The sequence below is a fragment of the Acidovorax sp. 106 genome (assembly GCF_003663825.1).
In the GTDB taxonomy this organism is placed as follows: domain Bacteria; phylum Pseudomonadota; class Gammaproteobacteria; order Burkholderiales; family Burkholderiaceae_C; genus Acidovorax.
The window spans coordinates 341,555-398,552 of sequence record NZ_RCCC01000001.1 but is presented as its reverse complement, the minus strand read 5'-3'; the positions used below and the strand labels follow the sequence as shown (position 1 = coordinate 398,552).

The 56,998-nt window shown below is 62.1% G+C and carries 47 protein-coding genes, 2 tRNA genes and 1 riboswitch (1 of these 50 only partly in view); of the genes, 34 read left to right on the top strand and 15 right to left on the bottom strand.

The annotated features are described in order from the left end of the window. Window positions 1-24: 24 nt before the first annotated feature. On the top strand, window positions 25-1,275 hold the full coding sequence (locus C8C98_RS01750; RefSeq protein ID WP_121452883.1) for a YihY family inner membrane protein: 1,251 nt from the start codon (window positions 25-27) through the stop codon (window positions 1,273-1,275). A 254-nt stretch (window positions 1,276-1,529) separates the two neighbouring features. On the opposite strand, the gene C8C98_RS01745 is transcribed toward C8C98_RS01750, so the two are convergent. The 4 genes from C8C98_RS01745 to C8C98_RS01730 form a co-directional block, all read right to left on the bottom strand. After that, window positions 1,530-3,248 (bottom strand): GDYXXLXY domain-containing protein, encoded by a 1,719-nt coding sequence (locus C8C98_RS01745; protein ID WP_233574416.1) that lies wholly within the window; start codon window positions 3,246-3,248, stop codon window positions 1,530-1,532. Beyond that, window positions 3,245-4,300 carry a DUF2157 domain-containing protein gene (locus C8C98_RS01740; protein ID WP_121452881.1) on the bottom strand — a complete coding sequence of 352 codons (1,056 nt, stop codon included), beginning with the start codon at window positions 4,298-4,300 and terminating at the stop codon, window positions 3,245-3,247. Before C8C98_RS01740 ends, C8C98_RS01745 begins: the two co-directional genes overlap by 4 nt. Before the next feature lie 85 nt (window positions 4,301-4,385). Then, window positions 4,386-5,195, bottom strand: a complete 810-nt coding sequence (locus tag C8C98_RS01735) for an alpha/beta fold hydrolase (protein WP_121452880.1) — start codon at window positions 5,193-5,195, stop codon at window positions 4,386-4,388. A 3-nt stretch (window positions 5,196-5,198) separates the two neighbouring features. Continuing rightward, window positions 5,199-6,509 carry an O-acetylhomoserine aminocarboxypropyltransferase gene (locus C8C98_RS01730; RefSeq protein ID WP_121452879.1) on the bottom strand — a complete coding sequence of 437 codons (1,311 nt, stop codon included), beginning with the start codon at window positions 6,507-6,509 and terminating at the stop codon, window positions 5,199-5,201. 129 nt (window positions 6,510-6,638) lie between these two features. On the opposite strand from C8C98_RS01730, the gene C8C98_RS01725 reads away from it, so the two are divergent. Continuing rightward, window positions 6,639-7,091, top strand: coding sequence for a CBS domain-containing protein (locus C8C98_RS01725; RefSeq protein WP_121452878.1), 453 nt, complete (start codon window positions 6,639-6,641; stop codon window positions 7,089-7,091). A 72-nt stretch (window positions 7,092-7,163) separates the two neighbouring features. Here C8C98_RS01725 and C8C98_RS01720 read toward each other — a convergent pair whose 3' ends face one another. Further along, entirely contained in the window at window positions 7,164-9,410 is a 2,247-nt protein-coding gene (locus C8C98_RS01720) for an EAL domain-containing protein (RefSeq protein WP_121452877.1), read from the bottom strand. Window positions 9,411-9,512: 102 nt separating this feature from the next. Between C8C98_RS01720 and aroC the strand changes: the two genes are divergently transcribed. The 3 genes from aroC (at window position 9,513) to C8C98_RS01705 (ending at window position 13,729) form a co-directional block, all read left to right on the top strand. After that, window positions 9,513-10,610 carry a chorismate synthase gene (gene aroC, locus C8C98_RS01715; RefSeq protein WP_121452876.1) on the top strand — a complete coding sequence of 366 codons (1,098 nt, stop codon included), beginning with the start codon at window positions 9,513-9,515 and terminating at the stop codon, window positions 10,608-10,610. Between the two features lie 86 nt (window positions 10,611-10,696). Continuing rightward, the gene (locus C8C98_RS01710; RefSeq protein ID WP_121452875.1) at window positions 10,697-11,899 is read left to right on the top strand and encodes an MFS transporter; all 1,203 of its coding nucleotides are present in this window, start codon (window positions 10,697-10,699) and stop codon (window positions 11,897-11,899) included. A 15-nt stretch (window positions 11,900-11,914) separates the two neighbouring features. Next, on the top strand, window positions 11,915-13,729 hold the full coding sequence (locus C8C98_RS01705) for a bifunctional UDP-sugar hydrolase/5'-nucleotidase (protein ID WP_121452874.1): 1,815 nt from the start codon (window positions 11,915-11,917) through the stop codon (window positions 13,727-13,729). A gap of 284 nt (window positions 13,730-14,013) precedes the next feature. Here the strand turns inward: C8C98_RS01705 and nrdR are convergent, their stop codons facing one another. The 3 genes from nrdR to C8C98_RS01690 form a co-directional block, all read right to left on the bottom strand. Next, on the bottom strand, window positions 14,014-14,463 hold the full coding sequence (gene nrdR, locus C8C98_RS01700) for a transcriptional regulator NrdR (RefSeq protein ID WP_044402746.1): 450 nt from the start codon (window positions 14,461-14,463) through the stop codon (window positions 14,014-14,016). 29 nt (window positions 14,464-14,492) lie between these two features. Then, complete coding sequence (gene glyA, locus C8C98_RS01695) at window positions 14,493-15,737, bottom strand: serine hydroxymethyltransferase (protein ID WP_121452873.1); 1,245 nt, start codon at window positions 15,735-15,737, stop codon at window positions 14,493-14,495. Between the two features lie 37 nt (window positions 15,738-15,774). Beyond that, window positions 15,775-15,926, bottom strand: a riboswitch (ZMP/ZTP riboswitch). Between the two features lie 116 nt (window positions 15,927-16,042). Next, window positions 16,043-16,897: a lytic transglycosylase domain-containing protein gene (locus C8C98_RS01690; protein WP_121452872.1), complete on the bottom strand. Its 855-nt coding sequence runs from the start codon at window positions 16,895-16,897 to the stop codon at window positions 16,043-16,045. A gap of 988 nt (window positions 16,898-17,885) precedes the next feature. Between C8C98_RS01690 and C8C98_RS01685 the strand changes: the two genes are divergently transcribed. Further along, window positions 17,886-20,627 carry a DUF349 domain-containing protein gene (locus C8C98_RS01685; protein ID WP_121452871.1) on the top strand — a complete coding sequence of 914 codons (2,742 nt, stop codon included), beginning with the start codon at window positions 17,886-17,888 and terminating at the stop codon, window positions 20,625-20,627. Window positions 20,628-20,635: 8 nt separating this feature from the next. Then, complete coding sequence (locus C8C98_RS01680; RefSeq protein WP_121452870.1) at window positions 20,636-21,085, top strand: GNAT family acetyltransferase; 450 nt, start codon at window positions 20,636-20,638, stop codon at window positions 21,083-21,085. Between the two features lie 203 nt (window positions 21,086-21,288). Here C8C98_RS01680 and C8C98_RS01675 read toward each other — a convergent pair. Beyond that, window positions 21,289-21,373, bottom strand: a tRNA-Leu gene (locus tag C8C98_RS01675). A gap of 165 nt (window positions 21,374-21,538) precedes the next feature. Next, window positions 21,539-21,623: transfer RNA gene (locus C8C98_RS01670), tRNA-Leu, on the bottom strand. A 19-nt stretch (window positions 21,624-21,642) separates the two neighbouring features. On the opposite strand from C8C98_RS01670, the gene rnr reads away from it, so the two are divergent. Then, on the top strand, window positions 21,643-24,006 hold the full coding sequence (gene rnr / locus C8C98_RS01665) for a ribonuclease R (RefSeq protein ID WP_121452869.1): 2,364 nt from the start codon (window positions 21,643-21,645) through the stop codon (window positions 24,004-24,006). Window positions 24,007-24,055: 49 nt separating this feature from the next. Here the strand turns inward: rnr and C8C98_RS01660 are convergent, their stop codons facing one another. From C8C98_RS01660 to C8C98_RS01650, 3 genes are all read right to left on the bottom strand, one after another. Next, window positions 24,056-25,618 carry an NAD(P)H-hydrate dehydratase gene (locus C8C98_RS01660; protein WP_121452868.1) on the bottom strand — a complete coding sequence of 521 codons (1,563 nt, stop codon included), beginning with the start codon at window positions 25,616-25,618 and terminating at the stop codon, window positions 24,056-24,058. Window positions 25,619-25,725: 107 nt separating this feature from the next. Further along, on the bottom strand, window positions 25,726-26,940 hold the full coding sequence (locus C8C98_RS01655) for an FAD-dependent oxidoreductase (RefSeq protein ID WP_121452867.1): 1,215 nt from the start codon (window positions 26,938-26,940) through the stop codon (window positions 25,726-25,728). Between the two features lie 52 nt (window positions 26,941-26,992). Further along, on the bottom strand, window positions 26,993-28,336 hold the full coding sequence (locus tag C8C98_RS01650) for an amidase (protein ID WP_121452866.1): 1,344 nt from the start codon (window positions 28,334-28,336) through the stop codon (window positions 26,993-26,995). A 173-nt stretch (window positions 28,337-28,509) separates the two neighbouring features. Between C8C98_RS01650 and rpsB the strand changes: the two genes are divergently transcribed. The 21 genes from rpsB to C8C98_RS01545 all read left to right on the top strand — a co-directional run bounded on the left by rpsB (window position 28,510) and on the right by C8C98_RS01545 (window position 49,832). Beyond that, on the top strand, window positions 28,510-29,262 hold the full coding sequence (rpsB, locus tag C8C98_RS01645; RefSeq protein WP_099656207.1) for a 30S ribosomal protein S2: 753 nt from the start codon (window positions 28,510-28,512) through the stop codon (window positions 29,260-29,262). A 109-nt stretch (window positions 29,263-29,371) separates the two neighbouring features. Then, window positions 29,372-30,298: a translation elongation factor Ts gene (gene tsf, locus C8C98_RS01640; RefSeq protein ID WP_121452865.1), complete on the top strand. Its 927-nt coding sequence runs from the start codon at window positions 29,372-29,374 to the stop codon at window positions 30,296-30,298. Window positions 30,299-30,352: 54 nt separating this feature from the next. Then, complete coding sequence (gene pyrH, locus C8C98_RS01635) at window positions 30,353-31,075, top strand: UMP kinase (protein WP_099741699.1); 723 nt, start codon at window positions 30,353-30,355, stop codon at window positions 31,073-31,075. A 42-nt stretch (window positions 31,076-31,117) separates the two neighbouring features. Beyond that, window positions 31,118-31,678 carry a ribosome recycling factor gene (gene frr / locus C8C98_RS01630; protein ID WP_099656205.1) on the top strand — a complete coding sequence of 187 codons (561 nt, stop codon included), beginning with the start codon at window positions 31,118-31,120 and terminating at the stop codon, window positions 31,676-31,678. A 32-nt stretch (window positions 31,679-31,710) separates the two neighbouring features. Then, entirely contained in the window at window positions 31,711-32,442 is a 732-nt protein-coding gene (gene uppS / locus C8C98_RS01625; RefSeq protein WP_121452864.1) for a polyprenyl diphosphate synthase, read from the top strand. 9 nt (window positions 32,443-32,451) lie between these two features. Continuing rightward, window positions 32,452-33,306 carry a phosphatidate cytidylyltransferase gene (locus tag C8C98_RS01620; protein ID WP_121452863.1) on the top strand — a complete coding sequence of 285 codons (855 nt, stop codon included), beginning with the start codon at window positions 32,452-32,454 and terminating at the stop codon, window positions 33,304-33,306. After that, the gene (gene ispC, locus C8C98_RS01615; protein ID WP_121452862.1) at window positions 33,303-34,481 is read left to right on the top strand and encodes a 1-deoxy-D-xylulose-5-phosphate reductoisomerase; all 1,179 of its coding nucleotides are present in this window, start codon (window positions 33,303-33,305) and stop codon (window positions 34,479-34,481) included. The genes C8C98_RS01620 and ispC overlap by 4 nt, the downstream gene beginning before the upstream one ends. Before the next feature lie 25 nt (window positions 34,482-34,506). Then, window positions 34,507-35,889 (top strand): RIP metalloprotease RseP, encoded by a 1,383-nt coding sequence (gene rseP / locus C8C98_RS01610; protein ID WP_121452861.1) that lies wholly within the window; start codon window positions 34,507-34,509, stop codon window positions 35,887-35,889. A 23-nt stretch (window positions 35,890-35,912) separates the two neighbouring features. Next, a complete protein-coding gene (bamA, locus tag C8C98_RS01605) occupies window positions 35,913-38,210 on the top strand; it encodes an outer membrane protein assembly factor BamA (RefSeq protein ID WP_121452860.1) in 2,298 nt (765 codons plus the stop codon). Then, window positions 38,210-38,722, top strand: a complete 513-nt coding sequence (locus C8C98_RS01600) for an OmpH family outer membrane protein (protein WP_099656200.1) — start codon at window positions 38,210-38,212, stop codon at window positions 38,720-38,722. Before bamA ends, C8C98_RS01600 begins: the two co-directional genes overlap by 1 nt. A 24-nt stretch (window positions 38,723-38,746) precedes the next feature. Then, window positions 38,747-39,727, top strand: a complete 981-nt coding sequence (lpxD, locus tag C8C98_RS01595; RefSeq protein WP_121455953.1) for a UDP-3-O-(3-hydroxymyristoyl)glucosamine N-acyltransferase — start codon at window positions 38,747-38,749, stop codon at window positions 39,725-39,727. Between the two features lie 16 nt (window positions 39,728-39,743). Continuing rightward, complete coding sequence (gene fabZ / locus C8C98_RS01590) at window positions 39,744-40,184, top strand: 3-hydroxyacyl-ACP dehydratase FabZ (protein WP_099741694.1); 441 nt, start codon at window positions 39,744-39,746, stop codon at window positions 40,182-40,184. 11 nt (window positions 40,185-40,195) lie between these two features. Then, window positions 40,196-40,984, top strand: a complete 789-nt coding sequence (lpxA, locus tag C8C98_RS01585; RefSeq protein WP_121452859.1) for an acyl-ACP--UDP-N-acetylglucosamine O-acyltransferase — start codon at window positions 40,196-40,198, stop codon at window positions 40,982-40,984. Between the two features lie 10 nt (window positions 40,985-40,994). Then, entirely contained in the window at window positions 40,995-42,152 is a 1,158-nt protein-coding gene (gene lpxB / locus C8C98_RS01580) for a lipid-A-disaccharide synthase (RefSeq protein WP_121455952.1), read from the top strand. Then, window positions 42,124-42,777, top strand: coding sequence for a ribonuclease HII (gene rnhB, locus C8C98_RS01575; RefSeq protein ID WP_121452858.1), 654 nt, complete (start codon window positions 42,124-42,126; stop codon window positions 42,775-42,777). The genes lpxB and rnhB overlap by 29 nt, the downstream gene beginning before the upstream one ends. Then, a complete protein-coding gene (locus tag C8C98_RS01570) occupies window positions 42,774-43,553 on the top strand; it encodes an RNA methyltransferase (protein WP_121452857.1) in 780 nt (259 codons plus the stop codon). Before rnhB ends, C8C98_RS01570 begins: the two co-directional genes overlap by 4 nt. A gap of 210 nt (window positions 43,554-43,763) precedes the next feature. Continuing rightward, entirely contained in the window at window positions 43,764-44,936 is a 1,173-nt protein-coding gene (gene carA / locus C8C98_RS01565; protein ID WP_121452856.1) for a glutamine-hydrolyzing carbamoyl-phosphate synthase small subunit, read from the top strand. 28 nt (window positions 44,937-44,964) lie between these two features. Continuing rightward, window positions 44,965-45,378, top strand: a complete 414-nt coding sequence (locus tag C8C98_RS01560; protein WP_099656194.1) for a hypothetical protein — start codon at window positions 44,965-44,967, stop codon at window positions 45,376-45,378. Between the two features lie 10 nt (window positions 45,379-45,388). Then, window positions 45,389-48,655 (top strand): carbamoyl-phosphate synthase large subunit, encoded by a 3,267-nt coding sequence (carB, locus tag C8C98_RS01555; protein WP_121452855.1) that lies wholly within the window; start codon window positions 45,389-45,391, stop codon window positions 48,653-48,655. 219 nt (window positions 48,656-48,874) lie between these two features. After that, the gene (greA, locus tag C8C98_RS01550) at window positions 48,875-49,351 is read left to right on the top strand and encodes a transcription elongation factor GreA (RefSeq protein WP_099656192.1); all 477 of its coding nucleotides are present in this window, start codon (window positions 48,875-48,877) and stop codon (window positions 49,349-49,351) included. Between the two features lie 16 nt (window positions 49,352-49,367). After that, the gene (locus C8C98_RS01545) at window positions 49,368-49,832 is read left to right on the top strand and encodes a DUF4149 domain-containing protein (protein WP_121455951.1); all 465 of its coding nucleotides are present in this window, start codon (window positions 49,368-49,370) and stop codon (window positions 49,830-49,832) included. 108 nt (window positions 49,833-49,940) lie between these two features. On the opposite strand, the gene C8C98_RS01540 is transcribed toward C8C98_RS01545, so the two are convergent. Together C8C98_RS01540 and C8C98_RS01535 are read right to left on the bottom strand one after the other, a co-directional pair. Next, a complete protein-coding gene (locus tag C8C98_RS01540; protein ID WP_121452854.1) occupies window positions 49,941-50,690 on the bottom strand; it encodes a glycosyltransferase in 750 nt (249 codons plus the stop codon). 5 nt (window positions 50,691-50,695) lie between these two features. Further along, window positions 50,696-51,169: a YhbY family RNA-binding protein gene (locus C8C98_RS01535; protein WP_099656190.1), complete on the bottom strand. Its 474-nt coding sequence runs from the start codon at window positions 51,167-51,169 to the stop codon at window positions 50,696-50,698. A 32-nt stretch (window positions 51,170-51,201) separates the two neighbouring features. Here C8C98_RS01535 and C8C98_RS01530 point away from each other — a divergent pair, with 32 nt between their 5' ends. The 5 genes from C8C98_RS01530 to C8C98_RS01510 all read left to right on the top strand — a co-directional run. Beyond that, window positions 51,202-51,864, top strand: a complete 663-nt coding sequence (locus tag C8C98_RS01530) for an RlmE family RNA methyltransferase (protein WP_121452853.1) — start codon at window positions 51,202-51,204, stop codon at window positions 51,862-51,864. A gap of 239 nt (window positions 51,865-52,103) precedes the next feature. Next, window positions 52,104-54,023: an ATP-dependent zinc metalloprotease FtsH gene (gene ftsH, locus C8C98_RS01525; RefSeq protein WP_121452852.1), complete on the top strand. Its 1,920-nt coding sequence runs from the start codon at window positions 52,104-52,106 to the stop codon at window positions 54,021-54,023. Window positions 54,024-54,120: 97 nt separating this feature from the next. Beyond that, window positions 54,121-54,984 carry a dihydropteroate synthase gene (folP, locus tag C8C98_RS01520; RefSeq protein ID WP_121452851.1) on the top strand — a complete coding sequence of 288 codons (864 nt, stop codon included), beginning with the start codon at window positions 54,121-54,123 and terminating at the stop codon, window positions 54,982-54,984. Between the two features lie 42 nt (window positions 54,985-55,026). Next, window positions 55,027-56,361: a phosphoglucosamine mutase gene (gene glmM, locus C8C98_RS01515; RefSeq protein ID WP_121452850.1), complete on the top strand. Its 1,335-nt coding sequence runs from the start codon at window positions 55,027-55,029 to the stop codon at window positions 56,359-56,361. Between the two features lie 190 nt (window positions 56,362-56,551). After that, window positions 56,552-56,998: the 5' portion of a GNAT family N-acetyltransferase gene (locus C8C98_RS01510; RefSeq protein ID WP_121452849.1), read on the top strand. 390 nt of this gene lie beyond the right edge of the window; 447 of the gene's 837 nt are visible here — the first part of the coding sequence; its start codon is at window positions 56,552-56,554; the stop codon falls past the right edge of the window.

Below are 56,998 nucleotides of genomic sequence, written 5' to 3'. Positions count from 1 at the left end.
CACGGGCTTTGGATCATATAGGCCATGCGATTGACCTTGCAGACAGTGGCCCAGCGCATTGAGGTGCTGTTGGAAGATCTGTCGAAATTTCCTTGGCGCACCACGGCGCAGACGCTGCGCGAGCGCTTTCGCGAGGACCAGTTGGGCCTGACGGCCAGCAGCCTCACCTTCACCACCGTGCTGGCGCTGGTGCCGTTTTTGGCGGTGGCACTGGCCGTGTTCACGGCCTTTCCCATCTTTGGCAAGCTGCAGGGCGTGGTGCAAAAGTGGCTGATCGAGAGCCTGGTGCCCGACAGCATCTCGCGCCAGGTGCTGGGCTACCTCACCCAGTTTGCAGCCAAGGCCAGCGGGCTGGGGGCCCTGGGCTTCAGCATCTTGCTGGGCACGGCGCTCATGCTGATCCTCACCATCGACCGCACGCTCAACAACATCTGGCGTGTGCGGCGGCTGCGTCCGCTGGGCCAGCGGGTGCTGATTTACTGGGCGGCCATCACGCTGGGGCCTTTGCTGCTGGGCGGCAGCCTGGCGCTGACGTCGTACGTGATGTCTGCATCCAGCGGGCTGGTGCGCACGCTGCCCGATGGGGTGGCACTGCTGGTGGACTCGATCCAGTTCTTGATATTGGCCGCTGGCATGGCGGGGCTGTACCACTATGTGCCCAACACGCCGGTGAAGTGGCAGCACGCCTGGGTGGGCGGCTTGTTTGTGGCGGTGTGCATGGAGCTGGCCAAGAAGGTGCTGGCCGCCTACCTGGCCAAGGTGCCGACCTATTCGGTGGTGTACGGCGCGTTTGCCACGCTGCCGATCTTGCTGGTGTGGATTTACGTGGCCTGGGTCATCGTGCTGCTGGGGGCCGTGGTCACCGCGTATTTGCCCAGCCTGCTGGCAGGCGTGGCGCGGCGCGGCACGGTAGCGGGCTGGGGGTTTCAGCTGGCGGTAGAGGTGCTGCAAGAGCTGCACCGCGCACGGCAGTTGCCCAGCAAAGGCCTGCGGGCAGCGCAATTGGCTGAGCTGCTGCGGGTGGATGCGTTGCAGCTGGAGCCGGTGCTGGAGACCTTGACGTCGCTGGACTGGATTGCCCAGGTGAGCGATGCGGTGGCAGGCCCGTCTGACGCGCCTGAGCTGCGCTACGTGCTGCTGGCCGACCCCGAACGCACCGCGCTGGAGCCGCTGGTACAACGCCTGCTGCTGGACCAGACCGTGCGGCTGGCCCCCCTGTGGGATGCGGCTGGGTTTGCGCGGCTGCGGTTGCAGGATTTGCTATCAATTAAATAGCTTCTAGCGCTTGTGAAATAAGCGCTGGAGGCTGTTTTGTCTGAAAGGCTACTTGCCTCAGGTAGACCGTTCGCCCTGAGCCTGTCGAAGGGCTGTCGGCAAAAGGCGCCCGGGCTTCGACAGGCTCAGCCCGAACGGCTTGGGGTAAGCGGTCTGGGGCAGGTTGCTAATCAGGCGTTTGGTGTGAAATAGATGGCTGCGCGGGGGGGCAGCCGCTCGCGTCGCGCTCTGCCCTCTTTGCACCCTTTGCTCCGTCAGGGGGCAATGCCGCGCAACTGCGCATCCGCCAAGCCCACCAGCAGGGCCTTGCCATCGGGCTCTACGCGAAACTCTCCAAACTTCGCTGCTTCCCACCGGGTCGCATCGCCCTCACGGAAGTACCAGGCATCGGTCACCAGCGTCCACTGCCCGTCGCGTGGGGTCAGGGCAAAGCGCATCTCCCCGGCCTGCAGCGGTGCTTCGGCCAAGTCGATGCGCAGCCACTGCACCACGCCGCGCTCGTCCAGCGTGCCCACGGCGTGGGGGCGCTGGCCCCAGGCCAGTTCCTCGTAAGTGATGCGCTCTGCAGGCAGCTGGAAGTTCAGCCGCATGTAGTCGCCCTGCATCAGCGAGCGTGGGTCCACCGGGGCCAGGGGCACAAACACCTTGCGGCCCTGGGCAATGGTGTGTTCCTTTTGCGCAATGCCCCCATTGGCCACCAGCAGCGTGCAGGCCAGGCCCAGCACCAGGGCCCAGGTGGCGATGCGCGGTGCGGTGGCTTCGGCGGTGGCTGTGGCCGAGCCCGCGTCCGCGCCGTGGTCTGGCAGCGGCGCGCGCGACGCGGGGCGCAGTGCCGTCCAGGCCAGCAGCCCCAGCACGGCGCCGCAGCCCGCCAGCACCATGGCCTTGGTGGCCAGGGGCCAGGCCAGTTGGTAGTAGAAGCTGCCCACCATCCACGCCGCAGCCAGCGCGGCCACAGCGGCCTGGCGCCAGCGCTGCGTGGTGCCGGTGATGGCCAGCGCCAGCAGGGCGGCCCCCAGCGTGGGCATGAAAAAGCCCAGCACGGCCAGCACCCCCAGCAGCGCGGCCGCCTGGGGCTGGCGCAGCGCAGGCCAGGCCCGCTGCGCCACCCAGCCTGCTGACAGCACCAGCGCGACAGAGCCCACCTGGTTCACGGATACCAGCGACGAGGCTCCCGACCCCGTGGTGTGGTTGCCAGGCTCCCACAGCCCACCGCTGCCGCCCAGCACGCCCGCCAGCATGAACGTCATGCCCGACAGTTGGGCCAGCCCGCACAGCACCGCCACCACCCAGCCGCAGGCCAGGGGCTCCAGTGCCACGGCCAGCCGGTTTTGCTGGCCCAGCGCCCGGTGTTGCAGCACCAGCAGGCCCACCCAGGTGAGCAGCGCCACATGCAGGGCCCCCCATAGGATGGTGATGTCGATGCTGCGGTGCAGGTGGTGCCAAGTGGCGCCCACTGTCCAGGCCCACAGGCCTGCAGCCGCGCCCCCCAGCAGGGTGCGCAGCCAGTGTTGGGGCACGGCTGCGGCCACGGCCAGCGTGATCAGCAGCAGCGTGGCAGCGGCCAGCAAGTGAGGCCCATCGCGCACCAGGGCAAAGCCCAGCAGCCACCCGCCGGTGAACAGCGCCGGGATGGCGATCTGCTCCAGAAACAGGGCCAGCCCCTGTACGCGCAGCAGCGCCACGGCACCCGCCAGGGCCAGCGTGCCCACCACGTAGGTGCCCGCGCCGTCCAGCAGCCAGCGGCCGGCAAACAGCGCAAAAATCGCCAGCACGGGCAGGGCTGCCAGCCATGCGCCCAGCAGGGTCAGCAGCACCACGGGCCAGGGGCGGCCGGGGTCTGCGGGGGGCTGCGCGTTGGCGGGCAACAGGCCGAGGGCTCGGGCGCTGTGCAGTATTTTTTCTAGCGGCGATCCAGGCAAATCGTTGTCTGCCTGGGCGTTGTCCGTATGAGGCATCGCGGTCTGGCTCATGCGTTGTCCTTGGAGGCGTCTGCGTGCGTAGTGGCGCTGTGGTGGGCTGGCTGGGCCTGCGGGTCCAGGGCCTGGGCCTGGGCCTGGGCCTGGGCATTGCGCGCCATGCGCATCACCAGCTGCACGCTGCCTGCCAGCAAACCTGCGGCCATCAGGCCCACCATCAGCAGCCCGCCTATCAAATCGCCGCGCGAGCCCTCCAGAAGCAAGCTAGCCAGCCCGGTGACCAGCAGCACGTTCAGCCCCAGCGTGGAGGCACTGAGCAAGAACAGGTCAAAACACCGGCGCTGCCCCGTGACGGCCGCAGTGCCCGCCAGCAACAGCAAGCCCAGCGCGTAGTGCGGCGCCACCGGCGAGTGGAACAGCGCGGGCAGGGCCGTGGTGGTGACCAGGGTGATGGCCAGCGCGCCTGCGGTGCGCAAGGACCACAGCCCGGCGCCAGTCACGCGCTGCAATGCGGGCAGGGGCAGCATGGCGGCCGTGACGCCCAGCGCCGCCGACAGCGCCAGCAGGTGCACGCCCAGGTCCTGGGGCAGCACGCGCCAGCGGTGGCCGGTGTGGGCCTGCGCCCACAGTGCAATGCCGGTGGTGGCCACCAGCACCCACGGGGCCCACAGCGCATCGCTGCGCCCGGCCACGGCCAGGGGCAGCGTCAACACGGCCCACCAGGCAAACAGCTGCCAGGGGTCGGCCCCGGTTTGGTACGTTTGCCCGAAGTAGGCAAACAGTGCCCCGGTGCCCAGCAGCGCCAATATGCCCAGCGGCACCCGCGCCGCCGCACGCCACAGCGCCCCGGCATACATCACGGCCACAAAGCCTTGCAGCAGGGCGAAGCGGGCGGGGCGGCCCAGCGTGTCCCAGTTCGATGCAATCCACATCACGATGCCCAGGCCACCCAAGGCGGCCGCCAGCACGGCCACGGTGCGCCACAGGTGGCGCTGCAGTTGGGGCGGGGGCTCGTGCCAGGGGGCCAGAGATTCGAGCTGGAGCGCGGCGGGGCGGTCCAGCGCGTGGTGCTGGACAAGGGCCAGCCAAGCGGTGCGCAGGTTCATGTTTTCTCCCTCGAGGAACGGGGCTTGGAGTGCCTACCTGCGCTGGGTAGGCGGTGGCCCGCTGCATTCCTCGTGAGTGCGCACTTTACTGCGCCAGAAAATCGCGCAGCGCTGCCAGCGTCTCCTCCGGGGCTTCGGTCATTTCGTTGTGGCCGCTGGGCAGGTGCTTGACCTGCACCGCTTTGCCAGCGGCTTGAGCGGCCTTCACCAGGGTTTGCGCCGCTTTGGCCGGGGTCATCTGGTCTTGCTCGCCCAGGGCAAACAGCACCGGGCAGGTGACGTGCGCCATGGCCTGCTCGCCGTTGGCGTAGGTGTTGCAGGCATTAAAGCCCCGGTGGAACACGTTGACCGCAGGGTTGCTGCGCAGCACCTTGCGCCCCAGCGCCATGCCCGCGCCAAACACCCAGAACCCCGCGCCCGAGGGCGATGCCAGCGAGCAGCGCGAGAACACGTTGACCATGTGCAGGGCTTTTTCAGGCTCGTTCAGCGCCGATTCGAGCAGCGCGGGCGAGACCTTCATCGGGTAGGCTGTGCCCACCAGGGCCAGGTGCGTGGCGCGCTCGCCCAGCTGGGCGGCGGCCTGCAGCGCAATGAGCGAGCCCCAGCTGTGGCCCACCAGCGCAGCGCGGGAAATGCCCAGGGCATCGAGCAGCGCCACGATGAAGTCGGCCGCCTGCTCCACCGTGGCGGGCGCGTCGCCCGCGCTTTTGCAGTGGCCGGGCAGGTCCACCGCCAGCACGTTGAAGCCGTGGTGTGCCAGGTAGCGGCTTTGCAAGGCCCACACGCTGTGGTCGTTGAGCACGCCGTGGACCATGACCACGGTGGGCTTGGCGGCATCGAAGGGCTTGCCGCCGGTGTAGCAGAAGGTGCTGTGTCCGTTGACGGTGGTGTACATGGCTCAGACCCCCGCTTTCTCGGCGGCTTTGAGTGCGCGCTTCAGGTCGTCGATGAGGTCGTCGGCATCTTCCAGGCCAATGGACAGGCGGATGGTGCCCTGCGTGATGCCGGCCTGCACCAGCGCCTCGTCGCTCATTCGGAAGTGTGTGGTGCTGGCGGGGTGAATGACCAGGCTGCGGCAGTCGCCCACGTTGGCCAGGTGGCTGAAGACCTGGAGGGTTTCTATGAACTTCTTGCCTTGCTCGCGGTTGCCCTTGAGGTCAAAACTGAACACCGAGCCCGCGCCGCGCGGCAACAGCTTTTGCGCGAGCGTATGGCTGGGGTGCGATTCGAGCATGGGGTGGCCCACGCGCGACACGAAGGGCTGGCTGGCCAGAAATTCCACCACCCGCGCGGTGTTGCGCATGTGGCGCTCCATGCGCAGGGGCAGGGTCTCAATGCCCTGCAAAATGAGCCAGGCCGTGTGCGGGCTCATGCAGGCGCCAAAGTCGCGCAGGCCCTCGCGCCGCGCACGCAGCAAAAAGGCGCCCACCGAGCTTTCTTCGGTGAACACCATGTTGTGAAAGCCCGCGTAGGGGGCCGTGAGTTCGGCAAAGCGGCCCGCCGCGCGCGGGCCATCCCAGTCAAAGCTGCCGCCGTCCACCACAATGCCGCCCACCACGGTGCCGTGGCCCGAGAGGAACTTGGTGGCCGAGTGGTAGACCAGATCGGCCCCATGCTCGAGCGGCTTCATCAGCCAGGGCGAGGTGAGGGTCGAGTCGACCAGCAGCGGCACCCCGGCCTCGTGCGCAATCGCGCTGATGGTGGGAATGTCCAGCACATCTAGGCCGGGGTTGCCTACGGTCTCGCCAAAGAACAGTTTGGTGTTGGGCCGCACGGCCGCGCGCCAGCCGTCGATGTCGCCGGGCTTCACAAACGTGGTTTCAATACCGAAACGGCTCAGCGTGTAGTGCAGCAGGTTCTGGCTGCCGCCGTACAGCGCCGTGCTGGCCACAATGTGGCTGCCCGCGCCCATCAGCGTGGCAATGGCCAGGTGCAGCGCGGCCTGGCCGCTGGCCACGGCAATGGCGCCCACGCCGCCTTCCAGGGCCGCTACGCGCTGCTCCAGCACTGCGTTGGTGGGGTTGCTGATGCGGCTGTACACATGGCCGGGCCGCTCCAGGTTGAACAGCGAGGCGGCGTGTTCGCTCGACTCGAACACGAACGAGGTGGTCAGGTGGATGGGCACCGCACGCGCACCAGTGGCGGGGTCGGGCACGGCGCCAGCGTGCAAGGCGAGCGTGTCAAAGCCGGGGTCTGAATATCCGGGCATAGGTCTCTGTCTCCGATGTTGTCGATATGGGCGCAAATTGTGGGCTATATTTACCTGGAATCAGCCCCAAGAACCTCTTCTAAGACGCAGCCTATAGCGCTGAGCGCATTCCCTCGGAGACCTTACCCCATGAAAGTCAGCGACATCCTTCGCGTCAAAGGAAACACCCTCTACACCGTGACCCCAGACGAGCCCCTGGCCGACGCCGCTCAGGTGATGGCCGAGAAAGACATTGGCTCGCTGGTGGTGATGGAGTTGGGTGACCTGGTGGGCATGCTCACCTTCCGCGAGGTGATTCAGGCCGTGGTGCGCAATGGGGGCTCGGTGGGCACGCTGCGGGTGCGCTCGGCCATGGACGATGCGCCGCTGACCTGCACGCTGGAGACCGAGATGGACGAGGTGCGCCGCATGATGCTGGACCGCCACGCCCGCTACATGCCCGTGATGGACAAGCGCATGCTCATGGGCGTCATCAGCTTCTACGACGTGGCCAAGGCCGTGGTGGACAGCCAGAATTTTGAAAACCAGATGCTCAAGGCCTACATCCGCGACTGGCCCGCAGAGGACGATGCCAAGGACTGATAGGTCTGGGGCTGTTTAAATGCTTTTGCCCTGGCGCATCCGGTACGCCGACGGCTAGCCTGCCCGCCGCGTTCAGCCGCAACAGCTGGTGTTGGCGCCAGGCATCCATTCGGCCAGCATCTCTGCTGGCATGGGGCGGCCCAGCAAATAGCCCTGCATCACTTCACAGCCATGCTCTTTGAGCCAAGCGCATTGCTGCTGGGTTTCGACCCCTTCGGCAACTACCGTCATGTGCAGACTTTTGGCGATGCTGAGCACTGAGATGATCAACGCTCGGGCCGTTTCGCCGTGCTCAAGGTCTTGCACAAACGATTTGTCCAACTTGAGTTCGGCAATGGGCAGGCGGTGCAGGTAGCTCAGGCTGGAATACCCCGTGCCAAAGTCATCCAGCGATAGCTTGAAGCCCTGCTGGCTGAGCTGCTCGATGTTCTCCTGGGTGACGGTGCGGCCATCCATCACCACACTCTCGGTAATCTCCAGCATCAGGTCTTGGGCGCTGAGCCCGTGCTGGAGCAGGGTTGCGCTGATGCTTTGCGCAAAGCCTTTTTGGTGGAAGCTGCGGCCCGACAGGTTCAGTGCGACATGTGGCACCACCAGGCCTGCAGCGCGCCAGGCCGTGAGTTGCGTGCAGGCCTCGTCCACCAGCCATTGCGTCAGAGGGTGGATCAACCCCGTTTCTTCGGCCAGTGGGATGAACTGGGCTGGCGAGATGGCTCCCCATTCGGGGTGGCTCCAGCGTGCAAGGGCTTCCACGCCGTGCAAGGTGAGTACCGGGGCCGCTGTGGTCTGCGGCTGGTAGTGCAGGGTGAGTTGCCGCTGTTCCAGGGCCTGGCGCAAGGCCCTTTCCATTGCGACGCGTTCTTGGGCGCGGCGGTTCATCTCCAGGCTAAAGAGCTGCAGGCTGTGCAGATGATCGCTTTTGGCCTGGTACATGGCCTGGTCAGCGTGCAGCAGCAGGGTGTCGATGTCAGTGCCGTCGTCTGGGTAGATGGCAATACCGATGCTGGCGCTGGGCAGGTTGACCTGGCCCTGGATGTCCACCGGGCGGGCGATGCTGGACAACACGCGCTGGGCCATTTGCACCGCTTGCTGGCTACTGCAGTTGGACAGCAGCAGCACAAATTCATCGCCTGACAGGCGCCCAATACCGTCTTGTGCGCGCACGCACTCGCCCAGGCGTTGTGCCACTTCGCGCAGCAGTGCATCGCCTGCTGCGTGGCCTTGGGTGTCATTCACCTGTTTGAACCGGTCCAAGTCCACGAACAGCAAGGCACCGCTTTGGTGGTCTCGCTCCATCTGGGACAGGGCCCGCTCGGCATTGCTGCGGAACATGGCACGGTTGGGCAGGCCGGTGAGTGCATCAAAAAAGGCCAGTTGGTGGATGCGCTGGCGCGCAGCATCGCGCTCGATGGCCAAGGCGCACAGGTGCAGGCATACCTGCACCAGGCTTTGGTGCAGTGCGTTGGGCTCGCGCGGCTCCCTGAAGTAGAAGGCGAAAGTACCTATGACAAGGCCTTGGTGATCACGGATAGGGCTGGACCAGCAGGCTTGGAGGCCTGTGGGCAGGAAGAGGGCGCGGTAGTTGTCCCAGCGTGGGTCGGTGGCTATGTCGGTGGTGACCACCGGCATGCCCCAATAGGCGGCCGTGCCGCAAGACCCCGCACTGGGGCCGATGGGCAGGCCATCCAGCGCTGCGCAAATGTCTTGCGGTAAACCGGGGGCGGCCAGTGGGTGTATCCGGCCATTGGCATCCACCGCCAAGATGGAGGCCGTGACTTCAGGGGCAATGCCTTCGACCTCTTTGCACACCTGGGCCATCAGCGCGGGAAGGCTGGTTTCGCTGACCATGCTCTCGAGCACGCGCTTTTGCAGCACTTCGTGCATTTTGGTGAGTGTGATGTCGGTCAAGACCGTGATAGAGCCGCCTGGCCCTCCCACGGCTTCGTCGGCCGCATTGACCACCATGGATACCCAGCGGGGCTGGCCGTCGCTGCTGTAAATGAGTGCGTCGCCATGGTAGTGCCCGTGCAGCCGCAGCCCGGTGCGAATGGCTTCGGTCAGTCCTTGGTGTGTGTGCGGCCCCTGCAGCATGTCGCTGAGATATTTGCCACGAATGTCATCCATGCTGAAACCAAACAGGCGCGTGAAGCCGTGGTTGACGTAAACGACCTGGCGATCGCTATTGGTCATGGCGATGGCGTTGTCGCTGCAGTCCAGTGCGTTGCGCAAAGGGCCATTGGCTAGCTCCGGCAATGGAGCCTGCGCGGGCTGCGTGGCGGCGTTGGCTGGGTCTCCGGGGGGCGGTATGGAGGCTGGCATGCGCTTGTCAGGGGGAGTCGTACTCCATGCTAGCCCTTGGTGGGCGCTCTGCCAAGCACTGGGTGCGCATGCGGGACAGGTTTGCTCTGGGATAATCTGCAAATGAGCGGCAATACCCTAGGCACCCTTTTCGCTGTCACCAATTTTGGTGAATCCCATGGTCCAGCCATTGGCTGTGTGATTGACGGTTGCCCCCCCGGCATGCCGTTGACCGAGGCTGACATCCAGACCGACCTGGACCGTCGGCGTCCAGGCACCAGCCGACACGTGACCCAGCGTAACGAACCCGACGCGGTGGAAATCCTCTCGGGCGTGTACGAGGGAAAGACCACGGGCACTCCGATTGCCCTGCTGATCCGCAACACCGACCAGCGCAGCAAAGACTACGGCAACATCGCCCAGAGCTTTCGTCCAGGCCATGCCGACTATTCCTACTGGCACAAGTACGGCATTCGCGATCCCCGTGGCGGTGGCCGCTCGTCTGCACGCCTGACGGCACCCACCGTGGCGGCTGGTGCCGTGGCTAAAAAGTGGCTGCAGCAGCAATATGGCACGCAATTCCGCGCCTGCATGACGCAGCTGGGCGAGCTGGAGATTCCCTTCGAGAGCTGGGACCACGTGCGCAGCAACCCGTTCTTTGCCCCGGTGGCCGATGTGGCCCGGTACGAAGATTACATGGACGCCCTGCGCAAGGCCGGTGATTCATGCGGTGCGCGCATTCGCGTGCAAGCCACCGGCGTGCCGGTGGGTTTGGGCGAGCCCTTGTACGAAAAGCTAGACGCCGACATCGCCTTTGTCATGATGGGGCTCAATGCCGTCAAGGGGGTAGAGATTGGCGCTGGCTTTGCCAGCGTGGCCCAGCGGGGTACCACGCATGGCGATTCGATGGCGCCCAATGGCTTCCTCTCCAACAACGCGGGCGGGGTGCTGGGCGGCATCAGCACCGGGCAAGACCTGGAAGTGAGCATTGCCATCAAGCCCACCAGCTCCATCATCAGCCCGCGCGATTCCATCGACATCCACGGCAACCCCACCGAAGTCATCACCAAGGGCCGCCACGACCCGTGCGTGGGCATCCGTGCAGCACCCATCGCCGAAGCACTGCTGGCGCTGGTGGTGATGGACCATGTCCTGCGCCACCGCGCCCAGTGCGGCGATGTGGTGCACGAAGTGGCACCGATCAAAGCCTCGTTTCTCTGAATACCCGCGCGGCCTGTGCGCAGTTTGCAATGTGATGGCATGGGCGTTGCTGCGCGGGCACGCTGTGCTTGCGTGGATGGGCGGGTATGAACCGGTTGCGTGCGGCCTGGGCGGGCCGCCCATTGCTGCCGTTTGCGGCGCTGTCGGCCAGCTATTTTGCGCACATCGGGTTCTTTAACCCGTACCTTCCGCTGTGGCTCAAAAGCTTGGGCTTGCCGCTGTTCACCATCAGCATGCTGACTGCGGTGCAGTCCCTCACGCGCCTGTTTGCGCCCTATGGCTGGGGCATGCTCAGCGACCACACGGGCGAGCGGGTGCGCTGGCTGCGTCTGTGTGCCACGGTGGCTTTGGTGGTGTCACTCGGTTTGTGGTGGGACGCTGGCGTACTGTGGCTGGCAGCCGTGCTGCTGCTCATGTTCACCCACACCAGCGCGATGATGCCCATGAGCGAAGCCGCCATGGCGCACCTGGTCAGCCAAGGTGGTAGCTTTGATGCGCGGCGCTATGGCCGTGTGCGGCTGTGGGGCTCTCTGGGCTTTTTGGTCACGGTGTTTGCGGCTGGTGCTTGGTTTGAGCGGCATGGCATGGCGCATTTTCCGCACTGGACGTTGGGCACGTTACTGGCCGTGGTGGTTAGCACCTGGCTGCTGCCGGGGCTGAAAGAAGACGCGGCCGATGCCAACGTGCCCGGCACCCAGCACCCGCCGGTGTGGCCTGTGCTGCGCCAGCCGGTGGTGCGGTGGTTTTTTGCGTCCGCGTTTTTTCATGTGCTGGCGCACATGGCGGTGTACGTCTTCTTTTCGCTGTACCTGGATGCGCTGGGCTACGCCAAGTCCACCATCGGCATTTTGTGGGCGGTGTCGGTGGTGGTCGAGATCGTTTGGTTTTTTACCCAAAGCCGGTGGCTGCCGCGTTGGCCGTTGACGGGCTGGCTGCTGGTGTGCGCCGCCGCGATGGCTTTGCGCATGGGGATGACGGCTGCAGGCGGGCAGTGGCTGGTGGTGTTGTGCCTGGCGCAGCTGCTGCATGCCTTGACGTTTGCCGCACACCATACGGCGTGCATTGCGCTGCTGTCGCAGTTTTTCCCAGGCCGCTTGCGTGGCCGGGGGCAGGCGCTGTACTCGGTGCTGGCCTATGGTCTGCCTGGGGTGCTGGGCGCTTTGGCAGGTGGCGCGGTGGGCGTGGCGCTGGGCTTGGCCTCGGTGTACTGGCTGGCCATGGGCAGCAGCCTGCTGGCCTGTGTATGTGCGTGGAGGGTGGGGCGGCTGGCAGCCCGCCTTCCGCAGTGAATAGGGTGAGATGACATGAATCAGATTCAAACGAGCAAAGTACGCTGGGCGGGTGCTGTGGCCTGCGTGCTGGCGGTGACTGCACTGGTGGGCTGTGCCCACGGCCCTGAAGCGGGCCCGGTGAGGCAGCCAGGGCCCGTAGCCGCTGGCGCCGCCACGATGGACATCGGGCTGATCGCCTTCAATGACCTGCATGGCAACCTGGAGCCACCGCACATCGCGGTGCCCATCCGTGGTGCCGCTGGCGTCGAACGTGTGCCTGCGGGCGGTATTGCTTACTTGGCCAGCGCCATCGCCCAGCTCAAGTCGCGCAACCCGCACCACGCCGTGATCACGGCGGGCGACATGGTGGGGGCCTCGCCATTGGTGTCGGCGCTGTTTCTGGACGAGCCCACCATTGAAGCGGTGAACCACATGCAGATCGATTTTTCTGCCGTGGGCAACCACGAGTTCGACCGGGGCTGGCAGGAGCTGCTGCGGCTGCAGCAGGGCGGCTGCGAGAAGTTCACTGTGCGCGAGCCCTGCCAGATCAGCAAGCCCTTTGAGGGCGCGCGTTTTGGCTTTCTGGCTGCCAACACCTTGCGTGAAGATGGGCAGCCGCTGCTGCCTGCCACGGGTATCAAGCGCTTTACCCAGGGCGGGGTGACGGTGACCGTGGGCTTTATCGGCATGACCCTCAAGGCCACGCCCACCATGGTCAGCCCCTCAGGGGTCAAGGGCCTGCGTTTTGAGGACGAAGCGAGCACCGCCAATGCGCTGATCCCCCAGTTGCGTGCCCAAGGCGCCGATGTGATTGTGGTGGCCATCCATGAAGGCGGCTATACCAACGCCAAGGTGTTGGAGCAGAGCTGCTCGGGCATCAACGGCGACATCGTGCCCATTCTGGAGCGGCTGGACCCTGCGGTGGATGTGGTGGTGTCGGGCCATACCCATCAGGCCTATGTGTGCGACTACGGCCGGGTGAACCCTTCACGGCCTTTTTTGCTGACCAGTGCAGGGCAGTACGGCTCGTTAGTGACCGAGGTGGCTTTGCAGGTGGACCTGAACACCCGCCGCGTGGTGCGCAAGACGGCGCATAACCACATCGTGCAAGGCGAGGCTTTTACCGGCAGCCAGGGGCTGGTGGCGTTGAACCCGGCCGTGCCTGCCTTCACTGCCGATCCCTTCGTGCACCAACTGGTGGCCCGCTACCGCGCTGCGGCCGAGCCGCTGGCCCAGCGGCCTGTGGGTCGGGCCAGCGCCCCGGTGCTGCGGGTGCGTGCTGCATCCCAGGAAAGCGCGCTGGGCAACCTGATTGCCGATGCCCAGCTGGCAGCCACCCGTGCGCCAGACAGAGGTGGCGCTCAACTGTCGTTCATGAACCCCGGCGGCCTGCGTGCCGACCTGGTGCCCGATGCCCAGGGCCGCTTGAGCTACGGGCAATTGTTCAGCGTGCAGCCCTTTGGCAACAACATCATGGTGCGAACCTACACCGGCGCGCAGATTCGCGCGGTGCTTGAGCAGCAGTTCAGCGGTGGCACCAGCCGGCCCGATGCGCCTCGGGTGCTGTCGGTGTCAGAAGGCTTTGGCTACCGCTACGACCTCACTCAACCTGCAGGCTCGCGCATCAGCCACATGACTTTGCACGGCAAGCCGCTGCAAGAGGGCGACCAAGTGCGTGTGGCCATCAGCAGCTTCCTGGCCAGCGGGGGCGATGGGTTCACCGTGTTTTCTGAGGGGCGTGACACCCTGGGGGGCGATCAGGACTTGGATGCCCTGGAGGCCTATGTGCGGGCGCAGAACCCGGTGGTGCCTCCTGCGACTGATCGCATTCAGCGGGTGGTGCGCTGATGGGTTGAGGGGCTCCGCTATGCGCGGTGGCTGCCAGGTCTACGGGCCCGGCCCACTGCGGGGTGAGCCCGCTGCCTGTGGGATCGTTGCCTGGCGCAGCGCATATCGGGCGGCAACCGCGCTGCAAGTTTTTAGGCTAAATAGGTCTCTAGCGCTTTTATTTAAAGCGCTGGTAGCTATTAATTTTGTAGTAGCTGTGTGCTGGGCTACCGAAGAAATGGGATGACTGCAGTGCAGTCTGTGGCGGTTCTTGCCCTTGGTCGCCAATGCAGTGGTGCAGTGAGTTACTTGCGCACTTCGTCGACCAGGGCCCGGAATTCGTCAATATCTTCAAAGCTCCGGTACACACTCGCAAAGCGGATATAGGCTACTTTGTCGAGCTTCTTGAGTTCGCGCATCACCAGCTCGCCGATGCGGCCAGAGTTCACTTCGCGCTGGCCCAGGTTCAGCAGCTTTTCTTCAATGCGCTCAATGGCGCTGTCGATCTGCTCTGTGCTCACCGGGCGCTTGCGCAAGGCCAGGTTGAAGGAGGCGAGCAGCTTGCCGCGTTCGTACTCGATGCGGCGGCCGTCTTTTTTGACGATGGCCGGGAAGTTCACTTCCGGCCGTTCGTAGGTGGTAAAGCGCTTGTCGCACGCGCCGCACTGGCGGCGGCGGCGAATGAACACCCCGTCTTCAGACACCCGTGTTTCAACGACTTGCGTCTCCAGGTGACTGCAGAAGGGGCATTTCATGGTCGCGTTTGAACTATCGGCCGGGCGGCTTAACGGTAGACAGGGAAGCGTGCCGTCAGGGCGTTGACCTTGGCGCGCACGGCGGCGATGTTGGCTTCATCGCGTGGGTTGTCCAGCACGTCGGCGATCAGGTTCGCTGTGATGCGGGCTTCTTCTTCCTTGAAACCCCGTGTGGTCATGGCAGGGGTGCCAATGCGCACGCCGCTGGTCACCATCGGCTTTTCAGGGTCGTTAGGGATCGCGTTCTTGTTGATGGTCATGTGGGCGGCGCCCAGCACGGCTTCAGCTTCCTTGCCGGTGATGCCCTTGGCGCGCAGGTCGACCAGCATCACGTGGCTTTGCGTGCCGCCCGACACGATGCGCAGGCCGCGTGCGGTCAGAGTCTCGGCCACCACCTTGGCGTTTTTGGCCACTTGTTCTTGGTAGGTCTTGAACTCGGGCTGCATCGCTTCCTTGAAGGCCACGGCCTTGGCTGCGATCACGTGCATCAGCGGGCCACCTTGCAGGCCGGGGAAAATGGCGCTGTTGATGGCCTTTTCGTGCTCAGCCTTCATCAAGATGATGCCGCCACGGGGACCGCGCAGGCTCTTGTGCGTGGTCGATGTCACCACGTCGGCGTGGGGCACGGGGTTGGGGTACACGCCGGCGGCGATCAAGCCAGCGTAGTGGGCCATGTCCACCATGAAGATCGCGCCGATTTCCTTGGCGACCTTGGCAAAGCGGGCAAAGTCGATGTGCAGGCTGTAAGCCGAGGCACCCGCCACGATGAGCTTGGGCTTGTGCTCGCGGGCCTTGGCTTCCATCGCGTCGTAGTCAATGGCTTCGTTGGCATCGAGGCCGTAGGAGACCACGTTGAACCACTTGCCAGACATGTTCAGCGGCATGCCGTGTGTCAGGTGGCCGCCTTCCGCTAGGCTCATGCCCATGATGGTGTCGCCGGGCTTGAGGAAGGCCAGGAACACGGCTTCGTTGGCAGAGGCGCCGCAATGGGGCTGCACGTTGGCGGCATCGGCGCCGAAGATCTTCTTGACGCGGTCAATGGCCAGCTGTTCGGCCACGTCCACATGCTCGCAGCCACCGTAGTAGCGCTTGCCTGGGTAGCCTTCGGCGTATTTGTTGGTGAGCTGGGTGCCTTGCGCCCACATCACAGCGGGGGAGGCGTAGTTCTCGCTGGCGATCAGCTCGATGTGGTGCTCTTGGCGGGCGTTTTCAGCCTGGATGGCTGCAAAGACTTCGGGGTCGGTTTGTTCGACAAGAATATTGCGGTCGTACATGGTGTTGGCAGTCCTATGAACTTGTGTCCCTTGAAACAAGGGCTGCCCAGGCGAACGGCGGAACGCAAAGTCTATTGGACCTTGCGGCACGCTCCCCAGTGGTTCACAAGAAGCAGGTTCTTGCTGGTTTCCACGTCAGCGGCAACACCCGTGAGGGCTTTGCGCCTATCGCCAGTTGCGTACCCGCGTAGTGTAGCTGAGGTCGGGGGACTGCCAATTTGCCTGACTTTGCTGTGGGGCTGTGCGAAGCAATGCGCTCCGCTGCTGGACATAGCGGTGCCTTAGTGGCCCGCTGACCAGCGCTGTCAGAGCCCGGTCGTGAGCAGCGCGACCTTGTTGTCGTTTTCTGCTGCGGAAGGCGTGTTGCGCGAGGTGGCTGGGGTTGCCTGGGCTGGTGCCGCCGGCGCCTGGGTTGACAGCATCGTTGGTGCGTTCAGTGGCACCGAGCGGCCGCTGGCCACTTGCTTCAGGCGGGCGTGCTCGGCCATCACCTTGGCGGTGTAGCCGCCGTCGTCTGCCAGGTTGGCTGCGCCCACGTAGTAGCGCAGCCCGCCTTCGATCGAGCCTGCGCGGGCAATGCACTCCTGCAGCACTTTGACGCCAACTCGCAGGTTGGAGACGGGATCAAACGCGGCAAAGTGGCCGCCAAAGTTCTGGTACTTCTCGGTGTGCACCGTGGTCATCACTTGCATGAGGCCCTGCGCACCCACCGCACTTTGCGCGAAGGGGTTGAAGTTGGACTCAATCGCCATGATGGCGAGGATGAGCGTGGGATCCAGCTTGGTCCGCCCGCCGATTTCGTAGGCTTCCGCCACGAGCGCGCTCAGGGGCTCTGCTGCCACCTTGTATTTTTTGCTGAGCCAGAAGGCCACCGCAGCCTGCTCTTTGGGCAGGTCTTTGGGGTTGCTGGCCGTAGCGCGCTCGCTGGCTTCGGGCTCAACGGGCATGCCAACGGCAGCGACCTGCCGGGCCTGAAGCCAGCCCATGAGCTGCTCCTCGCCGGCTTGGCGCAGGTCGGGTCGGGCCGTCAAAGTGATGGCCACAAAGGCAACGGCCAAGCCGATAAGGGCGAAGCTGTTGTGGGTGATCTCAAGAAAACCGTTGGTCACATCGGCAACGAAGGTTCGTACGCCGGAGACTATTTTTCCTGACGCTGTCATAGCTCTTCCTTTCTGAGGCGGATTCCGCACGGGGCGCCTGCCGTTGTTGGCAGTGCGGTTGCGGGTGTCCGCTTGGATTGGTACGCCATCAAACTCTGTGTCGGTGCGATCGCAGGTTGCGACGCTGGCAGAGCTGACTTAGCCGGGTTCGGCAGCGGGTTGGGGTTGTTACCAGCCTTGGTTTTGAAGGCTGGCGGATTCTAGGAGGGTACTTAATTCGTGGTCAATACTATCAAAAATTGTTTTAAGATATAAAAATTATAAAAACACTGTTGTTTCATCCATGTTTTTGGTGGGGAAAGTGTTTTGCGGCGTCTGTTTGTCGAGGGAAGGATGTTGTTTGAGAGATTTTTTCAATCAATTGATGTGTGGTGATTGAAATTGCTGTTTGAGGCGGTCGGCGTAGTTTGTTAACGTGGAGGCGTCTGAAATGTCAGGCATCGCCGGACGAAGCCAAATCTCCCTCCAATCGCATTCAGTGCCTAGGTGCAGCAGATGAGGCTTTCATGGCACCCCTTGGGGGCAATCCATTGCCCCCTCGCAACGAGGACGTGAACCTCCGCGTTGCGAAGCGATGGCAAAGACCGTTGTGTCAGCCGTCAAGCCCGGTGAGCAAGCCACATGGCCGTGTTCATCGGGCTTTCTTGTTTGTGGGCTGGCGCTTGGTGTTGTTGGTACCCCCTTGGTTTTTCCTCGGCTCCAGGGGCTGTCAATCGGTGCCTTTGTATATATATAGATAATGGGCGCTATTGCCCCTGGGGTTGCCCTAGACCCTGGTCACTGGCCAGCAGGGTTGCTGTGCATGGGCAGGGGGTGTTTGTGCCATGTCATGTTGATCGGGCGGATGCCCGGGCATCATCCCCACGCAGGTCGGTTGGCCTGTCTGTGACAATAGTTTCTTTTGCCATGGCCTGTCTGTGAGGCCGGTGCCATGGTTGGTCTGGCTAGGGGTGTTTGCCTCCAGACCCCATTCGTTTTTGATTGATCCATGTTTCCTTTTTTTTCCCGCAGCAAAATGTCTGAAGCCCCTGAAGTGAATCCGGCCCCGGCCAAAACCCAAGAGTTGCACCCGCTGGACGCACTGACTGGTGGTGCTTTTTCAGCAGCGACCTCTGGTGAGCGCGCTTCGCGTATCCGCGATTGGCTCACCACGCAGCCGGCGCCTGAGCAACTGCAAGAGGTGTTCAAGGAGCTGAGTGGCCGGGACAAGGGCGCGGCCCGCGCGGTGCGCGAGCGTCTGGATGAGATTCGCCGGGCCAAGGGGCAAGAAGCGATCGCGGCCGAGTGGGCCGAGAAAGCCCAGGCACTGCTGGCGGCCTCCAAGCTCAATATCGCTGACGCTTTGGCCTGGCAGCGGGATGCTGCAAAGGCAGGTGCGCCTTTGTCGCGTGAGCCCCTGTCTGTGCTCAAGGTGCAAATTGCCGACCGCGTCAAGGTGATTGAAGACCTGCAGCACCGTGTCCAGGTGCAGCGCGAAGCGGCCGTATTGCTCGCACAACGCATTGAAGTGCTATCGACCAAATCTTGGCGTGACGCGCAGGCTGCTTTGGAATTGTTGGGGGCGGATGTCGCCCGTTGGCAAGAGCAAGCCCTTGGTCTGGCGGGCGATGCCAGTTGGCCCAGTGTGGAAGCCCGCTTTCCTCCGCTGTTGGATGCGTCCAAGTCCCAGCTGCTGGTGGTGTGGGAGGCGTTTCAGCCTGCGCTGGCCCAAGCGGTTGCGGCAGCAGAGGATGCGAATGCCCCATTGCCGCCTGTGCCTGTGTGGGCTGATGAGTTGCGTGTGGCGCGGGGCCTGCCCTCTGAGGCGGCTGCCGCAGCAGCCAAGGCGGCCCGTCCAGCCAAGCCCAAAGTGGCCCCCGAGGTGCGCGACAAGGCGGTGCAGGCCGTACGCGAAGCACTGGTCGTGCTGGAAAAGGAAACTGCCGAAGGACACGGCAAGGCCAGCGCGGGCGCGGCTGCCGCTTTGCGCGCCGTGCTGAAGGTCCATGGCAAGCACCTGGATGCCGCGTTGGAGCAGCAAGTGCATGCTGCCTTGGTGGCCGCCGGTGAGCTGGAAGGCTGGCAGCGTTGGAGTGCCGATCAGGTGCGTGAAGAGTTGGTGGCCAAGGCCGAAGCGCTGCTCAATCGCCCTGAAGGGCAGGCCTTGGGTGGGCGCAAGATGCAGGAAACCCTGCGCCAGTTGCGTGAGCAATGGAAGCAAGCCGACCAGGGTGGCGCACCCAACCACGGGTTGTGGAAGAAGTTTGACGAGGCCTGCAATGCAGCCCACAAAGTGGTGGAAGCATGGCTGGACAAGATCCGGGCGGAGGCTGCTGAGCACAAGGCCCAGCGCCTGGCTTTGATCGAAGAGGTCAAGGCCTGGGCTCAGGAGCATGCAGCCTCTGGCGATTGGAAGGGCATCCATCGTGCGCTGTACCAGTTTGGCGACCGTTGGCGCGAAAGCGGTCATATCGGTGAAAAGCTGTTTGCCGAGTTGCAGCCGTTGTGGAAGCAGGCCATTGCCGCCGCTGCCGCACCGTTTGAGGCAGCCCAGAAGGAAAGTCTGGCCCGGCGCCATGCCATGATTGAAGAGGCTACGGCCTTGGGCGCCGCGCCCATGTTGCGCATTGATGCGGTCAAGGCGCTGCAGCAGCGCTGGCAAGGCGAGGCACAGTCTGTGCCTCTGGATCGCAAGCACGAGCAAAAGCTGTGGGATGCTTTCCGTAAGCCGATTGATGAGGCGTTCAATCGCAAGTCTGCAGACCGTGAGCGCGCAGTGACTGAGTTGAGTGCGAGAGACCGTGTGGTGGTGGATGCCTCCAAGGCGCTGGAGGCTGCTAACGCCACGGGTGACGCACAGCAGATTCGCTCTGCCATGCAGGCCCTGGAGGCAGCTTTGCGTGGGCAGGCGCAAGCCGCCCAAGCCGTTGAGACTGCGCAAAAAGATGAGTCAAATCAGGCGCCAGCGCCCGTTGAATCAGCGCAAGATGCTCCTAAAGAAGGAGCGGTTGATACCCCTTCAGAAACTTCTGAGGACGTGGCGACCCCTGCGCCTGTTGCGGCGCCCAAGCCAGTGGCCCGTCCAGTGGTGGCTGTGCGTGGTGATGATCGACCCGGTATGAAAAAAGAAGCCCCGGCCGCCCCCGGTCGTGGCGCACGCCCAGGTGATCGCCGCGATGCGCGCCCTGGTGACCGCGATGCCAATCGTGGTCTTCGTACGGAGGGGCGTTTCGGCGATCGCAATGACCGTCCAGGCCGCTTTGGCGACCGTGCAGAGCGCGAAGACCGTGGCCCTCGTCTGGGGGACGCGGCTTTCCGAGCCCAGCGCGATGCCATGGAGCATGCCCAGCAAGCGCTGAAAAAGTTGGCGGCACAGGCCCATGGCGAAGCCCTGACCCAGTTGCTGTCGGCCTGGGAAAAGCGCGATGCGGCGCAGGTGCCCAGCGCTCAGGATCTGGGCGGGCGTGTCACGCCAGCCGTTCGCTCTGCCTGGACGCAGGCTTTGTCTGCAGCGCCTAAGGGTGATGCGGCCCAGGCGCTGTTGCGCTTGGAAATGGCCGCCGAAGTGCCCACTCCGGCAGAGCACATCGCCGCTCGCCGCATGCTGCAACTGCAATTGCTCACGCGCCGCAACGATCCAGCGCCAGACCAAACCTGGGGCGCTGATGCGGCCCAGGTGTTGGCCAGTGCTAGCGATGCAGCCGGCGCACGGCGTTTGCAAAATGTGCTGAAGGCATTGCTGCGCAAGTAACTCTGCCCATGCCTGCTGCTGCGCTGTGCATCCGTCCCTTCGACTCGGCTGACGAGTCGGAGGTGGTGGCGCTTTGGCATGCATGCGGGCTGGTGCGCCCCTGGAATGATCCGTACAAGGATATTGAGCGCAAGCGAAGCTTTCAGCCCGGGCTTTTTTTGGTGGCCACACAGACTGACGCGGCGGGTGTGGAGGTGTTGATCGGATCTGCCATGGCGGGATACGACGGTCACCGTGGATCGGTGTATTACCTTGCTATCGCGCCGGGGCATCAGCGGGCGGCTCTGGGTCGCCGGCTGATGCAGGAAGTGGAGCGGCGTCTTCTTGCGCTAGGCTGCCCCAAAGTCAATGTGCTGGTGCGTACCAGCAATGTGCAGGTGCTTGGTTTTTATGACGCGCTGGGTTACGCGCGGGATGAGGCTTTTTGCCTTGGAAAGCGATTGATCCCTGACCAATGAGTGCGGATTGGGTGCGCTGGTGTGTCAGCGCGATCTTGCTCCAGTGCCGACCCTGAACCATCCTTCTTTCTCTCCTGAGTTTCGGCGGGGTCTGTGACGCTTTGGCATGCGTGAAGGCCGATGGGCTGCGGCGAGGTACTTTGCCAAAAAGGGTTGGTACAAAACAAAAAAGCCGTTGCATGTGCAACGGCTTTTTAATGATTTGGTGCCCAGGAGAGGACTCGAACCTCCACGATGTTACTCGCTAGTACCTGAAACTAGTGCGTCTACCAATTCCGCCACCTGGGCATTTCAGGAAAGATTTGAATTATAGAACAGGTTTTTCCTGTTTTTATAAGTTGTCTTGATTTTTTTGAAGGATGGCTTGTGCAGTCCGTTTGCCATCAATAAAAAAGCCACCGCAGAGGCAGTGGCTTTTTTATTTAGAAAACCGTCATCGGTTGTCGTTAAACTTGGTGCCCAGGAGAGGACTCGAACCTCCACGATGTTACTCGCTAGTACCTGAAACTAGTGCGTCTACCAATTCCGCCACCTGGGCATTTCAGGAAAGACTTAGATTGTATATCAAAAAAAACACCCCCGGCGCAGCGCCTGCACACCTGTCTGATGAAATTGAAGGCAGCATTCAGGGGCACCGAGATGGGCATGGGTTTGTCATCCGCGATGATGGGGATGGCGACATCTACATTCCTCCTAACGAGATGCGTGCTGTGCTGCACAAGGATCGCGTGCGGGTGCGTATTGTTCGTCAGGATCGCCGTGGCCGCCCTGAGGGGCGGGTCGTTGAAATCATTGAACGCCCCTTTCAGCCCATCATTGGCCGTTTGTTGCAGGAAAGCGGCGTGTGGCTGGTGGCCCCTGAAGACAAGCGTTACGGGCAGGATGTTCTGATCCCCAAGGGCGCTACAGGTGCTGCCAAGCCAGGGCAAGTGGTGGTGGTGGAATTGACCGAACCCCCTGCTTTGTTCGGGCAACCTGTGGGCCGCATCGTCGAAGTGCTGGGCGAGGTCGATGACCCAGGGATGGAGATTGAAATTGCCGTGCGCAAGTACGGTGTTCCGCATGAGTTTTCTGCGGACTGTCTGGCACAGGCCAAGGCGCTGCCAGACAAGGTTCGGGCGTTGGACAAGAAGCGCCGGGTGGATTTGACCGATGTGCCCTTGGTCACCATTGACGGAGAAGACGCGCGCGACTTTGACGACGCCGTGTATTGCGAACCTGCCAAAGTGGGGCGCAGTAAGGGGTGGCGCCTGTTGGTGGCGATTGCCGATGTGAGCCACTACGTCGAAACCGGCAGTGACATTGACATTGACGCGTACGACCGTGCCACCAGCGTTTACTTTCCGCGCCGCGTGATTCCCATGCTGCCCGAAAAGCTCAGCAATGGCCTGTGCTCTTTGAACCCCGAGGTCGAGCGGCTGTGCATGGTGTGCGACATGCTGGTAACCGCCAAGGGTGAGGTCCATGCCTACCAGTTCTACCCTGCAGTAATGTTCAGCCACGCCCGGTTCACCTACACCGAAGTGGCTGCGATTCTGGCCAACACCCGTGGTCCTGAGGCCAGCAAGCGCAAGGATCGGGTGAAGGATTTGCTGAACCTTCACGATGTGTACCGTGCCCTGCTGGTTGCGCGTCGTGAACGCGGGGCCGTGGACTTTGAGACCACTGAAACGCAAATCGTGTGCGACGAAAACGGACGCATCGAGAAGATCGTGCCCCGCACGCGCAACGATGCCCACAAGCTGATTGAAGAAGCCATGCTGGCTGCCAACGTCTGCAGTGCTGATTTCATCGCGCAGGGTGGGCAACCCGGTTTGTTCCGTGTGCACGAGGGTCCAACCCCTGAAAAGCAAGAAATTCTGCGGGGCTACCTCAAGGCCATGGCGGTGGGTATGTCGATCAGCGACAACCCCAAGCCTTCGGAGTTTCAGGCGATTGCCGAGGCGACCAAAGACCGCCCGGATGCGCAGCAGATCCACACCATGCTACTGCGCTCCATGCAGCAGGCGATCTACACGCCCATCAACAGTGGGCACTTTGGCTTGGCGTTTGAGGCCTACACGCATTTCACCAGCCCGATTCGCCGCTACCCAGACTTGCTGGTGCACCGCGTCATCAAAGCCATTTTGAGCAAGACGCAGTACAAATTGCCTGCCTTGCCCACCCCCGGTGAGGCCCACGCCAAGCTGGCCAAGCGGCTGGCGGCGCGCGTGGCACCCCCGGGCACCAAGCCGAGAAAAGAAACCAAGCCTGCCAGCCGTGAAACCCAGGCCTGGGAAGCGGCGGGCCTGCACTGCAGTGCCAATGAACGCCGCGCCGATGAGGCCAGCCGCGATGTGGAAGCTTGGCTCAAGTGCAAGTACATGCGCGAGCACCTGGGCGAGGAGTACAGCGGCGTGGTCAGCGCGGCCACCAGCTTCGGCATCTTTGTGACGCTGGACGCCATGTATGTCGAAGGGTTGGTGCATATCACAGAGCTGGGGGGCGAGTACTTCAAGTTCGATGAAGCGCGCCAGGAATTGCGCGGTGAGCGCACGGGCATCCGTTACGCCATTGGCACGCGCGTGCGGGTGCAGGTCAGCCGTGTGGACCTGGACGGGCGCAAGATTGACTTCCGCCTCGTGCGTGAGGGTGAAGAGTTGATCGGGCGTGCACTCAAGGACAAAGGCGTTGGCGGTGATTCGGCCACCGCACCAGGCGCTAAAAAAGGGCGCTCTGCCGCAGAGCGCAAAGGCCCTGCCGCAGGGGCGGCTGGCAAGGGTCGCAGGCCTGCGGCAGATGCATCGGCCTTGGACGCGACCCCGTCCGCGCGTGACCGGGGAAACCGTTCCCCCATTCAGTCACTGAAGGCCTCGGTCAAGCAGGCTGTGGCCAGTGGCAAGCCCGCCAAGGGCAAGGGTCGTAAGGCGCGCCGCAGTTAAGCGCAGTGCCACCGGAGGTGCGTCCCCGGTGGCGTGTTGGGCCTGGCGGCTAGGCCAAGCGTTGCGCCAGTGCCCCCGCGGTCAACGGCATCTGTTCTGGCCACTGGTCTGCTGCTTGTCCATGGACAAAGACGGCGGCCATGGCCGCCTGCTCGGGGAGCATGCCTTGTGCCAGATAGGCACCAATCATGCCCGCCAAGACATCGCCGGTGCCCGCCGTTGCCAGGCGGGCATTGCCCGTGGGGTTGATGGTGGGGGTGCCCTGGGGGCTGGCGATGACGGTGCCCGAGCCTTTGAGAACCACCACACACTGAAATTGACGGGCGAGTTGCTGCGCTGCAGCCAGCCGGTGGGCTTGCACCTGGGCGGTGTGGGTGTGCAGCAAGCGTGCGGCCTCCAGTGGGTGGGGGGTCAGTACGGTGGTGTGCTGGCGTGCGGCGCGCGCCTTGAGTACCTGTTGCAGGCTGCCTTCTGCGCCGAGGGCGTTGAGGGCATCGGCGTCCAAGACCAAGGTGCCTGCCCGCTGCAGCACGGCGGGCAGCACGCTGCGCACCGCTTGCCCGCCACCACAGCCGCACACCACGGTGAGGGCCTCCAGCTCCAAGACTTCAAAGCGGCGCAGCATCAGCTCAGGCTGTGTGCTGATCTCGGCGGTCTCCGCAGGGTCCAGCAGGCTGACCAGCACCCTGCCAGCACCCGCATGCAATGCCGCTGATGCGGCGAGCAGCGCGGCGCCTGTCATGCCCATGCCACGCTGGGACAGTCCTTCACCGCCCACGATGGCGACATCGCCATAGCTGCCTTTGTGGCTGGCATGGTGGCGCTGCGCCCTGGCGGGTGGGCCTGCCAGCCAGGCGGTGGGGGGCTCCCGGTTTTCTTGTGCGCGGCTGTGCGGTGTGTGTGGATCGGATGGTGCGCTCAAGTCGGCCAGCCACACCTGTCCTGCCGCATCTCGCCCATGGGCGGTGAACAGCCCCGGCTTCAGGGTCAGCAGACTGAGGGTGTAGCGCGCCCCTGCGCCACCCTTGAGGCCTGCGCTGGCGGCGGCTTCCAGCCCGCGGGCATATTGCCCGGTGTCGGCATCCAGCCCCGATGGCACGTCGATTGCCAGCATTGGGGCCCTGCAGGTGTGCAGCTGTGCCAGCCATTGGGCGAGCACGCTGCCTGCGGTGTTGGGGGCTGGTGCGGGCGGGGTGGAGGCGCGCACGCCAATGCCCAGCAGGGCATCGATGCACAGGTCTTTTGCCGTCAGGTGCTCGGGTGGGGTGTCGCTCCAGGTGATGTGGGCGGTGTTTCGGGCTTTCTCCCAGGACTTCCGTGCGTCGTCCGGCAGTGCCTCGGGCGAGCCCAGCCAGGTGATGATGATCTGGCGGTCGTTGCGTGCCAGATGGGTGGCGGCCTCCAGTCCATCGCCGCCATTGTTGCCCGGGCCGCAGGCAATCCACACGGTGCGTGCGTGCGGGGCAATCGCCTGTGCCAGCTGGGCCACGGCCCTTCCGGCGCGTTGCATCAGGGTGTGGGGGGGGAGGGCGGCCGCCATGGCCTGTTCTTGTCGGCGCGTGGCTGCGGTGTCGAATAACGGGTGGGCTTGGTCGGGCGTGATGCGTTGCATGGCAGGGTCCCGCAGCGCAAAGGGCTGCTTATCCCTTGATTTTGCGCTGCTGGGGGCCTGTTGACGATCTCGTGAGGGTAGCCGAGGCCCCCAAGCCTTGAGTCAGCTTAAAAGCGCTGCGCTTCCAGCCCCTGCAGGTTGACTTCCGGGGTGCGTTGGCCGATCAGATCGGCCAACACTCGGGCGCTGCCGCAGGCCAGGGCCCAGCCACCGGCGCCGTGCCCGGTGTTGAGCCAGATGCCGGGCAAACCGCTGTTGCCAAGGGCGGGCGCTCCGTCGGGCAGGGTGGGGCGTGCGCCCCTCCAGATTTGCAGGCTGCCAGACAATTGCGCGCCGCCGGGAAACCAGTCGTTGACGGCTCGGTACAGCTTTTGCAGAGTGGCGTGGTGGTGCGGCGCCTGCGGCGATCCGACTTCGGCGCCGCCAGCAATGCGGATGCGCTGGCCCTGCCGTGTGATGGTGATTTGCTGTTGCGCGTCGATGGCGCTGGTCAGCGGCGCATGGGTGGCCTCGCGCAGGGGGGCGCTGACGGAGTAGCCAAACACCGAGGCCATGGGCAGCTTCAGCCCGCGCGGGCGCAGCAGGGCGGGGGAGGCGGCGCCCGCGCACAGCACCACGGCGTCAAACCGGCGCATGTCGGGCTCGCCCTGCAGCCACAGGCCGGTGGGCTCGCTGGACAGCGAGGTCACTGGGGTGTTGAACGCAAATTGCACTCCGGCACTTTGCATGCCCTGGCGCAGCATTTGGGCAAACAGTCGGCAGTTGCCGGACGCGGCGGAGGGCAGCAGCGCCACGCTGTCCAGTGGTGCTTCGGGCGACAGGCCGGGCTCCAGTTGGCGCGCATTGTCTGGGCTGATGTCTTGGACCGGGGTGCCGGATTCGCGCAGCCAATCCAGCAGTGGCTGGAGCTGCGCGCGGTCTTTGGCGGACCGGAAAAGAACCAAGCGGGCAGTATTGCTTTCAAAATCCAGTTCGTGGCGTGCGGCAAGGTCCAGGGTGCGTTGGCGGCTGTAGCGGGCCAGGCCCTCTAGTGCTGCCAGTGGTGTTTGGCTGCGCCGCCAGCGCCACAGCCAGGCCAGCTCATTCAGTCCGGCGCCTTGCGCCATGCGGATGCCCGCTGATGTGCCGCCCAGCAGCCCGGCTTTGCCAGCCAGTGCGCAGGGAGTGGTCAGGTAGGGGGCAAGCAGCCCGGCGTTGGCAAAGCTGGCTTCCTCGGCGGCGGCGCTGCGCTGTTCCAGCACGGTTACTTCATGGCCGTCATGGGCCAATTCGTATGCGGTGGTCACGCCGATGATCCCGGCGCCCACAATGGCGATCTTCATGGTTTTGAATGAAATGGTGCTCTAGCGCTTTTTCTATAAGCGCTAGTAGCTATTATTTTTGTAGCAATTCTTCGATGCGTAAGCCAATGTTGAGCACGGCGTCATCGCGCCCACCAGCGTGCCAGACCATCAACCCGGTGGGCAATTCGCCGCGCACATGGCAGGGCAACGAGAGTGCGCAGCCGTCCAGCATATTGACCACGCTGGTGTTGCGCAGCACCAAGGCGTTGGCCTTGAAGAAGGCCTCGTCACGCGTTTCGCCCGGTGCTACATCGGCCATAAGCGGGGCTGGGATGGGTGTGCAAGGGGAGAGCAGGGCGTCAAAAGAGGCCATGCGGGCTTGCATGCGGGTGATCCAGTCGTGTCTGGCGTGCTGCAGATCGATGTAATCGGCGGCGCCCATGGTGCCGCCTCGCTCGATGCGGCTGCGGACACGGGGGTCGTACCGATGGGCTGACTGGGCCAGCAGGGGGCGGTGCCATGCGTAGCTCTCGGCGGCGGCAAGGCTGCCTTTGGCCTGCATGGGCCCCAGTTCTGCTGTCTCGCGCAGATCGATGGTTTCGATGTGTGCACCCGCTTGCTGTAGTACGTCCAGGGAGCGCTGGAAAGCGGTGCGAACCTCTGGGGCGAGGTCTTCCAAAAAGGTCGTGGCAGGCACCGCAAGGCGCCACTGCGAGATGGGGGCAGCGCTACGCACCACGCGCCGTGCGGCCAGTATTTCGTGGACCAGGATGGCATCGCGCATGCTGCGCGTTATGGCGCAGGCGGTGTCGAGGGAGGTCGACAGGGGAATGGTGCCCCCTGTGGGCACCAGCCTTGCGGTGCTTTTGAAGCCGACCAGTCCATTGAAGGCCGCAGGGATGCGGATGGAGCCACCCGTGTCTGAGCCCAGCGCGGCAAAGCAGGCGCCACTGGCCACCGATACAGCGGCACCCGAGGATGAGCCGCCCGGCACGCGCGCACCACCGGGGATAGCGCCAAAGCGGCCGTCGAAGGCGGCTGGTGTGGTGAAGTGAGGGTTGGTGCCCACTCCGGAAAAAGCGAATTCCACCATGTGGGTGCGGCCCACAATGCTGCCGCCTGCGGCACGCAGTCGGGCTACGGCGGGTGCATCGCAAGCGGCTGTTGGAGCATCTCGCAAAGCCAGCGAGCCTGCTGTGGTGACTTGTCCTGCCACGTCAAAAAGGTCTTTGACGGAGATGGCCAAGCCCGCAAGGGGCTGGTGCGCTGTTTCGGTGTGCTGCAAGCGATCGCGCTCTTGCTCGAAAGACAATGAAAGAAAGCAGTGGGCTGCGGCAGGGGCTTGCGCCAAGTGCTCCGATGCCTCCATGGCCTGGGCTGCGGTCAGGGCACCCTCTTGTATCAGGGCGCGGGTCGCGATCAGGTCGGCTTGCATGGGTGTGCTAGAATCTTTGGGTTTTGCTGTAGGCAGTGGCGCGTGGTCTTTTGGCCCGAGCCCGCAGTTGAGGCAAAACCAATCGCAAACCAGCCCCGTCAAGGTGTTGCGGCTTCAATCAGAAGTCGCAAGTTATGGGGCTGGATTTTAGACCCAACCTTTGGAGTATTTTTATGTCCGTTACTATGCGCGAGATGCTGGAAGCCGGTGTCCACTTTGGTCACCAAACCCGCTTCTGGAACCCCAAGATGGCCCCGTACATCTTCGGTCATCGCAACAAGATCCACATCATCAACCTGGAAAAGTCGCTGCCACTGTTCCAGGAAGCCCAAAAGTTCGCCAAGCAACTGGCTGCGAACCGCGGCACCATCCTGATGGTGGGTACCAAGCGCCAAGCTCGCGAAATTCTGTCCACTGAAGCGCAACGCGCTGGCGTGCCATTCGTGGACCAGCGCTGGTTGGGCGGCATGCTGACGAACTTCAAGACCGTGAAGACTTCCATTAAGCGTCTGAAGGACATGAAGGCCCAGATGGAAACCGGTCTGGACAGCCTGAGCAAGAAAGAACAACTGACTTTCAGCCGCGAAATCGCCAAGCTGGAAAAAGACATCGGCGGCATCCAGGACATGGCTGCCCTGCCTGATGCCATCTTCATCATCGACGTGGGCTTCCACAAGATCGCCGTGGCTGAAGCCAAGAAGCTGGGCATCCCACTGATCGGTGTGGTTGACACCAACCACTCGCCCGAAGGCATCGACTACGTGATCCCTGGTAACGACGACTCGGCCAAGGCTGTGACGCTGTACGCCCGTGGCATCGCTGACGCGATCATCGAAGGCCGTGCCAACGCCGTGAACGAAGTCGTGAAGGCTGTGGCTTCGGAAAGCACTGACGAATTCGTGGAAGTGCAAGAGTCGGCTGCCTGAGCGCCCGGCTGCGCGACCGTGGTCGCGAATGAAAGCGGGGCTCCTAGTTAGCCCCCTTTTTTTTAGCCCGAGTTTTGAATCGTTTGAACTGAATACTGAAGGAACACAGATGGCTGCAATTACCGCAAGCATGGTTGCTGAACTGCGCGGCAAGACCGACGCTCCCATGATGGAATGCAAGAAGGCGCTGACAGAAGCCGATGGCGATATGGCCAAAGCAGAAGAGCTGCTGCGCGTCAAGCTGGGCACCAAGGCTGGCAAGGCTGCTGCCCGCGTGACGGCTGAAGGCGTCGTGGCCAGCTACATCAACGGCGATGTGGGTGCCCTGATCGAAGTGAACAGCGAAACCGACTTCGTTTCCAAGAACGACAGCTTCATCGCCCTGGCCAACGCTGCTGCCAAGCTGGTGGCTGACCACAACCCTGCTGATGTCGCTGCACTGAGTGCTCTGGCCTACGAGCAAGAGACCTTTGGTCCCACACTGGAAGACGTGCGCAAGGGGCTGATCGGCAAGATCGGCGAGAACATGTCGTTCCGCCGCTTCAAGCGTTTCTCGGGTGGCAACCTGGCTTCCTACCTGCACGGCACGCGCATTGGCGTGGTCATCGAATTTGACGGTGATGCTGCTGCTGCCAAGGATGTGGCAATGCACGTTGCTGCGATGAAGCCCGTGGCGCTGACCAGCGCTGATGTGCCTGCCGAACTGATCGAAAAAGAGCGCTCGGTGGCCGCAGCCAAGGCTGCCGAAGACAAGGCCAAGGCCGAAGCTGAAGGCAAGCCAGTGCAGTCCGACGAAATCGTGTCCAAGCGCATCGAAGGCGGCGTGCAGAAGTTCCTCAAGGAAGTCTCGCTGTTCAACCAGGTCTTCGTGAAGGCAGCGGATGGCAAGCAAACCGTTGAGCAAATGCTCAAGGCCAACAACACCACCGTGAAGGGTTTCACCCTGTACGTGGTGGGCGAAGGCATTGAGAAGAAGGTGGACGACTTTGCTGCTGAAGTGGCTGCCCAAGTGGCTGCTGCCAAGGCTGCTGCCTGATCTTCTGACTCCCGCTTAACCCTCAAACACCATCATCCATTGGAGAAATTGCCCATGACCACCGCCGCGCCAGCCCACAAGCGTATTTTGCTCAAGCTGTCCGGTGAGGCGCTGATGGGCGATGACTCCTTTGGCATCAACCGCGCCACCATTGTCCGGATGGTGGAGGAAATTGCAGAGGTGACCCGCCTGGGTGTCCAGGTCGCGGTGGTGATTGGGGGTGGGAATATTTTCCGTGGTGTGGCGGGCGGCTCGGTCGGTATGGACCGGGCCACTGCCGACTACATGGGCATGCTTGCCACGGTCATGAATGCCCTGGCCTTGGCAGATGCCATGGATAAGCAAGGCCTGACGGCGCGGGTGATGTCGGCCATTGCCATTGAGCAGGTGGTTGAGCCCTATGTGCGCCCCAAGGCACTTCAGTACCTTGAAGAGGGTAAGGTCGTGGTGTTTGCTGCAGGCACGGGCAACCCGTTTTTCACGACAGACACCGCCGCTGCCCTGCGCGGCGCCGAGATCGGTGCTGAGGTGGTGTTGAAGGCCACCAAGGTGGACGGCGTATATACTGCCGACCCTCACAAGGACCCCACCGCAACACGCTACACGAAGCTCAGTTTTGACGAGGCTATGTCCCGCAATCTGGGCATCATGGATGCCACGGCGTTTGCCTTGTGCCGTGATCAAAAGCTGCCAGTGCGCGTGTTCTCCATCATCAAGCATGGCGCTCTCAAGCGCGTGGTGATGGGTGAAGACGAAGGTACCTTGGTCTACGCCTGACCATCCGAGTGCCCCGCAGCAGCTTCGCCCTGAGGAAACAACATGACGATTGCCGATATCAAAAAAACCGCTGAAACCAAGATGGACCAGTCCATCGCAGCGTTCAAGAACAACCTCCAGAAGATCCGCACGGGCCGTGCCAATCCTGCGTTGCTCGATAGCATCCAGGTGGAGTACTACGGCTCCATGGTGCCCCTGAGCCAGGTGGCCAACGTGACCCTGCTGGATTCGCGCACCATCAGCGTGCAACCCTGGGAAAAGGGCATGGGCGCCAAAATCGAAAAAGCCATCCGTGAGAGCGATTTGGGCCTGAATCCAGCGTCGATGGGGGATCTGATTCGCGTGCCGATGCCGCCCATGAGCGAAGAGCGCCGCAAGGAAATGACCAAGCTGGCCCGCAATGAGGGCGAGAGCGCCAAAATCGCCGTGCGCAACCTGCGTCGCGATGCCAATGAGTCCGTGAAGAAACTGGTCAAGGACAAGCTCGCTTCGGAAGACGACCAAAAGCGCGCAGAAACCGACGTGCAGAAATTCACCGACAAGCACATCGCTGAGATCGATGCGCTGGTCTCTGCCAAAGAACAAGAAATCATGGCGGTCTAAGCTCCCCTCAATGGAGCTGACTGATCGTTTGCATGTCTGATTCGCCGGTGGTGCCCCACCACATCGCCATCGTGATGGATGGCAACGGCCGTTGGGCCAAGCGCCGCTTCATGCCGCGTTTGGCCGGGCATAAGCAGGGTGTTGATTCGCTGCGCCGCTGTGTGCAAGCCTGTGTGCAGCGGGGCGTTGCGGTGCTCACCGTCTTCGCCTTTTCATCCGAAAATTGGAATCGCCCTGCGGATGAGGTCTCTGGCCTCATGGAGTTGCTGGCCATGGCTCTGGGGCGCGAGGTACCGCAGCTCAAAAAAGATGGGGTCCGGCTATATTTTGTAGGCAGCCGTGAAGGCCTGTCACCCAGGGTGCGCGACGGCCTAGCCCAAGCCGAAGCAGCCACGGCCGACAACACGCGCCTGATCCTCAATGTGTGCTTCAACTATGGCGGCCGTTGGGACATCGCACAGGCGGCGGCCTCACTGGCAGCCCGTGGCGAGGCCATCACCGAAGCGAGTTTGCACGCTGCCATGGGAATGTCCCATGTGCCAGATCCAGACTTGATCATTCGCACCGGAGGGGAGATGCGCATCAGCAACTTCCTTTTGTGGCAGGCGGCCTATTCCGAGTTGTACTTCAGTGATCGCTTTTGGCCTGACTTTGATGAATCGGCCTTGGACGAGGCATTGAACGCCTTCCATGCGCGTGAACGCCGCTTTGGCAAAACGTCTGAACAAATAGTGTCCGTGCATCCTGATCCGATGCCGGGCTGAAAAGGCACCATGCTTCTACAGCGCGTCATCACTGCCCTGGTCTTGCTGGCCATTTTGCTGCCAGCCCTGTTTTACCCCTCCATCACGCCCTTCGCCTTGGTGGTGCTGGTGTTCATGGCCGCCGCTGCGTGGGAGTGGGGTCGTTTGAATGGGTGCAGCCATGCTGTGTCCATCGGCCTTGCGGTGGTGTGCTCCGCTTTGTGTGCGGCCGCATGGTGGGCAGGTTGGGTGGTGCAGTCCTTGTCCACGCTTTGGATGGTGGGCGGTGGGCTGTGGGTGGTCTGCTCCGCGTGGCTGTTGCGCGCCGGGGTGCCGGGCTGGCCTCAGGTGCCTGCGCCTTTGCGCGTTGTATTGGGTGTATTGGCGCTGTGGCTGGCGTGGCTGGCTGTGGTGCAGGCGCGTAGTTTGGGTATCAATTTTCTTTTGTCCGTGCTCACGTTGGTGTGGGCGGCCGATATTTTTGCCTACTTTGCGGGGCGGGCATTTGGCCTGCGTTTTACCCGGGGCAAGCTTGCTCCCTCCATCAGCCCAGGCAAAAGCTGGGAGGGGGTCTGGGGTGGACTGGCAGGTGTTTTGGGTCTGGCCATCGTCTGGGTCGCCGCGGATCGCTATTGGCAAGCGGATGTTGCCAGCTTCTACACGCGGCTTTATGGCGCAGGGTGGTGGTTTCTAGCGATTGCTGTGGTGTTCATGGTGGCCATGAGCGTGGCGGGTGACTTGGTGGAATCGCTGATCAAGCGCAGCGCTGGTGTGAAAGACAGCAGTGGCCTGCTGCCAGGCCACGGTGGGGTGCTGGACCGGGTGGATGCCCTGCTTCCTACCTTGCCGCTGGCATTGATGCTCACCCGACTTATTTCTGTATGAAGCAAAGAATCACGGTATTGGGCTCCACGGGCTCCATTGGCAAAAGCACGCTGGACGTGGTGTCTCGCCACCCTGAGCGGTATGAAGTGTTTGCGCTGAGTGCGGCGACCCAGGTCGATCTGATGCTGGAGCAATGCGCCCGCTTTCGCCCCCAGTTTGCGGTGATGGCCAGTGGGCCGCATGCCCAGTTGTTGTCAGAAAAACTCAAACAAAATGGGCTTCCAACGTCCGTGCTACAAGCGCAAGATGCTCTTGAAATCATAGCGTCGCATGAGTCGGTGGATGCTGTGATGGCGGCCATCGTGGGGGCGGCTGGGCTGGCGCCCTGCCTGGCTGCCGCCCGTGCAGGCAAGCGATTGCTGCTGGCCAATAAAGAGGCCCTGGTGGTGGGCGGCGGCTTGTTTATGCAGGCGGTGTGCGATGGGGGCGCGACGCTGCTGCCTATCGATAGTGAGCACTCCGCCATTTTTCAGTGCCTGCCAGAAGACCCGGCCTGCTGGGCCGAGCGTGTTGACCATATTTTGTTGACGGCTTCGGGTGGCCCGTTTCGCACGCGTGCGCCTGACACGCTGGCGCAGATCACACCGCAGCAAGCCTGTGCGCACCCCAACTTCTCCATGGGGCGCAAAATTTCTGTGGACTCCGCCACGATGATGAACAAGGCGCTGGAGGTCATCGAAGCCCGTTGGCTGTTTGGTCTGGCACCCGAGCAGATCAAGGTGGTGATCCATCCCCAGCAAATCATCCACTCGATGGTGCAGTTCAACGACGCTTCCATCCTTGCCCAACTGGGTACGCCGGACATGCGTGTGCCGATTGCCTGCGGCCTGGCCTGGCCTGAGCGCATTGAGAGCGGGGCCGGCCGATTGGATTTTGCTGCGCTGACGGCGTTGACCTTCGAGCAAGCCGATGCCCATCGGTTTCCGGGCCTGCATCTGTCCTGGCAAGCATTGAATGCGCCAGAGGGCACCACGGCGGTGCTCAATGCCGCCAATGAAGTGGCGGTGGAGGCCTTTTTGGCTGAACGTTTGCGTTTTGACCATATTCACGCGGTCAACCTTGCAACTTTAGAGGCCGTGCCGTCCTCCAAGCCGGATTCGCTGGAGTCGCTGCTGGGGCTGGATGCACAGGCCCGCGACGTAGCCCGGCGCATTGCCGCCTCCATGGCGCTTTGATCGGCCGTTTCTTCTGGAGCTTCGTATGCTGACCGTGGTTGCTTTTTTCGTCGCGCTGGGTCTGCTCATTGCTGTGCATGAATACGGGCATTACCGTGTCGCCGTGGCTTGCGGAGTCAAAGTGCTGCGGTTCTCCGTGGGTTTTGGCAAACCTCTGCTGATCTGGCGTGCCAAAGGCTCAGGTACTGAGTTTGTTTTGGGTCTGTTTCCTCTGGGAGGCTACGTTCGCATGCTGGACGAGCGCGAAGCCCCGGTAGAGCCCCATGAGCGCCACCTGGCTTTCAATACCCAGCCCTTGCGGTCGCGTGCCGCAATTGTGGCGGCAGGTCCTTTGGCCAATTTGTTGTTGGCGGTCTTGCTGTATTCGTTGGTCAATTGGGGGGGCGTACAAGAGCCCAAGGCCGTTTTGTCCAGCCCCGTCGCGGGCTCTATCGCGCAGAGTGCAGGCTTGGCGGGCGGCGAGTTGGTGCGCCGCGCTGCTGCGGGCGATGAAGAGCTGGCCCCCATGCGTTCTTTTGAAGAGCTGCGCTGGGTTTTGACCCAGGGTGCCTTGGATGGCCAGCGTGTGCGCCTGGAGTTGGAGCCTGCACCCGGTGCATCACTGCGCGAGGTGACTTTGGACTTGTCCACCCTGAACGTGCGCGATGCCGATGCCCAACTGTTTCGGAAGATTGGCGTGTTTGCACCCTGGACGCGCCCGGCCATTGGCGAGGTGATGGCTGGTGGTGCTGCCGAGCGTGCAGGTCTTCGCCAGGGGGATCTGGTGCGCAAGATTGGGCAAACTGCAGTGGTGGATGGCATGCAGTTGCGTGAATTGATTCGCACGTCGGTGCTAGGCGATCAGGATGTCATGCAGTCGTGGCAGGTTGAGCGCGGTGGGCAATTGGTGGCGCTGGAGGTGATGCCTGATGTGGTCCAGGAGCCCACGGGGGCGGTGGGGCGCATCAATGCCTACGTTGGTGGCAACCCTGAAATGGTGGAGGTGCAGTACGGGCCCCTGGAAGGCTTGCTCAAAGGCGCTGACCGCACCTGGGAGGTGTCTGCCCTGACTTTGCGCATGATGGGGCGCATGCTGGTGGGAGAGGCATCGCTCAAGAACCTGAGCGGCCCATTGACGATTGCTGACTACGCGGGCCGCTCGGCTGAAATGGGGTTGATGCAGTACTTGGCCTACCTGGCTCTCATCAGTGTGAGCCTGGGGGTGTTGAACCTGTTACCTCTGCCAGTGCTCGATGGCGGGCACCTGATGTATTATCTTTGGGAGGGAGTCACAGGCAAAAGTGTCTCCGACACCTGGACGGAATACCTTCAGCGTGGCGGCGTTGCAGTCCTTGCCGTGATGATGTCTATCGCTCTCTTTAACGATATCTCCCGATACCTCGCCAAACTTCTGGCCGTATTTGCCTAGCCATATCGGCTTCAGTTTCATTCATGAAAAAACACATTACTCGCCTTGGCGTGCGTACTGCATCTGCCGTTGCTGCCATGGTATTCGTCGCCAACGCGGCGTGGGCCCTGGAGCCTTTCAAGGTCCAGGATATCCGTGTGGAAGGTCTGCAGCGCGTGGAGCCTGGGACGATCTTTGCCTCCATGCCGCTGCGCGTGGGCGACGATTACAACGACGACAAGGGGGCGGCCGCCATTCGTGCGCTGTTCGCCTTGGGTTTGTTCAAGGATGTGCGTCTGGAAGCCAATGGCAATGTGCTGGTGGTCGTGGTGGAAGAGCGCCCCACGATTGCCGATGTCGACTTTGCGGGGACGCGCGAATTTGACAAAGAGGTTCTCAAGAAAGCCATGCGCGACGTGGGCCTGACGGAAGGGCGGCCGTTTGACAAGGCGCTGGCAGACCGTGCGGAGCAGGAACTCAAGCGCCAGTACATCAACCGCAGCCTGTATGGCGCCGAGGTGGTGACCACTGTGACCCCCATTGAGCGCAACCGCGTGAACGTGACGTTCACCGTGGTCGAGGGCGAGCCCGCCCGCATCAAGGAAGTGCGCATCAATGGCAGCAAGGCATTCAGTGAGTCCACGCTGAAAGGCTTGTTTGATCAGGACACTGGCGGTTGGCTGAGCTGGTACACCAAATCCGATCGCTATTCGCGTACCAAGCTCAATGCCGACCTGGAAACCCTGCGCTCTTACTATTTGCAGCGCGGTTACCTTGAGTTTCGGGTGGACTCCACCCAGGTGGCGATTTCGCCAGACAAGCAGGACATCACCATTACCGTGAATGTGACTGAGGGCGAGCGCTTTGTGGTGGCGGGTGTGAAGCTGGAAGGCAACTACCTGGACCGTGAAGACGAGTTCAAATCGCTGGTGAGCATCCGTGCGGGTGAGCCCTACAACGCAGACCAAGTGACGGAAACCACCAAAGCGTTCTCTGAATACTTTGGCCGTTTTGGTTTTGCTTTCTCGCGCGTTGAGGCGGTGCCTGAAATCGACCGCGAAAACAACCGCGTCACGCTGGTGTTGCAGGCTGAGCCATCGCGCCGCGCCTACGTGCGCAAGATCAATGTGAGCGGCAACAACCGCACCCGCGACGAAGTGATTCGCCGCGAGTTCCGCCAGTACGAGGCCGCTTGGTACGACGGCGAGCGCATTCGCCTGTCACGCGACCGCGTGGACCGCTTGGGCTTCTTCACCGAAGTGAACGTGGAGACGCAAGATGTGCCCGGCTCTCCTGACCAGGTGGACCTGGTGGTGAACGTGGCTGAGAAGCCCACAGGGTCGCTGCAACTGGGCGCTGGCTTCTCCAGCGCTGAAAAAGTGGCGTTGTCGTTCGGTATCAAGCAAGAGAACTTCTTTGGCTCGGGCAACTACCTGGGCATTGACGTCAACACCAGCAAGTACCGTCGTACGCTGGTGTTTAGCACCACCAACCCCTATTTCACGCAAGACGGCATCTCCCGCACCGTGGACGTGTACTACCGCACCGACAAGCCTTACGAGGACCAGGGCGGCAACTACGAATTGGTCACCACGGGTGCTTCCATGCGCTTTGGTGTGCCATTCAGTGAGATCGACACTGTGTTCTTCGGTGGCGGGCTGGAGCAGACCCAGATCAAGGCCGGGACCAACATCCCCGCCACGTACCTGGCCTACGCCAACACCTATGGCGCCACCAGCAACTCGATTCCTTTGACCATCGGTTGGTCGCGCGATGACCGTGACAGCGCCTTGGCCCCTAACTCGGGCCGCTACCAGCGCCTCAATTCCGAGTGGTCGGTGGCTGGCGATGCTCGCTATGTGCGAGGCAACTACCAGTACCAGCAATACATCCCTCTGAACAAGCGCTTCACGGTCGCCTTCAATGGTGAGTTCGGGTATGGCAAGGGGCTCAATGGCCGTCCATTCCCTGTGTTCAAGAACTTTTACTCGGGTGGTCTAGGCTCTGTGCGTGGTTTCGATCAAGGCACGTTGGGTCCACGTGACGTGACTGGCGCCTCCTTGGGTGGCCCGAAGAAGGTCACGCTCAATGCCGAGTTGGTGGCACCATTCCCGGGCGCTGGCAATGACCGCACCTTGCGCGTCTTCACTTTTGTGGACGTGGGTAACGTGTACGGCGAAGACCAGAAGGTGACATTCAGCGACATGCGGGCTTCGGCAGGCGTCGGTTTGAGCTGGATTTCCCCCTTGGGTCCATTGCGCCTAGCCTTTGCGCAGCCAGTGCGTAAGTTCGCTGGCGATAAAATCCAGAAACTGCAATTCCAGATTGGAACGTCTTTCTAATGAAATCCCTTTTCCGTCAGACATCTTTGGCCCTGTTGATGGGCGCAACCGTCTTTGCCGTCTCGGCACAGGCGCAAGAGTTCAAGGCAGGTTTCGTCAACACGGATCGCATCTTCCGTGAAGCCAACACCGCCAAAACGGCGCAGGCCAAGCTGGAGCAGGAATTTGCCCGTCGTGAGAAGGAGCTGGTCGACATCGGCAGTTCGCTCAAGACCGCCACTGACAAATTCGAGCGCGAGGCCCCCACCATGGCGGAGAGCCAGCGCACAACCCGCCAGCGCCAGTTGGTCGATCAAGACCGAGACTTTCAGCGCAAACGCCGCGAGTTTCAGGAAGACCTGAGCGCCCGCAAGAACGAAGAGTTGGCCCAGGTTCTGGAACGTGCCAACAAGGTCGTCAAGCAAGTGGCTGAGGCCGAAAAGTATGACGTGATTCTGCAAGAAGCCGTGTACATCAACCCCAAGCACGACATCACCGACAAGGTGATCAAGGCTTTGAATGCTGCCAAGTAATTGGATGCAACGGGTGGTCGGCGCGTGAGCTTGCTTCTTGGGCAGATGGTGGATGCACTGGGCGGCTCGCTCGAAGGTGGGGGGCGGGACACCGCCATCCACCGGATCGCGCCGCTGGAGGTTGCCGGCCCGGGTGACATCAGTTTTCTGAGTCACCCGCGCTACCAACAACAACTGGCCGCCTCTCAGGCGGCCTGTGTCATTGTGGCGCCAGCCATGCGCGAGGCCGCCTTGGCGCGCGGCGCCTGCATCGTGGTGGACAACCCCTATGTCTACTTTGCCAGGGCCACCCAGCTGTGGAAGCAGCAGCACGCGCCAGCGCGTCCGGCGGGTATTCACCCCAGCGCGGTGGTGGATCCCACGGCTCAAATTCACCCCACCGCCACCATCGGTCCGCTGTGTGTGGTTGAGCGTGGTGCTGTGGTGGGGGCGGGCACGGTGCTTACCTCTCGGATCACGCTGGGCGAGAACTGCCGTGTGGGTGCGCGTTGTCTGCTGCACCCCGGTGTGGTCATTGGAGCCGATGGCTTTGGATTTGCGCCTTCTCAAGGCACCTGGGTCAAGATTGAGCAACTGGGTGCAGTGCAGATCGGGGACGACGTGGAGATTGGTGCCAACACCTGCATTGACCGTGGCGCACTGCAAGACACCGTGATCGAGGACGGCGTGAAGCTCGACAACCTGATCCAGATTGGGCACAACGTGCGCATTGGTCGCCACGCGGCCATGGCCGGGTGCGTAGGGGTGGCCGGCAGCGCCACCATTGGCGCCCACTGCACCGTGGGCGGCGGTGCCATTGTGCTGGGCCACTTGGAACTGGCAGACAATGTGCACGTCTCTGCAGCCACGGTGGTCACGCGCTCGCTGTCGCGCCCTGGTCAATACACTGGCATGTTTCCCATAGACGACAATGCGAAGTGGGAAAAGAACGCTGCAACACTCAAACAACTGCACAGCTTGCGTGAGCGCGTCAAGGCGCTGGAGCAAGCTCTCAAAGCAGCATGAACGGAAGAACAATTCGATGATGGATATCCACGCAATTCTCAAGCAACTGCCCCACCGTTACCCGTTTCTACTGGTGGACCGCGTGCTCGAGCTCGAGCGCAATGAGCGCATTCTGGCCATCAAGAATGTGACTTTCAACGAGCCTTATTTCATGGGGCATTTCCCAGGCCGCCCTGTCATGCCCGGAGTGCTGATTCTGGAAGCGCTGGCACAGGCCGCGGGCCTGCTTGCTTTTGATGCCATGGGCCAGGTGCCTGACGAAAACAACATCTACTACTTTGTTGGCATTGATGGCGCCCGCTTCAAGCGCCCGGTGGAGCCTGGTGACCAACTGCACCTGGAGATCAAGATCGATCGCGTGCGCGGTGGCATCTGGAAGTTCAAGGGCGTGGCCCGCGTGGGCGAAGAAGTGGCCTGCGAGGCTGAGTTGATGTGCACCATGCGTGCCGTGGGCTGATGTGACCGATCGTGAGCAATATCCACGCAACTGCGGTCGTCGATCCAGCCGCCTGTATTGACCCGACGGCGACCATTGGGCCTTATGCGGTCATTGGCCCGCAGGTCTCGATTGGTGCGCGCACGGTGGTGGGTGCCCATTGCGTGATCGAGGGGCACACCACGATTGGCGAGGACAACCGGATTTTCCAGTTTGCCTCGCTCGGGGCGCAACCCCAGGACAAGAAGTACGCGGGCGAGCCCACTGAACTGCTCATTGGCCACCGCAACACCATCCGCGAGTTCTGCACCTTCAACACCGGCACCGTGCAAGACCGTGCCGTGACCCGTGTGGGAGATGACAACTGGATCATGGCCTACGTGCACATTGCGCACGATTGCCAGGTGGGCAACCAGACCACGCTGGCCAACAACACCACCTTGGCGGGCCATGTGGATGTGGGTGACTGGGCCACGGTGGGCGGCTTGACCGGGGTGCTGCAGCGCATGCGCATCGGTGCGCACACCATGGTGGGCTTTGCCAGCCATATCGGCAAGGATGTGCCTCCGTTCATGGTGGTCGATGGCAACCCACTGGCCGTGCGCGGTGTGAACCTGGTAGGTTTGCGCCGCCGCAGCTTTTCCGATGAGCGCATTGCGGCCATCCGTGAAATGCACAAGCTGCTGTACCGGCAGGGGCTGACGCTGGAGCAGGCACGTGAAGCGATCTTGGCGCTGCCCTTGCAGATGCCGCAGGCGCGGGACGATGTGGCGTTGATGGACGCCTTCATCGCCAGCTCTGCAGCTGGCATTGCCCGTTGAGCGCGTGCTGATGCAATCTTCTCCTCGCATCGCAATGGTGGCGGGCGAGGCCTCTGGCGACTTGCTTGCAGGCCTGCTGTTGGATGGCTTGCAGGCCCAGTGGCCCGACCTCCAATCCAAGGGCATCGGCGGCCCGCACATGGCGCGCCGGGGTTTTGAATGCTTGTGGCCCAGTGAAAAGCTGGCCGTGCATGGCTACAGCATGGAGGTGCTGCGCCGGCTGCGTGAGTTGCTGGGCATCCGCAAGCAACTGCGTGAGAGGCTCCTGCGCGAGCGCCCTGGCGTCTTCATCGGCGTGGATGCTCCTGATTTCAATCTGGGGCTGGAGGCTGACTTGCGGGCGGCGGGCATCAAGACCGTGCATTTTGTCTGCCCCTCCATTTGGGCCTGGCGTGCCAACCGGGTCGAGAAAATCCGCCGCAGTGCCGACCATGTGCTGTGCATTTTTCCGTTTGAGCCGGCGCTGCTGGCAAAGCACGGCATTGCGGCCACCTATGTGGGCCATCCCCTGGCCAGCGTCATCCCTCGGGTGCCTGACCGGGCCGCGGCACGCGCTGCGCTGGGGTTTGCGGATCATGACGAGATCCTGGCGATCCTGCCTGGCAGCCGTTCGTCCGAGGTGCAGTACATTGCGCCGCCCTTCTTTTCGGCTGCAGCGCTTATCCATCAAGCGCGACCAGCTACTAAATTCATAGTGCCAGCGGTGCCGCTGCTGCAAGGGCGCATTGAGCAACTGGTGCGTGCTGCCGGGCTCGAAGGGGTGGTGCGTGTTGTCACGGGCCAATCGCACACCGTGTTGGCCGCCTGCGATGCCACCTTGATCGCCAGCGGTACCGCTACGCTGGAGGCTGCTTTGTTCAAGCGCCCCATGGTCATTGGCTACCACATGCACCCGCTGAGCTGGTGGCTGATGCGCCGCAAGCAATTGCAGCCCTGGGTGGGTTTGCCCAATATTTTGTGCGGCGAGTTTGTGGTGCCGGAGCTGATCCAGGATGCCGCCACCCCCCAAGCGTTGTGCGCGGCCACACTGCAATGGCTGCAGGCCAAAGAGCAGCAACCTGAAAAGATCCACGCGCTGGAGCAACGCTTTGATGCCCTGCATGAAAGCCTGCAGCGCAACACCTCTGAACTGGCCGCCGATGCGATCCAAAAAGTCCTCGCATCCTGACGCCTTTCCTGAGCAAGCCAGCCTGCCGTGGCACCCGCCCGGGCTGGTGGCGGGGGTGGATGAGGCTGGGCGCGGCCCGTTGGCCGGGCCTGTGGTGGCGGCGGCCGTCATCCTGGACGACCTGCGCCCGATTGCGGGCTTGGCCGACTCGAAAAAGCTCACTGCCGCCCGGCGCGAAAAACTGTTCGATGAAATCCGTGCCAAAGCCTTGTGCTGCAGCATTGCGCAGGCCAGTGTGGAAGAGATCGACCAGCTCAACATCCTGCAGGCCACGATGCTGGCCATGCGCCGTGCCGTCATGGGCTTGCGGCTCAAGCCGGTGATGGTGCTGGTGGACGGCAACCGCATCCCGCAGCTCGATATCCCGGCGGAGGCCATCGTCAAAGGCGATGCGCTGGTGCAATCCATTTCCGCGGCGTCCATTTTGGCCAAGGTGCACCGTGACCGCTGGTGCGCCGAGGTGCATGGGCAATTTCCCGAGTACGGGTTTGCAGGGCACAAGGGCTACGGCACGGCCGTGCACATGGCCGCCTTGAAAGAGCACGGGGCCTGTGTCCACCACCGCCGCTCGTTTGCGCCCGTAGCCCAGGTGCTGGCGGGCCTCCCTGAAAAAACCATCGCATGACCTCTGCTGCTGTCACCCTCATCCAGTCCCGTGACAACGCCCTGATCAAGGACTTGCGCCGCCTGGCGCAAGACACCACGGCCTACCGCAAACAAGGCCGCGTGTGGCTGGAGGGCGACCACCTGTGCCGCGCGGCGCTGGACCGCTCCATTCGCCCCTCCATGGCGGTATTTTCAGAGTCTTTTTGGCCCCAATGGCAATACGATAAAGCGCTGGCAGCTATCAAAATAATAGTGATTCCCGATGCCTTGTTCAAAGACATCAGCGGGCTGGAGTCTCCGGCCGGCATGGGGTTCTTGTGGGACATGCCAGCGGCACAGCCCTTGGACCCTGCCGCTGCCACGGTGGTTCTGGACCGGGTGCAGGACGCGGGCAATGTGGGCTCCATCTTGCGCAGCGCTTCGGCCTTTGGCTTTCGCCAAGTGCTGGCCATCAAGGGCAGCGCGGCCCTGTGGTCGCCCAAGGTGCTGCGTGCGGGCATGGGCGCCCATTTCGCGCTCAGTTTGGTCGAAGGTGTGAGTGAGCAGGATCTGGACGCCTTGCAGGTGCCGCTGGTGGTGACCAGCTCCCATGGCGGCAGCTATCTGCACCAAGCGGCCTTGCCCTGGCCTTGTGCCTGGGTCATGGGGCACGAAGGGCAGGGCGTTGCTGCGTCGCTGGAATCCCGGGCCGCCTTGCGCATCCGCATTGCCCAACCGGGGGGCGAGGAGTCTTTGAACGTGGGTGCTGCCGCAGCCATTTGCCTGCATGCCAGCGGTGCCATGCGCTCCGCGTAAGCGAGCGCTTAGCCCTGTGTCTGCCAACCATGTTGCGGTGCATCATTTTGCATCGTGGTTTTCACACGATGCGGGTATAATCGGGGGCTTTTCTCGCAACAGCGTCGCCCGACCGCACCCAAAGCAATAACCCATCTGAGAGCAGCCACTGGCACTCGCCTTGCGAGTGGCCTGCAGGCGCCGGGCGACCGTAACCATCCGGAGAACCCAGTGCTTTTGTCTATCCAGGGAACCTTCCCGCCCGCCATCCTGGCGCTCGCAGACGGCACGGTCTTTATCGGCAATTCGATTGGTGCCACTGGCACCACCGTCGGCGAAGTGGTTTTCAACACCGCTATCACCGGCTACCAGGAAATCCTCACAGACCCCAGCTACTGCCAGCAGATCGTGACGCTCACGTATCCGCACATCGGCAACTACGGTGTCAATGCCGAGGACGTCGAAGCCGACAAGATCTACGCCGCAGGTCTCATCATCAAAGACTTGCCTTTGCTGTCCAGCAACTTCCGCGAGACCGAAACGCTCTCGCAGTATCTGGTCCGTGAGAACACGGTCGCCATCGCCAACATCGATACCCGCAAGCTCACCCGCCTGCTGCGCAGCAAGGGCGCGCAAAACGGTGCGATCGTTGGTTTGGCTGTCGGCCAGTCGGTGACGCAAGCGCTGATCGATGAAGCGCTTGCCAAAGCCAAAGCAGCCCCCAACATGGCGGGCCTGGACCTGGCCCAAGTGGTGACCACGGCCACCCGCTACGAGTGGACCCAGACCGAGTGGAAGCTGGGCTCGGGCTACGGCGAACTCACCGCCCCCCAGTTCCACGTGGTGGCTTACGACTTTGGCGTCAAGAAAAACATCTTGCGCATGCTGGCTGAGCGCGGTTGCAAGGTCACCGTGGTGCCCGCCAAGACGCCCGCAGCCGACGTGCTGGCCCTCAACCCCGATGGCGTGTTCCTGTCCAACGGCCCCGGCGACCCAGCCCCTTGTGACTACGCCATTGCCGCAGCACGCACCTTGATGGACAGCGGCGTGCCCACGTTCGGTATCTGCCTGGGCCACCAGATCATGGCCCTGGCCTCAGGTGCCAAGACTTTCAAGATGGCCAACAGCCACCATGGTGCCAACCACCCCGTGAAAGACCTGGACACGGGCCGCGTGAGCATCACCAGCCAGAACCATGGCTTTGCGGTGGACATGGAGTCGTTGCCCGCCACGCTGCGCCCTACCCACATCAGCCTGTTCGATGGCACGCTGCAGGGGCTGGAGCGCACCGACAAGCCCGCGTTCTGCTTCCAGGGCCACCCTGAGGCTTCGCCCGGTCCGCACGACATCGCCTACCTGTTTGATCGCTTCACCCGCGCCATGCAGGCAGCGAAAGCTGCGTAAGAAGCTCGTTTCGAGAAGGTCCTGCCCCATGAAATTGTTCAGTTTCCCCGCAGCCTCGCTGGAAAAAGCGATCCACAAGCGTGTGCTCACCTTGCCTTCGCCCCACAAAGAGTGGTTTACCGAGCGTTGGCAGCAAAAGCCCTACAAAAAGGCGTTCATTGAAAACAAGGCCATGCCGTTGGTGACCCTCGTGGCCAAGGGCAAAACCTGGGATGACGCCACGTTTGCCGAGGCAATGCAGGACTGGGATGTGACGTTTTATGAGGCCGAAGCCGAAGTGCTGCGCCCGCTGATTCAAGGCGATGGTCTGTTGCAGCTGATGCAAAAGAACCTGCCCCCAGAGCGTGTGCAGGCCCTTCTCGACAAGCTGACCCTGCGGCGCGACGCGATTGCCGCCGCCCCATCCTCCAGCCCCCAGGCAGCCGAACCTACGATCGACTGATCGACGCACTATGCCAAAACGTACCGACATAAAAAGCATCCTCATCATTGGCGCCGGCCCGATCATCATCGGCCAGGCCTGTGAATTCGACTACTCCGGCGTACAGGCCTGCAAGGCCCTGCGCGAAGAGGGCTACAAGGTCATCCTGATCAACAGCAACCCCGCGACGATCATGACCGACCCGGCCACGGCCGACGTGACCTACATCGAGCCCATCACATGGCAGACGGTCGAGAAGATCATCGCCAAGGAGCGCCCCGACGCCATCTTGCCCACCATGGGCGGCCAGACCGCGCTCAACTGCGCACTGGACCTGTGGCACAACGGCGTGCTCGACAAGTACAAGGTCGAGCTCATCGGTGCCACTCCCGAGGCCATCGACAAGGCCGAAGACCGCCTGAAGTTCAAGGACGCCATGACCAAGATCGGTCTGGGCTCCGCGCGCTCCGGCATTGCCCACAGCATGGACGAAGCCTGGGCCGTGCAAAAGAGCGTGGGCTTCCCCACCGTGATTCGCCCCAGCTTCACACTGGGTGGCACGGGCGGTGGTATTGCCTACAACCCTGAAGAGTTCGAGACTATCTGCAAGCGCGGCCTGGAAGCTTCGCCCACCAACGAGCTGCTGATCGAAGAGTCGCTGCTCGGCTGGAAAGAGTACGAGATGGAAGTGGTGCGCGACAAGGCGGACAACTGCATCATCATCTGCTCGATTGAAAACTTGGACCCTATGGGTGTGCACACGGGTGACTCGATCACCGTGGCCCCTGCCCAGACGCTGACGGACAAGGAATATCAAGTCCTTCGCAATGCGTCCCTGGCTGTGCTGCGCGAAATCGGCGTGGACACGGGCGGCTCCAACGTGCAGTTCTCGATCAACCCTAAGGACGGCCGCATGGTCGTGATCGAGATGAACCCGCGTGTGTCGCGTTCGTCGGCACTGGCCTCCAAGGCCACAGGTTTCCCCATCGCCAAGGTGGCGGCCAAGCTGGCTGTGGGCTACACGCTCGATGAGCTCAAGAATGAAATCACGGGCGGCGCCACGCCCGCGTCGTTCGAGCCCTCGATCGACTATGTGGTCACCAAGATCCCGCGTTTCGCGTTCGAAAAATTCCCCACGGCCGACAGCCGCCTGACCACTCAGATGAAGTCTGTGGGTGAAGTCATGGCCATGGGTCGCACCTTCCAGGAATCCTTCCAAAAAGCCCTGCGCGGCCTGGAAGTTGGCGTGGACGGCATGAACGAAAAGACCCAGGACCGCGAAGTGCTCGAAAAGGAACTGGGAGAGCCTGGCCCTGAGCGCATCTGGTATGTAGGTGATGCCTTCGCCATGGGCTTGTCGGTGGACGAAGTGTTCGAGCTGACCAAGATCGACCGTTGGTTCCTGGTACAGATCGAGCAGATCGTGAAGATCGAGCTGGACATCGACAAGCTGGTCGCCGAAAAGGGTGATGGTGCTCTGGCGGCACTGGATGCTGGAACGCTGCTCACGCTCAAGCAAAAAGGTTTTTCTGACCGTCGCTTGGCCAAGCTGCTCAAGACCACGGAGAAGGCCGTGCGCGAAGCCCGCCGTGCGTTGAAAGTGCGCCCCGTGTACAAGCGTGTGGATACCTGCGCGGCCGAGTTCGCCACGAACACCGCGTACCTGTACTCCACCTACGAAGTGGCCACCCATGGTGGTGTTGCCGAGTGTGAGTCGGAGCCTACGAACAACAAGAAGATCATGGTGCTCGGTGGCGGTCCTAACCGCATCGGCCAAGGCATCGAGTTTGACTACTGCTGCGTGCATGCCGCGCTCGCCATGCGCGAGGACGGCTATGAAACGATCATGGTCAACTGCAACCCTGAGACCGTCTCGACCGACTACGACACCTCCGACCGCCTGTACTTCGAGCCCGTGACGCTCGAAGACGTGCTGGAGATCGTGGACAAGGAAAAGCCGGTCGGCGTGATCGTGCAGTACGGCGGTCAGACGCCTTTGAAGCTCGCCCTGGGCCTCGAAGCCGAAGGCGTGCCGATCATCGGCACCACGCCCGACATGATCGATGCGGCCGAAGACCGCGAGCGTTTCCAAAAGCTGCTGGGTGACCTGGGACTGCGCCAGCCGCCGAACGCCACGGCCCGTACCGAGCCCGAGGCCCTGGAAAAAGCCGCCGCCCTGGGCTACCCCCTGGTGGTGCGCCCCAGCTATGTGCTCGGTGGCCGTGCGATGGAAATCGTGCATGAGCAACGCGACCTGGAGCGCTACATGCGCGAGGCCGTCAAGGTGAGCAACGACTCGCCCGTGCTGCTCGACCGCTTCCTCTCCAACGCCATCGAGTGCGATGTGGACTGCGTGCGCGACTCTGCAGGCGTCACCTTCATTGGCGGTGTGATGGAGCACATTGAGCAGGCTGGCGTGCACAGCGGCGACTCCGCCTGCTCGCTGCCTCCGTACTACCTGTCGCAGCCGACCATCGACGAGATCAAGCGCCAGACCGCCGCCATGGCCGAAGGCCTGAGCGTGGTGGGCCTGATGAACGTGCAGTTCGCCATCCAGGAAGTTGATGGCAAGGACGTGATCTACGTGCTTGAAGTGAACCCGCGCGCCTCGCGCACGGTGCCCTTCGTGAGCAAGGCTACGGGTATCCAGTTGGCCAAGGTTGCTGCACGCTGCATGGCTGGCCAGACGCTGGCCTCGCAGGGCATCACCAAGGAAGTGACCCCGCCGTACTTCAGCGTGAAGGAGGCCGTGTTCCCCTTCGTGAAGTTCCCCGGCGTGGACACGATTCTTGGCCCCGAGATGAAGTCCACCGGCGAAGTCATGGGCGTGGGCAAGACCTTCGGCGAAGCCTTCGTGAAGAGCCAGCTCGGCGCGGGTACCAAGCTGCCCACGTCGGGCAAGGTATTCCTCACGGTGAAGAACGCTGACAAGCCGCGTGCGGTCGACATCGCCCGCCAACTGGTGGCGCTGGGCTTTGAGTTGGTGGCAACCAAGGGCACTGCCGCTGCGATTGCCGAAGCTGGCGTGCCTGTGGGCGTGGTGAACAAGGTGACCGAAGGTCGCCCGCACATTGTGGATGCGATCAAGAACAACGAGATTGTCATGGTCATCAACACGGTGGAAGAGCGCCGCAATGCGATCGCCGATTCGCGTGCGATCCGCACCAGCTCACTGCTGGCCCGCGTGACCACCTTCACCACCATCTTTGGTGCCGAGGCGGCTGTGGAGGGTATGAAATACCTCGACAAGCTCGATGTGTATTCGGTGCAGGAACTTCACGCCCAATTGGCGGCTTGAGGCTCCCCGATCGCTTTGTTTGAGGGTGGCCCGAGCCATCGCAAAAGCGGCATAATCGGCCTCTGACCAGACACCGCCGCGCGGCAACGTGCGGCGGTTTCCTTTTGTAGGGTCGTGAATGCGGTGTGTCTGCGAAGCAGCACCGACCGACCTCACATCGACCCAATGGCTGCAGCCCTGTGGCGCTGCAGTTGTCCTGATTTATGGAGAGTGACACGAATGGCCACCATTCCAATTACCAAGCGCGGCGCTGAAATACTCAAGGAAGAGCTGCATCGACTCAAGACCGTGGAGCGCCCCTCGGTGATCACTGCGATTGCAGAAGCCCGTGCCCAGGGCGACCTGAGTGAAAACGCAGACTACGACGCAGCGAAAGACCGCCAGGGTTTTATAGAAGGACGCATTCAGGAGATTGAAGGCAAGCTCTCTGTGGCCCAGGTGATTGACCCTAGCGCCGTCGATGGCGGCGGCAAAGTGGTGTTTGGCGCTACGGTGGAATTGGAAGACGAAGAGTCTGGCGATTTGGTGAAGTACCAGATCGTGGGTGAAGATGAGGCCGATCTGAAGAAGGGGCTGATCAACATCTCCAGCCCTATTGCTCGTGCATTGATTGGCAAGGAAGAGGGCGACACCGCTGAAGTGCAAGCCCCTGGCGGTATCCGCCGCTATGAGGTGGTGGCTGTCAGCTACCTGTGATCAGGGATTGACCACCATGCCTGGGTGTATTCCCCTGCTGGCTGCTGCCTTGTGGTGGGGCAGCCTGTCCACCGTTGGCTTGTTGGTGGTGCCTTTGCTGTTCGCCCACCTTCCATCGCCTGCCATGGCAGGGGGCATGGCTGCCCAGCTGTTTGCCGCACAGACCTGGGTGTCTGTCGGCTGTACCTTGCTGTTGCTTTTGGTGTCTAGGCCAAAGGGGTCTGTAGCGCAATACCAATGGGCGCAAGCAGCTATGATTTTTATAGTGGGTGGCATGTTGCTGGCGCTGCTGTCCCAGTACGGTGTGGCGCCACGCATTGTGGCGCGGCAGGACTTGCGCCTGTGGCACAGCGTGGGGTCGGTGATGTTTGCGCTTCAGTGGGTGTGTGCCTTGGTGGTTTTGCTGCACATGCTGCCGAAGTCTCAGGCCTTGGTGCCGTCAGAAGTCGATGGCGTGGATGGACCTGCGCAGGGCGCTTGAGTACCGTTTGCGCTGTTTTTGCTGGGCCAGTTTGCAGTGGCATTGCGCAGCCCACAGCCATAAAAAAACCCGCTGGATGCGGGTTTTTTATGGCTGTGGGGTACTGGATTATTCTTTCCAGTGCTCTGCCACCCACGTGGCGGGGCGTATGTAGCGAAAGCGCCGATTGCGTCGGCCCGCCAGGGCATCGGGTGGGTTGCACTCGCCGTGAAAAATCACCACACGTGCATCGGCCGGCACAAATGGGGCTTTCCAGTAGTTGGTAGGCCAGGCTGGAATGCCGTGGTATTTAAAGCTGGGGCACCAGCTGGCAGGCCAGTATTGCAACTTGCCTTGCTTGTGCAGAAAATCCGACAGATAAGCCTGCTCATTGCGAAACTGTTGCCGAATCTCGGCAAAGTGACCGCGAAAGTACTCCAGTACGTCGGGGTGGGCACCCAGTTCAAAGCGGTATACCGACGAGTTGCCCGTGACGCGCCAAGGCCGCTTGTAATCGTGAATGATCAAAAATTCGCCTGGCTGGGTGAAGAAGTCATCCAGGCTGCCGGTCACCACCACGTCCACGTCCAGGAACAGCGCCGTGCCTTTGAGTCCGTGCAGGTCCGCGCTGAACGTCACCAGCTTGGTCCAGCCCCGCTCGGGGATGCCGGGCGGCAAATCCAGAGGGGGAATCGGCAGGCACTGCACCTCGTTTCGGATACCGGTGTTATCGTCGGTCAAGCAGACAAACCGGAAGTCGCCAGTGAGGTGGCGCCGCACCATGGCGTAGAGGCGGTTGACGTACTCGGGGCCGTATTTCTTGCCCCATTTCATGCAGATGATGTGGCGTTCGCGCCCGGTGTCTCCGTGTCCTGGCATCGGGATCAGTCAGCCTGGCGCTTTTTGATGGACTTTTGCTTGGGCTTGGCACGCTTGATCTGGCCGCCGGACGTCAAGCGCTGGTTGCCTAAAACGCGCAACTGCTTGATTTCAGGGCGTTGGCCGCCGCGTTTGCTGAACTTGAGCACCTTCACATCGCGAGGGCCTGGCATGCGGTCCTCGTCGATCGCACGCTCTTTGGCAGGCATCGGGCGCCACAGCACCAGCAGTTTGCCGATGTGCTGGATCGGGGCGGCATTGAGTTCTGCCGCCACTTCTTGGTAAATGAGTTCGCGAGCGACCCGGTCATCACCGAACACGCGGACCTTGATCAGTCCGTGGGCGTTGAGCGCCGCGTCGATTTCTTTTTTGACCGCAGGGGTCATGCCGTCTCCACCGACGAGGACCACAGGGTCCAGATGGTGGGCATTGGCGCGGTGTTCCCGGCGCTCTGCGGGAGTCAATTGAATTTGGGGCATGGCCGTATTATCGAGGCAGGAAGAAAAACACAATGAAAGTAAAAACCCAAAGCAAGAAGGTCAACAAGGCATGGCTCAACGACCATGTCAACGACACCTACGTCAAGTTGGCCCACAAAGAGGGTTACCGCGCCCGCGCCGCCTACAAGCTCAAGGAAATTGATGAGCAGCTGGGGTTGATCAAGCCAGGCTACACGGTGGTCGATTTGGGCTCCACCCCCGGAGCCTGGAGCCAGTATGTGCGCCGTCGTCTGTCTCCGTCGGGGGCGGCTGCAGGGCAGCTCAATGGCAGCATCATCTCGCTGGACATCTTGCCCATGGAGCCTATTGAGGGCGTGACCTTCTTGAACGGCGATTTTCGCGAGCCTGAGGTCTTGGCGCAACTGGAACAGGCACTGGACGGTCGGGTGGTGGATGTCGTGGTGTCAGACATGGCGCCCAACCTCTCTGGCATCGAATCTGCCGACACTGCCCGTATTGCGCACTTGGTGGAGCTGGCGGTGGAGTTCGCCTGTGCCCATTTGAAGCCTGATGGCGCTTTGGTGGTCAAGCTGTTTCACGGCAGTGGCTACAGCGACTTGGTGAATTTGTTCAAACAGACCTTCAAAGTCGTCAAGCCCCTCAAGCCCAAAGCCTCGCGCGACAAGTCGTCGGAGACTTTTCTGGTTGGCATGGGGCTGAAGGCCAAGCCGTAATCGGATGGCGGTTCCGTAGGCGTTCGCTTAAAGTCTGCGGGGCTCCCGCACTGCTCTCGGAGGTGAAATTTCTTGATGCGAGTCAATTTTGGTCTGTGACAACCCCTCCATCCCCCGTGGAGTCCATGGGCACTAGGGGGAATAAGGCTGGCTCTGTGGCTTGAAAGACCTAAAATCACCCAAAGCTATAGCCTCAATGGGCATGTAGCCATTTTTCTCCCTTGTAACTGGAGTTCCGCTTGAACAATCAGTGGTTTTCGAAATTTGCCGTGTGGCTGGTCATTGCCATGGTGTTGTTCACGGTGTTCAAACAGTTTGACACCCGCGGCAGCGGTGGCGCTACGACCGTCGGGTACTCCGAGTTCCTAGATGAGGTTCGCAATAACCGCATCAAGAGCGCCGTGATTCCTGAAGGGTTGAGTGGCGGTGAAATCATCGCCACCACCAACGATGATCGGAAGATCCGTACGAACGCATCGGTGCTGGACCGTGGCTTGGTGGGCGACCTGATCGAGCACAAGGTCAAGTTTGACGTGAAGCCGCGTGAAGAAGGCTCCTTGCTCATGACCTTGCTGGTCAGCTGGGGCCCCATGCTGCTGCTCATTGGTGTGTGGATTTATTTCATGCGCCAGATGCAAGGTGGTGGCAAGGGCGGTGCCTTCAGCTTTGGCAAGAGCAAAGCCCGAATGCTGGACGAAAACACCAATCAGGTGACTTTTGCCGATGTAGCGGGCTGCGATGAAGCCAAGGAAGAAGTCAAGGAAGTGGTGGACTTCCTCAAAGACCCGCAAAAGTTCCAGAAGCTGGGTGGGCGCATTCCCCGTGGTCTGCTGCTGGTAGGCCCTCCAGGTACTGGCAAGACATTGTTGGCCAAGTCCATTGCTGGCGAGGCCAAGGTACCGTTTTTCAGTATCTCTGGTTCTGATTTCGTGGAAATGTTTGTGGGCGTGGGTGCTGCCCGCGTGCGCGACATGTTTGAGAACGCGAAGAAAAATGCGCCTTGCATCATCTTCATTGACGAAATTGACGCGGTGGGCCGCCAGCGCGGTGCGGGCCTGGGCGGTGGTAACGACGAGCGTGAACAGACCCTCAACCAGATGCTGGTGGAGATGGATGGTTTTGAAACCAACCTTGGTGTGATCGTGGTGGCTGCCACCAACCGCCCAGACATTCTGGATGCCGCCTTGCTGCGCCCCGGTCGCTTTGACCGTCAGGTGTATGTGACGTTGCCCGATATCCGGGGCCGTGAGCAGATCCTCAATGTGCACATGCGCAAAATTCCGGTGGGGCAAGATGTGGCGCCTGGCATCATCGCCCGCGGCACGCCTGGCATGAGCGGCGCTGACCTGGCCAACCTGTGCAACGAAGCCGCCTTGATGGCCGCCCGACGCAATGCACGCACGGTGGAGATGCAGGACTTCGAGAAGGCCAAGGACAAAATCTTGATGGGCCCAGAGCGTAAGAGCATGGTCATGCCTGAGGAAGAACGCCGCAATACGGCTTATCACGAGTCTGGCCATGCACTGATTGGTAAGCTGCTGCCTAAATGCGACCCTGTGCACAAGGTCACCATCATTCCCCGTGGCCGCGCCCTGGGTGTGACCATGAGCCTTCCTGCGCAAGACCGCTATAGCTACGACCGCGAGTACATGCTCAACCAGATCAGCATGCTGTTTGGTGGCCGTATTGCGGAAGAGGTGTTCATGAACCAGATGACCACGGGTGCCAGCAACGACTTTGAGCGAGCCACACACATTGCACGTGACATGGTGACCCGTTATGGCATGACGGAGGCTCTGGGCCCCATGGTGTATGCCGAAAATGAAGGTGAAGTCTTCTTGGGTCGTTCCGTGACCAAGACGACCAGCATGAGCGAGCAAACGATGGAAAAGGTGGACGGTGAGGTCCGCCGTATCATCGATGAGCAATACAACCTGGCCCGCCGCTTGATCGAAGAGCACAGCGAAAAAATGCATGCCATGGCGAAGGCTTTGCTGGATTGGGAAACCATCGACAGTGAGCAATTGGACGACATCATGGCAGGCAAGGAGCCCCGCCCTCCGAAGGACTGGACTCCCCGCACCCCGTCCTCCGGTGGCGATGGCTCCAGCGGTGGTACACCCGCTGTGGCGGCAGATACTGCACCCACAGCGGCCTGACCTGCAGGCTTTTGAATGAAAGAACGGGGCGCATGCCCCGTTTCTTTTTTGCATTCCTCGCGTTTTTCGCAGGAAAACCACAAGCACCCCGGATCACATGGATTGGCAAACTTCAAGGTTCTCTCTTGCTCTGGACAAGCCCCTTGTCATGGGCATCGTCAATGCCACGCCTGACTCCTTCTCAGACGGTGGTCAACACCTTGATACGTCCAGTGCTTTGCGCCATTGCGAGCGCTTGATTCGCGAGGGGGCGGATATCCTGGACATTGGGGGCGAATCTACCCGTCCAGGCAGCCCCGCTGTCGGGCTTGAGGAGGAGTTGGCCCGTGTACTTCCCGTGGTTCGAGAGGCGGTGTCTTTGGGCGTTCCTGTTTCTGTGGATACCTACAAGCCCCAAGTCATGCGGGCCGTTCTTGACTTGGGCGCAGACGTCATCAACGACATCTGGGCGCTACGGCAGCCGGGGGCGCTGGCCGTGGTGGCCACCCACCCCTCTTGCGGTGTATGCCTCATGCACATGCACCGTGATCCGCAAACCATGCAGGTGTCTCCCATGTCAGGAGAGATCGTGCCGCAAGTGAGAAAATTCTTGCAAGAATCGGCCGCCAGTTTGCGAGCGTCCGGAGTGCAGCGCGAGCGCATTGTGCTGGACCCGGGCGTGGGTTTTGGCAAAACGGTAGAGCAGAATTTTGCCTTGTTGTCCCACCAGTCTGAGCTGCTGGCCGATGGCTACCCATTGCTGGTGGGGTGGTCTCGCAAATCGTCGCTGGGGGCTGTGACAGGTTTGGATGTGGATGCCCGCATGGTCCCCAGCGTGGCTGCTGCCTTGCTGGGGGTAGAGCGGGGGGCTCGCATCGTTCGCGTACACGACGTGCGAGAGACGGTGGCGGCCTTGGCAGTGTGGCGGGCTGCGAGCCAAGGTCTGCAGCCCGATCTGCGCGATGGGCTGGCAACACCATGAGGCGTTGGATACGTCTTCGTTAACGATTGGAGATTGAGAGACATGACCCGCAAGTATTTCGGCACAGATGGCATTCGAGGCACGGTGGGGCAGTACCCCATCACTCCAGATTTTGTGTTGCGCTTGGCCCATGCCGTGGGACGCGTCTTGCGTCGCACAGAAGACCGCCCCACCGTGTTGATTGGTAAAGACACGCGTATTTCTGGATACATGCTGGAGAGTGCCTTGGAGTCAGGGTTCAACTCCGCTGGGGTCGATGTGGTGCTGCTCGGGCCGCTGCCCACGCCTGGGGTGGCGTACCTGACCCGGGCTCAGCGAGCCAGCTTGGGTGTGGTGATCAGTGCAAGCCACAACGCCTATCCAGACAATGGCATCAAGTTTTTCAGTGCCCAAGGAACGAAATTGCCAGATGCTTGGGAGCAGGCGGTTGAGGCCGCGTTGGACGAGACACCGGTCTGGGCCGATTCTTCCAGCTTGGGTAAAGCACGTCGGTTGGATGATGCGGCAGGGCGCTACATTGAGTTCTGTAAAAGCACTTTCCCTCAAGACCTGACCTTGCGTGGGCTCAAGATCGTGGTGGATGCGGCGCACGGCGCGGCCTACCAAGTGGCTCCCAAGGTATTCCATGAGCTGGGCGCAGAAGTGCTGTCCATTGGCTGCGCACCGGATGGCCTGAACATCAACCATGAGGTGGGCGCCACACACCCCGAAGCTCTGGTGCGCTCTGTGCGTGCCAACCGCGCTGACTATGGTGTAGCGCTGGACGGCGATGCGGATCGCTTGCAAATGGTGGATGCGGCAGGGCGCCTCTATAACGGCGATGAGTTGCTGTATCTGATGGCTGCCGACCGCATGGGGCGTGATGAACATGTGCCGGGTGTTGTGGGTACATTGATGACCAACATGGCGGTGGAGGTGGCGCTCAAACAGCGCGGCGTTCGCCTGGAGCGTGCCAAAGTGGGCGACCGCTATGTACTGGAAGAACTGGCCAAGCACCGCTGGACATTGGGTGGCGAAGGCTCTGGCCATTTGCTGGCACTGGACAAGCACACTACGGGGGACGGCCTAGTGAGCGCCCTGCAAGTGCTTCAAGCCTGTGTGCGCAGCGGCTCCAGCTTGCCGCATTTGCTCAAGGACCTGGTGTTGTTTCCGCAGGTGTTGCTGAACGTGCGCCTCACACCTGGGCAAGACTGGAAGGGCAATGCCCTGTTGTCCGAAGCGATTGGGCAAGTGGAGGCCGAGCTGGGCGAGACAGGCCGGGTACTGATCCGCGCCAGCGGGACCGAGCCTCTGCTGCGTGTGATGGTGGAGGCGCGAGACGAGGACCAGGCCAATCGCTGCGCTCAAAAATTGGTTGACGCGGCGCGGGCCGGTTGACTGGTGGCTCCTGCGGCCATCCACCTTTGACTCAGATGTCAATGGGTCATGGCCTGATGGCCGTGTGTCATGAATTCGCCTTGGCATTGCAACGCCAGTGTCATTGGGTTCTTTCAAACTTCCAGAAAATGGACCAGGTTGAGGTGTTTGCCTGGCTCCAGATTCTTGGGTTGAACGAAGGAGCCTATTCATGCAAGAGCCCACCCATGGCGGTTTATCCCCCGTTATAGAGTCTGTACATGGCGCCACCGAGCGCTCGTCTGCGCCTGGGGGCGTCTGGGGCGCTGGCAGGCCAGTCCAGGCGGGCATTCAGGTCCGCTGGGCTCGCCATCTGGACGAAGTCAGGCAGGCACAAAGACTGCGTTTCGAGGTCTTTGGCCTTGAAATGGGTGCACGTCTGTCGACTCCAGTGCCGGGTCACGACATTGATCTGTTCGATGACTATTGCGAGCATCTCTTGGTGCTTGATGAGATGAGCCAGGCAGTCATCGGAACCTACCGGGTCCTGACGCCCGCCCAGGCCCAGCGCGTTGGGGGCACTTACAGCGACACGGAGTTTGATCTCACACGTTTGCGTGGGCTACGGTCAAGGATGGTGGAGTTGGGGCGCAGTTGCGTGCACCCGGCACATCGCACT

Excerpts from the sequence above, each read along its gene's own strand:
- C8C98_RS01720 (WP_121452877.1), bottom strand. The coding sequence starts at position 9,410 with ATGCCAGCCTCCATACCGCCCCCCGGAGACCCAGCCAACGCCGCCACG.
- C8C98_RS01685 (WP_121452871.1), top strand. The coding sequence starts at position 17,886 with ATGTTTCCTTTTTTTTCCCGCAGCAAAATGTCTGAAGCCCCTGAAGTG.
- bamA (WP_121452860.1), top strand. The coding sequence starts at position 35,913 with ATGAAAAAACACATTACTCGCCTTGGCGTGCGTACTGCATCTGCCGTT.
- C8C98_RS01735 (WP_121452880.1), bottom strand. The coding sequence starts at position 5,195 with ATGTACACCACCGTCAACGGACACAGCACCTTCTGCTACACCGGCGGC.
- pyrH (WP_099741699.1), top strand. The coding sequence starts at position 30,353 with ATGACCACCGCCGCGCCAGCCCACAAGCGTATTTTGCTCAAGCTGTCC.
- tsf (WP_121452865.1), top strand. The coding sequence starts at position 29,372 with ATGGCTGCAATTACCGCAAGCATGGTTGCTGAACTGCGCGGCAAGACC.
- C8C98_RS01660 (WP_121452868.1), bottom strand. The coding sequence starts at position 25,618 with ATGCAACGCATCACGCCCGACCAAGCCCACCCGTTATTCGACACCGCA.
- C8C98_RS01745 (WP_233574416.1), bottom strand. The coding sequence starts at position 3,248 with ATGAGCCAGACCGCGATGCCTCATACGGACAACGCCCAGGCAGACAAC.
- C8C98_RS01730 (WP_121452879.1), bottom strand. The coding sequence starts at position 6,509 with ATGCCCGGATATTCAGACCCCGGCTTTGACACGCTCGCCTTGCACGCT.
- aroC (WP_121452876.1), top strand. The coding sequence starts at position 9,513 with ATGAGCGGCAATACCCTAGGCACCCTTTTCGCTGTCACCAATTTTGGT.
- uppS (WP_121452864.1), top strand. The coding sequence starts at position 31,711 with ATGTCTGATTCGCCGGTGGTGCCCCACCACATCGCCATCGTGATGGAT.
- C8C98_RS01545 (WP_121455951.1), top strand. The coding sequence starts at position 49,368 with ATGCCTGGGTGTATTCCCCTGCTGGCTGCTGCCTTGTGGTGGGGCAGC.
- C8C98_RS01530 (WP_121452853.1), top strand. The coding sequence starts at position 51,202 with ATGAAAGTAAAAACCCAAAGCAAGAAGGTCAACAAGGCATGGCTCAAC.
- C8C98_RS01620 (WP_121452863.1), top strand. The coding sequence starts at position 32,452 with ATGCTTCTACAGCGCGTCATCACTGCCCTGGTCTTGCTGGCCATTTTG.
- carB (WP_121452855.1), top strand. The coding sequence starts at position 45,389 with ATGCCAAAACGTACCGACATAAAAAGCATCCTCATCATTGGCGCCGGC.
- rseP (WP_121452861.1), top strand. The coding sequence starts at position 34,507 with ATGCTGACCGTGGTTGCTTTTTTCGTCGCGCTGGGTCTGCTCATTGCT.
- fabZ (WP_099741694.1), top strand. The coding sequence starts at position 39,744 with ATGATGGATATCCACGCAATTCTCAAGCAACTGCCCCACCGTTACCCG.
- C8C98_RS01540 (WP_121452854.1), bottom strand. The coding sequence starts at position 50,690 with ATGCCAGGACACGGAGACACCGGGCGCGAACGCCACATCATCTGCATG.
- C8C98_RS01600 (WP_099656200.1), top strand. The coding sequence starts at position 38,210 with ATGAAATCCCTTTTCCGTCAGACATCTTTGGCCCTGTTGATGGGCGCA.
- C8C98_RS01740 (WP_121452881.1), bottom strand. The coding sequence starts at position 4,300 with ATGAACCTGCGCACCGCTTGGCTGGCCCTTGTCCAGCACCACGCGCTG.
- C8C98_RS01725 (WP_121452878.1), top strand. The coding sequence starts at position 6,639 with ATGAAAGTCAGCGACATCCTTCGCGTCAAAGGAAACACCCTCTACACC.
- rnhB (WP_121452858.1), top strand. The coding sequence starts at position 42,124 with ATGCGATCCAAAAAGTCCTCGCATCCTGACGCCTTTCCTGAGCAAGCC.
- nrdR (WP_044402746.1), bottom strand. The coding sequence starts at position 14,463 with ATGAAATGCCCCTTCTGCAGTCACCTGGAGACGCAAGTCGTTGAAACA.
- C8C98_RS01750 (WP_121452883.1), top strand. The coding sequence starts at position 25 with ATGCGATTGACCTTGCAGACAGTGGCCCAGCGCATTGAGGTGCTGTTG.
- ispC (WP_121452862.1), top strand. The coding sequence starts at position 33,303 with ATGAAGCAAAGAATCACGGTATTGGGCTCCACGGGCTCCATTGGCAAA.
- C8C98_RS01710 (WP_121452875.1), top strand. The coding sequence starts at position 10,697 with ATGAACCGGTTGCGTGCGGCCTGGGCGGGCCGCCCATTGCTGCCGTTT.
- C8C98_RS01535 (WP_099656190.1), bottom strand. The coding sequence starts at position 51,169 with ATGCCCCAAATTCAATTGACTCCCGCAGAGCGCCGGGAACACCGCGCC.
- glyA (WP_121452873.1), bottom strand. The coding sequence starts at position 15,737 with ATGTACGACCGCAATATTCTTGTCGAACAAACCGACCCCGAAGTCTTT.
- lpxB (WP_121455952.1), top strand. The coding sequence starts at position 40,995 with ATGCAATCTTCTCCTCGCATCGCAATGGTGGCGGGCGAGGCCTCTGGC.
- C8C98_RS01690 (WP_121452872.1), bottom strand. The coding sequence starts at position 16,897 with ATGACAGCGTCAGGAAAAATAGTCTCCGGCGTACGAACCTTCGTTGCC.
- frr (WP_099656205.1), top strand. The coding sequence starts at position 31,118 with ATGACGATTGCCGATATCAAAAAAACCGCTGAAACCAAGATGGACCAG.
- C8C98_RS01680 (WP_121452870.1), top strand. The coding sequence starts at position 20,636 with ATGCCTGCTGCTGCGCTGTGCATCCGTCCCTTCGACTCGGCTGACGAG.
- greA (WP_099656192.1), top strand. The coding sequence starts at position 48,875 with ATGGCCACCATTCCAATTACCAAGCGCGGCGCTGAAATACTCAAGGAA.
- C8C98_RS01655 (WP_121452867.1), bottom strand. The coding sequence starts at position 26,940 with ATGAAGATCGCCATTGTGGGCGCCGGGATCATCGGCGTGACCACCGCA.
- C8C98_RS01560 (WP_099656194.1), top strand. The coding sequence starts at position 44,965 with ATGAAATTGTTCAGTTTCCCCGCAGCCTCGCTGGAAAAAGCGATCCAC.
- rpsB (WP_099656207.1), top strand. The coding sequence starts at position 28,510 with ATGTCCGTTACTATGCGCGAGATGCTGGAAGCCGGTGTCCACTTTGGT.
- C8C98_RS01650 (WP_121452866.1), bottom strand. The coding sequence starts at position 28,336 with ATGCAAGCCGACCTGATCGCGACCCGCGCCCTGATACAAGAGGGTGCC.
- glmM (WP_121452850.1), top strand. The coding sequence starts at position 55,027 with ATGACCCGCAAGTATTTCGGCACAGATGGCATTCGAGGCACGGTGGGG.
- C8C98_RS01705 (WP_121452874.1), top strand. The coding sequence starts at position 11,915 with ATGAATCAGATTCAAACGAGCAAAGTACGCTGGGCGGGTGCTGTGGCC.
- folP (WP_121452851.1), top strand. The coding sequence starts at position 54,121 with ATGGATTGGCAAACTTCAAGGTTCTCTCTTGCTCTGGACAAGCCCCTT.
- C8C98_RS01570 (WP_121452857.1), top strand. The coding sequence starts at position 42,774 with ATGACCTCTGCTGCTGTCACCCTCATCCAGTCCCGTGACAACGCCCTG.